The sequence below is a fragment of the Leucobacter komagatae genome, assembly GCF_000834055.1.
In the GTDB taxonomy this organism is placed as follows: Bacteria; Actinomycetota; Actinomycetes; order Actinomycetales; family Microbacteriaceae; genus Leucobacter; species Leucobacter komagatae_A.
In genome coordinates this window covers 1-57,671 of the sequence record NZ_JXSQ01000018.1, presented here as the reverse complement: position 1 = coordinate 57,671, position 57,671 = coordinate 1, and the positions used below count along the sequence as shown (strand labels likewise).

General features: G+C 65.5%; 49 protein-coding genes and 3 pseudogenes (1 of these 52 running past the window's edge). 23 read left to right on the top strand and 29 right to left on the bottom strand.

The features are described from left to right. On the bottom strand, window positions 1–973 hold the 5' portion of the coding sequence (locus tag SD72_RS12175; protein ID WP_042544737.1) for a sensor histidine kinase. The gene continues 326 nt to the left of window position 1, outside the view; 973 of the gene's 1,299 nt are visible here — the first part of the coding sequence; the start codon lies at window positions 971–973; the stop codon falls past the left edge of the window. Window positions 974–1,097: 124 nt separating this feature from the next. Between SD72_RS12175 and SD72_RS12170 the strand changes: the two genes are divergently transcribed. The 4 genes from SD72_RS12170 to SD72_RS12155 all read left to right on the top strand — a co-directional run bounded on the left by SD72_RS12170 (window position 1,098) and on the right by SD72_RS12155 (window position 4,614). Further along, the gene (locus tag SD72_RS12170) at window positions 1,098–1,934 is read left to right on the top strand and encodes an ABC transporter ATP-binding protein (protein WP_084767181.1); all 837 of its coding nucleotides are present in this window, start codon (window positions 1,098–1,100) and stop codon (window positions 1,932–1,934) included. Next, entirely contained in the window at window positions 1,931–3,280 is a 1,350-nt protein-coding gene (locus tag SD72_RS12165) for a hypothetical protein (protein ID WP_042544736.1), read from the top strand. The genes SD72_RS12170 and SD72_RS12165 overlap by 4 nt, the downstream gene beginning before the upstream one ends. A gap of 72 nt (window positions 3,281–3,352) precedes the next feature. Continuing rightward, the gene (locus SD72_RS12160; protein WP_042544735.1) at window positions 3,353–4,123 is read left to right on the top strand and encodes a class I SAM-dependent methyltransferase; all 771 of its coding nucleotides are present in this window, start codon (window positions 3,353–3,355) and stop codon (window positions 4,121–4,123) included. A 38-nt stretch (window positions 4,124–4,161) separates the two neighbouring features. Next, window positions 4,162–4,614 (top strand): YdeI/OmpD-associated family protein, encoded by a 453-nt coding sequence (locus SD72_RS12155; protein WP_042544734.1) that lies wholly within the window; start codon window positions 4,162–4,164, stop codon window positions 4,612–4,614. A gap of 77 nt (window positions 4,615–4,691) precedes the next feature. Here SD72_RS12155 and SD72_RS18710 read toward each other — a convergent pair. From SD72_RS18710 to rpoB, 12 genes and pseudogenes are all read right to left on the bottom strand, one after another. After that, window positions 4,692–6,082: pseudogene (locus SD72_RS18710) on the bottom strand (MFS transporter). A 17-nt stretch (window positions 6,083–6,099) separates the two neighbouring features. After that, a complete protein-coding gene (locus tag SD72_RS12145; RefSeq protein ID WP_052492655.1) occupies window positions 6,100–7,173 on the bottom strand; it encodes a UDP-phosphate alpha-N-acetyl-D-fucosaminephosphotransferase in 1,074 nt (357 codons plus the stop codon). Then, window positions 7,170–8,966, bottom strand: coding sequence for a polysaccharide biosynthesis protein (locus SD72_RS12140; protein WP_042544732.1), 1,797 nt, complete (start codon window positions 8,964–8,966; stop codon window positions 7,170–7,172). Before SD72_RS12140 ends, SD72_RS12145 begins: the two co-directional genes overlap by 4 nt. A gap of 200 nt (window positions 8,967–9,166) precedes the next feature. Beyond that, on the bottom strand, window positions 9,167–10,360 hold the full coding sequence (gene tuf, locus SD72_RS12135) for an elongation factor Tu (protein WP_042544731.1): 1,194 nt from the start codon (window positions 10,358–10,360) through the stop codon (window positions 9,167–9,169). 163 nt (window positions 10,361–10,523) lie between these two features. After that, entirely contained in the window at window positions 10,524–12,638 is a 2,115-nt protein-coding gene (fusA, locus tag SD72_RS12130) for an elongation factor G (protein WP_042544730.1), read from the bottom strand. A 99-nt stretch (window positions 12,639–12,737) separates the two neighbouring features. After that, window positions 12,738–13,208, bottom strand: a complete 471-nt coding sequence (gene rpsG, locus SD72_RS12125) for a 30S ribosomal protein S7 (RefSeq protein WP_042544729.1) — start codon at window positions 13,206–13,208, stop codon at window positions 12,738–12,740. Then, entirely contained in the window at window positions 13,208–13,579 is a 372-nt protein-coding gene (gene rpsL, locus SD72_RS12120; protein ID WP_042544728.1) for a 30S ribosomal protein S12, read from the bottom strand. Before rpsL ends, rpsG begins: the two co-directional genes overlap by 1 nt. A 263-nt stretch (window positions 13,580–13,842) precedes the next feature. After that, a complete protein-coding gene (locus SD72_RS12115) occupies window positions 13,843–14,475 on the bottom strand; it encodes a spermidine/putrescine ABC transporter substrate-binding protein (RefSeq protein WP_420038429.1) in 633 nt (210 codons plus the stop codon). Window positions 14,476–14,480: 5 nt separating this feature from the next. Next, on the bottom strand, window positions 14,481–14,939 hold the full coding sequence (locus SD72_RS12110; protein WP_232299754.1) for a hypothetical protein: 459 nt from the start codon (window positions 14,937–14,939) through the stop codon (window positions 14,481–14,483). Between the two features lie 23 nt (window positions 14,940–14,962). Continuing rightward, on the bottom strand, window positions 14,963–15,934 hold the full coding sequence (locus tag SD72_RS12105) for a hypothetical protein (protein ID WP_042544726.1): 972 nt from the start codon (window positions 15,932–15,934) through the stop codon (window positions 14,963–14,965). Window positions 15,935–16,137: 203 nt separating this feature from the next. Beyond that, on the bottom strand, window positions 16,138–20,028 hold the full coding sequence (locus tag SD72_RS12100) for a DNA-directed RNA polymerase subunit beta' (RefSeq protein ID WP_042544725.1): 3,891 nt from the start codon (window positions 20,026–20,028) through the stop codon (window positions 16,138–16,140). 74 nt (window positions 20,029–20,102) lie between these two features. Next, window positions 20,103–23,618, bottom strand: coding sequence for a DNA-directed RNA polymerase subunit beta (rpoB, locus tag SD72_RS12095; RefSeq protein ID WP_042544724.1), 3,516 nt, complete (start codon window positions 23,616–23,618; stop codon window positions 20,103–20,105). Window positions 23,619–23,897: 279 nt separating this feature from the next. On the opposite strand from rpoB, the gene SD72_RS12090 reads away from it, so the two are divergent. From SD72_RS12090 to SD72_RS12070, 5 genes and pseudogenes are all read left to right on the top strand, one after another. Beyond that, window positions 23,898–24,890 carry a glycerophosphoryl diester phosphodiesterase membrane domain-containing protein gene (locus SD72_RS12090; RefSeq protein WP_157000564.1) on the top strand — a complete coding sequence of 331 codons (993 nt, stop codon included), beginning with the start codon at window positions 23,898–23,900 and terminating at the stop codon, window positions 24,888–24,890. Window positions 24,891–25,196: 306 nt separating this feature from the next. Continuing rightward, complete coding sequence (locus SD72_RS12085; RefSeq protein ID WP_042544722.1) at window positions 25,197–25,844, top strand: phosphatase PAP2 family protein; 648 nt, start codon at window positions 25,197–25,199, stop codon at window positions 25,842–25,844. A gap of 56 nt (window positions 25,845–25,900) precedes the next feature. Beyond that, the gene (locus SD72_RS12080) at window positions 25,901–26,173 is read left to right on the top strand and encodes a glutaredoxin domain-containing protein (protein ID WP_042544721.1); all 273 of its coding nucleotides are present in this window, start codon (window positions 25,901–25,903) and stop codon (window positions 26,171–26,173) included. Beyond that, window positions 26,170–27,034, top strand: a pseudogene (locus SD72_RS12075) (spermidine synthase). Before SD72_RS12080 ends, SD72_RS12075 begins: the two are co-directional and overlap by 4 nt. A gap of 2 nt (window positions 27,035–27,036) precedes the next feature. Further along, window positions 27,037–27,501, top strand: coding sequence for a SprT-like domain-containing protein (locus SD72_RS12070; RefSeq protein WP_042544720.1), 465 nt, complete (start codon window positions 27,037–27,039; stop codon window positions 27,499–27,501). A 19-nt stretch (window positions 27,502–27,520) separates the two neighbouring features. Here SD72_RS12070 and SD72_RS12065 read toward each other — a convergent pair whose 3' ends face one another. Next, window positions 27,521–28,273, bottom strand: coding sequence for a TetR/AcrR family transcriptional regulator (locus SD72_RS12065; protein WP_084767185.1), 753 nt, complete (start codon window positions 28,271–28,273; stop codon window positions 27,521–27,523). Window positions 28,274–28,413: 140 nt separating this feature from the next. On the opposite strand from SD72_RS12065, the gene SD72_RS12060 reads away from it, so the two are divergent. After that, the gene (locus tag SD72_RS12060) at window positions 28,414–29,367 is read left to right on the top strand and encodes an NAD-dependent epimerase/dehydratase family protein (RefSeq protein ID WP_042544719.1); all 954 of its coding nucleotides are present in this window, start codon (window positions 28,414–28,416) and stop codon (window positions 29,365–29,367) included. On the opposite strand, the gene SD72_RS12055 is transcribed toward SD72_RS12060, so the two are convergent. Beyond that, entirely contained in the window at window positions 29,364–29,939 is a 576-nt protein-coding gene (locus SD72_RS12055) for a DUF4916 domain-containing protein (protein WP_042544718.1), read from the bottom strand. The genes SD72_RS12060 and SD72_RS12055 overlap by 4 nt on opposite strands. Window positions 29,940–30,041: 102 nt before the next feature. Between SD72_RS12055 and SD72_RS12050 the strand changes: the two genes are divergently transcribed. The 4 genes from SD72_RS12050 to SD72_RS12035 all read left to right on the top strand — a co-directional run bounded on the left by SD72_RS12050 (window position 30,042) and on the right by SD72_RS12035 (window position 34,603). Then, the gene (locus tag SD72_RS12050) at window positions 30,042–30,845 is read left to right on the top strand and encodes a M15 family metallopeptidase (RefSeq protein ID WP_042544717.1); all 804 of its coding nucleotides are present in this window, start codon (window positions 30,042–30,044) and stop codon (window positions 30,843–30,845) included. A gap of 127 nt (window positions 30,846–30,972) precedes the next feature. After that, entirely contained in the window at window positions 30,973–32,160 is a 1,188-nt protein-coding gene (locus tag SD72_RS12045; RefSeq protein ID WP_042544716.1) for a N(5)-(carboxyethyl)ornithine synthase, read from the top strand. A 70-nt stretch (window positions 32,161–32,230) separates the two neighbouring features. Next, window positions 32,231–32,911: a lysophospholipid acyltransferase family protein gene (locus SD72_RS12040; protein ID WP_042544715.1), complete on the top strand. Its 681-nt coding sequence runs from the start codon at window positions 32,231–32,233 to the stop codon at window positions 32,909–32,911. Between the two features lie 9 nt (window positions 32,912–32,920). Further along, the gene (locus SD72_RS12035; RefSeq protein WP_042544714.1) at window positions 32,921–34,603 is read left to right on the top strand and encodes an FAD-binding dehydrogenase; all 1,683 of its coding nucleotides are present in this window, start codon (window positions 32,921–32,923) and stop codon (window positions 34,601–34,603) included. A gap of 35 nt (window positions 34,604–34,638) precedes the next feature. Here the strand turns inward: SD72_RS12035 and SD72_RS18495 are convergent, their stop codons facing one another. Genes SD72_RS18495 through SD72_RS12020 form a run of 3 tightly spaced genes read right to left on the bottom strand, consistent with a single transcriptional unit; the run spans window position 34,639 to window position 36,880 of the window. After that, entirely contained in the window at window positions 34,639–35,604 is a 966-nt protein-coding gene (locus SD72_RS18495; protein ID WP_052492654.1) for a DUF4190 domain-containing protein, read from the bottom strand. 60 nt (window positions 35,605–35,664) lie between these two features. Further along, on the bottom strand, window positions 35,665–36,330 hold the full coding sequence (locus tag SD72_RS12025) for a hypothetical protein (protein ID WP_042544713.1): 666 nt from the start codon (window positions 36,328–36,330) through the stop codon (window positions 35,665–35,667). Between the two features lie 25 nt (window positions 36,331–36,355). Then, window positions 36,356–36,880, bottom strand: a complete 525-nt coding sequence (locus SD72_RS12020; protein ID WP_042544712.1) for an amino-acid N-acetyltransferase — start codon at window positions 36,878–36,880, stop codon at window positions 36,356–36,358. A gap of 86 nt (window positions 36,881–36,966) precedes the next feature. Between SD72_RS12020 and SD72_RS12015 the strand changes: the two genes are divergently transcribed. Beyond that, entirely contained in the window at window positions 36,967–38,637 is a 1,671-nt protein-coding gene (locus SD72_RS12015; protein WP_042544711.1) for a DNA-3-methyladenine glycosylase 2 family protein, read from the top strand. Beyond that, entirely contained in the window at window positions 38,634–39,179 is a 546-nt protein-coding gene (locus SD72_RS12010) for a methylated-DNA--[protein]-cysteine S-methyltransferase (protein ID WP_042544710.1), read from the top strand. The genes SD72_RS12015 and SD72_RS12010 overlap by 4 nt, the downstream gene beginning before the upstream one ends. A 242-nt stretch (window positions 39,180–39,421) precedes the next feature. On the opposite strand, the gene SD72_RS12005 is transcribed toward SD72_RS12010, so the two are convergent. Next, window positions 39,422–41,947 (bottom strand): ATP-dependent Clp protease ATP-binding subunit, encoded by a 2,526-nt coding sequence (locus SD72_RS12005; RefSeq protein ID WP_042544709.1) that lies wholly within the window; start codon window positions 41,945–41,947, stop codon window positions 39,422–39,424. A gap of 325 nt (window positions 41,948–42,272) precedes the next feature. Between SD72_RS12005 and SD72_RS12000 the strand changes: the two genes are divergently transcribed. From SD72_RS12000 to SD72_RS11975, 6 genes are all read left to right on the top strand, one after another. Continuing rightward, the gene (locus tag SD72_RS12000) at window positions 42,273–43,133 is read left to right on the top strand and encodes a helix-turn-helix transcriptional regulator (protein WP_042544708.1); all 861 of its coding nucleotides are present in this window, start codon (window positions 42,273–42,275) and stop codon (window positions 43,131–43,133) included. A 291-nt stretch (window positions 43,134–43,424) separates the two neighbouring features. Next, window positions 43,425–44,222: an enoyl-CoA hydratase-related protein gene (locus SD72_RS11995; RefSeq protein ID WP_042544707.1), complete on the top strand. Its 798-nt coding sequence runs from the start codon at window positions 43,425–43,427 to the stop codon at window positions 44,220–44,222. 146 nt (window positions 44,223–44,368) lie between these two features. Beyond that, window positions 44,369–45,115 carry an SDR family NAD(P)-dependent oxidoreductase gene (locus SD72_RS11990; protein WP_042544706.1) on the top strand — a complete coding sequence of 249 codons (747 nt, stop codon included), beginning with the start codon at window positions 44,369–44,371 and terminating at the stop codon, window positions 45,113–45,115. A gap of 36 nt (window positions 45,116–45,151) precedes the next feature. Beyond that, entirely contained in the window at window positions 45,152–46,864 is a 1,713-nt protein-coding gene (locus SD72_RS11985) for an AMP-binding protein (protein ID WP_042544705.1), read from the top strand. A gap of 16 nt (window positions 46,865–46,880) precedes the next feature. Beyond that, window positions 46,881–47,888, top strand: a complete 1,008-nt coding sequence (locus SD72_RS11980; protein ID WP_042544746.1) for a zinc-binding dehydrogenase — start codon at window positions 46,881–46,883, stop codon at window positions 47,886–47,888. A 41-nt stretch (window positions 47,889–47,929) separates the two neighbouring features. Beyond that, window positions 47,930–48,529, top strand: a complete 600-nt coding sequence (locus tag SD72_RS11975) for a TetR/AcrR family transcriptional regulator (protein WP_084767178.1) — start codon at window positions 47,930–47,932, stop codon at window positions 48,527–48,529. A 41-nt stretch (window positions 48,530–48,570) separates the two neighbouring features. Here SD72_RS11975 and SD72_RS18290 read toward each other — a convergent pair whose 3' ends face one another. The 9 genes and pseudogenes from SD72_RS18290 to SD72_RS11940 all read right to left on the bottom strand — a co-directional run bounded on the left by SD72_RS18290 (window position 48,571) and on the right by SD72_RS11940 (window position 56,019). Further along, window positions 48,571–49,104 (bottom strand): hypothetical protein, encoded by a 534-nt coding sequence (locus SD72_RS18290; protein ID WP_052492653.1) that lies wholly within the window; start codon window positions 49,102–49,104, stop codon window positions 48,571–48,573. Between the two features lie 41 nt (window positions 49,105–49,145). Continuing rightward, window positions 49,146–49,259 (bottom strand): annotated as a pseudogene (locus SD72_RS18705) (hypothetical protein); the annotation flags it as partial. 114 nt (window positions 49,260–49,373) lie between these two features. Then, entirely contained in the window at window positions 49,374–50,183 is an 810-nt protein-coding gene (locus SD72_RS11965) for an HpcH/HpaI aldolase/citrate lyase family protein (RefSeq protein ID WP_042544703.1), read from the bottom strand. Next, complete coding sequence (locus tag SD72_RS11960; RefSeq protein WP_042544702.1) at window positions 50,180–50,710, bottom strand: MaoC family dehydratase; 531 nt, start codon at window positions 50,708–50,710, stop codon at window positions 50,180–50,182. Before SD72_RS11960 ends, SD72_RS11965 begins: the two co-directional genes overlap by 4 nt. Beyond that, window positions 50,707–52,824, bottom strand: coding sequence for an ATP-binding protein (locus SD72_RS11955; RefSeq protein ID WP_042544701.1), 2,118 nt, complete (start codon window positions 52,822–52,824; stop codon window positions 50,707–50,709). Before SD72_RS11955 ends, SD72_RS11960 begins: the two co-directional genes overlap by 4 nt. After that, a complete protein-coding gene (locus tag SD72_RS11950) occupies window positions 52,824–54,431 on the bottom strand; it encodes a carboxyl transferase domain-containing protein (protein WP_042544700.1) in 1,608 nt (535 codons plus the stop codon). Before SD72_RS11950 ends, SD72_RS11955 begins: the two co-directional genes overlap by 1 nt. Window positions 54,432–54,531: 100 nt before the next feature. Beyond that, complete coding sequence (locus SD72_RS17025) at window positions 54,532–54,849, bottom strand: ketopantoate reductase family protein (protein ID WP_198141957.1); 318 nt, start codon at window positions 54,847–54,849, stop codon at window positions 54,532–54,534. After that, window positions 54,786–55,469 carry a ketopantoate reductase family protein gene (locus SD72_RS11945; RefSeq protein WP_052492651.1) on the bottom strand — a complete coding sequence of 228 codons (684 nt, stop codon included), beginning with the start codon at window positions 55,467–55,469 and terminating at the stop codon, window positions 54,786–54,788. Before SD72_RS11945 ends, SD72_RS17025 begins: the two co-directional genes overlap by 64 nt. A gap of 214 nt (window positions 55,470–55,683) precedes the next feature. Continuing rightward, window positions 55,684–56,019 carry a YbjQ family protein gene (locus SD72_RS11940; protein WP_042544699.1) on the bottom strand — a complete coding sequence of 112 codons (336 nt, stop codon included), beginning with the start codon at window positions 56,017–56,019 and terminating at the stop codon, window positions 55,684–55,686. 123 nt (window positions 56,020–56,142) lie between these two features. Here SD72_RS11940 and SD72_RS11935 point away from each other — a divergent pair, with 123 nt between their 5' ends. Continuing rightward, window positions 56,143–56,733, top strand: a complete 591-nt coding sequence (locus tag SD72_RS11935; protein WP_042544698.1) for a histidine phosphatase family protein — start codon at window positions 56,143–56,145, stop codon at window positions 56,731–56,733. 304 nt (window positions 56,734–57,037) lie between these two features. Here SD72_RS11935 and SD72_RS11930 read toward each other — a convergent pair. After that, window positions 57,038–57,671 (bottom strand): phospholipase D-like domain-containing protein (locus tag SD72_RS11930; protein ID WP_042544697.1); only part of this gene is annotated, 634 nt, incomplete at its 5' end.

Here is a 57,671-nt window from a genome sequence, read left to right as displayed (position 1 = left end):
CCTCCGCCGCCGGGCTCAGCCGCGGAAACCCCCGGTCCTCGATGAGCAGCGGCATCGCGCTGCGTCCGGCAAGGTCCTCGAGCGCCGCCGCGAGCCCGCGATCCGAGAGCACGGCCGGGTGGATCCCCCGCACCGTCTCCCGCAGCGCCTGCAGGGCGCGCTCGGTCTGCGTTTGCGCCGCGGCGAGCGCCGCCCCACTTGCCTCCCTGTCGCCGCCGGCGAGCTCAAGCTCGAGGAGCCCGAGGCGCGCGGCAATTGCGACAAGTTCCTGCTGCACGCCGTCGTGGAGGTCGCGCTCGATCCGCCTGCGCTCGTGCTCGTGCGCGTCGACGATCGCGGCCCGCGAGCGCGTGAGCCCGGCGACCCGCTCGTCGATCTCGGCGGTGCGGGGCGCGATCAGCCAGCGGATGCAGCGCCCGTGCAGCGCGGCAAGCAGCGCGTTCACGTACGCAGCTACTGGGAGCGCTGCGAGCCCGACGAGCACAGGCCGCCACCAGTCGTCAGGCCCGAGCACGACGCGGGCGTCGCTGAACAGGTTGATGTCGATCTCACCGCGGCTCGCCATGAGAGGGAGCGCGACGATGATGAGGGCGAGGAACAGCCCCTCGAAGAACAGGACAGTGAGCGACACCGCCCCCAGCAGAAGGTTGGCGAGGAGCGACAGCGTCTCGCGCCACGTCGCGGGCTCAGTGAGCCGGATGTTCAGCCAGTTCCGGCGCTCAGCGCGCGGCACCTGCACGTGTCCACTCGGCACCCGTTGGCCGCCGAGGAGGCGGAGCCTGCGGCGATCCACCGCGGCGAGCAGGATCCCCCACAGCGGGAGTAACAGCAGCGTCGGAACGATGAGGGCGACCAGCAGCACGGCGATGAGCGCGCTCGAGAGCGCGAACATCAGCGCCGCCCACGGCCAGCGCGAGGCGAGGAAGCGCCACGGCGGCAGCATGAGCCCCTCCCAGATCGTTCGTGCCCGCATACGCCAAGCGTACGCGTCGCCGCACCGGGATCGCGGCTGCGGCCGCAAAAGGTAGCCCCAGGTCTACCCGTGCTCTCGCGCGCTGGCCACTGCGCTGCCGCTGCCGCCGCGGTGTACTGAGGGAATGAACCTGCACACCACTCCCCCGCACCAGGCGGCAGGCCCGCCCGCTGCGCCGCCGCTGCCTCACCCTCAGCCGGCAGCGCAAGCGCCGCAGCAGCAACACCAGCAACCGCTCGTGCCGCCCCTCCTCCACGCGACGGGCGTCACCAAGAGCTACCCCGTCGATCGCGGCACGACGGTACCCGTGCTCCGCGGCATCGACGTGCGGCTTGAGCCGGGCGAGATGCTGAGCATCGTTGGCCCCTCCGGATCCGGAAAGTCGACGTTGCTCTACTGCCTCGCGGGGCTTGAGGCCGCCGATGGCGGCGAGATCTCCCTCGCTGGCGCGCGGCTCGCTGGCCTGCCTGCTGCGCGGCTCGCACGGTTGCGGCGAGACACCCTCGGCTTCGTCTTCCAGAGCTACAACCTCATCCCGTCGCTCCCCGTGCGCGAGAACGTTGCGCTGCCGGCGCGGCTCGCGAAACGACGCCTGCCCGATGTTGCTGGCGCCCTCGCACAGGTCGGGCTCGCCGCGCACGCCCACAAGCGGCCGGGGTCGCTGTCGGGCGGCGAGCAGCAGCGCGTCGCGATCGCGCGCGTGCTCGCAGCCGGCCCGCAGCTCGTGTTCGCCGACGAGCCGACCGGCGCGCTCGATAGCGTGACTGGCGGCCAGGTGCTCGACCTGCTCCGCGGCTACGCGAGTGGATCGCGCAGCGTCGTGCTCGTCACGCACGACCTTGCCGCGGCGGCTCGCGCCGACCGCACGATCGTGCTGCGCGACGGCGCGGTCGTTGCCGAGTTGCGCGGCGCATCTGGCGGCGAGATTCTCGCGGCGTTTGAGGGTGGGGTGCGCGCGTGACGCGGCTCGTGTTCGCGGAGCTCAGGGCGGGGTGGGCCTCCTGGGTTGGAGTGGTGTTCGTCGCCGCCGTCGCGAGCCTCGCTTGCGGCGTCGCCATCAGTCTGCTCGAGACGGGGATCCACGCGGGTCCGAAGTACTTGGAGGGCTTCTCCGGCGGAACCGGCGCGATCCTCATGTTCAGCGCACCGGCGGCGATCGCCGTGACGGCGGCGATCACGCGGCTCGCTGTGGATCTCAGCCTGCCGGGCTACGCGCGCTGGCAGCTCGCGGGCGTCGGGCCGGTGCAGACGGCGGGCGTCGTGCTCGCGCAGCTGTTCGTTGCGGGGCTCGTCGGCGGGGCGCTCGGCTTTGGGGCGACGACGCTCGTCGCCGGCCCCGTGATCCACTCGGCGTTTGCCGATGGCTCGGGCGAGTACGCGGCGATCCCGGTTGTGACGGGCCCGCTCACCGCGGGCGTCGCGATCCCGGCGACCGTCGTGCTCGTCCTGCTCGGGGGTCTCCGCGCCGCGCGGGCCGCAGGCCGCACGCCAGCTCTCGCCGCACTCCGTGAGCCCGAGGCGCGCGCGAAGCGGATGCGGTGGTGGCGCTGGCTGCTGCTCGCCGCAGCCGTGGCGGGTGCCGCGTGGTTCTTCTCCGCCGTGTTCCAGGCGCGCACCACCACCGAGCTCCTCATGACCGCCCCGCTCACGCCCGTGATCCTCGCCGTGGTCGTGGTGCTGGCCGGCCCGGTGGTCTACCCGTTCGTGCTGCGCGCGTGGACCGGGCTTGTGCCCGCGCGCGCATCGACCTCGTGGCACCTCGCGCGGCACCAGGCGAGGTATCACCTCGGCCGATCCACAGCGTCGATCACGCCGCTGTTCGTCGGCGCCTCGCTCCTCGGCGGCCTATTCACGATGTCGGCGACGTTCGACGCCTCGCTGCGGGCTGCGGGAGAGCGCGGCGTGACGCTCGGGATCGCGCAGGTTGCCCTCATGATCGGCGGGCCCGTGCTGCTCGCGGCCGTCGGCGCTGCCGTCGTGATCTTCATGAGCAACCGCACCCAGGGCTCCGAGCAGGCGCTGCTGCGGGCGAGCGGAGCCGCCCGCGGCGTCGTGCTCGCGACGGCGGTGTGGCAGGCCGTGATCCACGTGGTGACGGCGGCGCTGCTCGCGGCCGCCGTGCTCGTCGCGACCGCGCTTATCGACGGCGCGGCGCTCGCCAGGCTCGGGCCGGGAATTCCCGTCGTCGCGCCGGGGTTCGCGCTTGCGCTCGTCGGGGTCGGGCTGGCGCTCACGCTCGCCGCGACCGTGCTGCCTGTGCTCGCGCGCTCGCGAGATCCGCTCGTCGCCGGGCTCGCAGCGGTGTAGCCCGGCGACGAGCGAGTGAGCCGGGCTTCGCGGAGGGCGGGGCGGGCCGGATCGAATTGCTAGCCTGGGGCTATGACTGATGCTTCACTGGTGAACCGCTACCGGAGCCTCGCGGCCCGCGTCTACGCAGCAGACAAGCCCATCGGCCGCTCGTTCGGCGACGTCGAGCTGTACGCCGCGCTGCTCCGCGGCACCGAGGGCCCGGTCTTCGAGCCCGCAGCTGGCAACGGCCGCGTGCTCGTACCGCTCGCAGAGGCGGGGCTCGAGATGATCGGCACGGACCCCTCGGAGGACATGCTGGATCGCTGCCGCGCGGCGTGCGAGGCGCGCGGGCTGCGAGCCGAGCTCTCGGTCGGCACGTTTGACTCGATCGATCAGGCCGGCGAGTACGCGGCGATCATCATCCCTGCCGGTTCGATCCAACTCGTGCTCGACCCGGCGGCGACGCGCGCGATCGCCGAGGGGTTCTTGCGGGCGCTGCGCCCAGGTGGACGCTTCATCCTCGACCTCGACTCGCTGCACGCGCTCGCCGAGACCGACCCGTGGGCGCGCTCCTGGCAGGACGGGGAAGATCTCCTCACGCTCTCAGCTGTCAGCGAGTCCGTCGATGTCTCGGCGCAGACGACGGTGTCACAGCTACGCTACGAGCGCTGGCACGGCGGCGCGCTCGCCGAGACGGAACTCGAGCAGTTCGCGCTCAGGCTCTGGGGCGTGAACGAGATGCGGCTGCTGCTCGAGGCGGTCGGTTTCGCCGAGGTGCGGGTGCACGCGGACTACACCCGCGACGCTGCTGCAACCTCCGCCACCCGGGTCGTCACGCTCGAGGCGTTCAAGCGCGCCTGACCACGCATGTCAGCTCGGCCGGGTGCATACTTGAGCACATGAGCCTGTCAGTGACCACCGTGCTCGATCCCTACGGCCCCGCCACCGCGATCGTGCTCACCGAAGCGCAGGTCGCCGAGCTCGGCGCCGGCAAGCGCGCACCCGTCGTCGTGACGGTCGGGGGCCGCAGCGCGCGGCTTCGTCTCGCGAGCATGGGCGGCGACTTCGTGATCGGTATTTCGAAGGCGAACCGCGCGGCGCTGGGTGTGGAGATCGGCGATGAGATCACCGCGACCATCGAAGTGGATCTCGCTGAGCGTACGGTCGCTGTGCCACCCGAGCTGACTGTCGCACTCGCCGAGGCGCCTCGCGCCCAAGAGGCATTCGAGGCGCTCCCCTACACGCAGCGTAAGGAGCACGCAGCGGCCGTTGCTGGCGCGAAGCGGCCCGATACGCGCGAGCGGCGGATCGCGAAGATCGTCTCGGAACTCGCTTCGGACGGCACCGAGTAGCCCGCGTCAGCGGCTAAAACTCCCCAGGGTTCGTGGGCAGGCTTCAGCGCGCGTTGAGCGGGGCGTCTCGTCGTGCGCTAGCCCTCGTCGAGCGTCTTGCCCCGGTATTCAACGAGCCCCCACGCGGCTACGGCTGCGACGATGAAGAACACCGCGAACACGGCGAAGGTGAGCCCCGCGCCACCCGCGACGAGCATCACCGGCACGAGCAGCGGCGCGATGATCGACGCGATCCGCCCGAAGCCGGCAGCCCAACCGGTTCCGGTGCCGCGGAGCGACGTCGGGTAGATCTCGGGGGTGACGGCGTAGAGCGCACCCCACGCGCCGAGGTTGAAGAATGAGAGGGCCATGCCCGCCGCGAGGATCGTTCCCTCTGTCGTGGCGGTTCCGAACGCCACAGCAGACGCCGCAGAGCCGACGAGGAACACAGACAGCGTGAGCCTTCGCCCCCACTTCTCGATGAGCCAGGCCGCGACCGCGTAACCCGGGAGCTGCGCGAGGGTGATGAGCAGCGTGAACCCGAAGGAGCGCACGAGACCGAATCCGGCGTCGACGAGGATGCTCGGGATCCAGATGAACGCACCGTAGTAGGCGAAGTTCACGCAGAACCACACCGCCCAGATCGCGGCGGTGCGCGTACGGTACTCCGGCGCCCAGATCGCGGCGAGGCGGTTGCGCGCGGGTTGCGGAGCAACCGGGGCGACGGCGGCCGCGTCAGCTGGCACCACGGCAGCGGGAACCACGGCAGCGGCGGCTGGGGCTGGGGCTGGGCTGCTAGCGCCGGCGACGCCTCAAACCCGGCTACGATCTGCTCCGCTTCGCTGGCGCGCCCGCGTGAGGCAAGCCAGCGCGGTGACTCGGGAAGCCCGAGCCGCACGACGAGCGCGTAAATTGCCGGCACGGCGCCAAGCGCGAATGCCCAGCGCCATCCGTTCTCTGACGCCGGAACGACGTAGTAGCCGATGATCGCGGCCGCGGTCCAGCCAACCGCCCAGAATGCCTCGAGGATCACGATGATGCGGCCGCGAATGCGCGCCGGGGCGAACTCGGAGACATAGGTTGAGGCGACAGGAAGTTCGGCACCGAGTCCAAGTCCGACAATAAAGCGGAAGATGAGCAGCAGCCCGAGGCCGCCAACGAGCGCACTCGCTCCCGTCGCGAGGCCGTACACGAGCAGGGTGATCGCGAACACCTGCCTGCGGCCGATACGGTCGGCAAGCAGCCCGCCGAGGCTTGCCCCAATAGCCATGCCGAGGAACCCGACAGACGCGATGAGGCCGCCCTCGCCCTTCGTGAGCCCCCAGTGCTGGGTGAGGGCGGCAATGATGAAGGAGATGAGGCCGACGTCCATCGCGTCAAGTGCCCACCCGAGGCCCGAGCCTGAGAGCACCCGGAGGTGCTTTCGCGTAAACGGGAGCGCGTCGAGGCGCTCGGGGATCGTCCGGCTGGTTTCACTCACAGGCATCATCCTATGAGGCTGCTGGGTTAGTCGGCGAACTTTCCTGCGAGCAGCCGAGGCATGAGTTGGTAGGCGACTACGAGTGCGAGTCCCAGTGCGAGGAGCAGCAGCCACCACACTGGCGCGACGAAGAACGACACAAGGCCGAGGATCGACGCCGCAAGCGTGAAGCCTGCGTTGATCGCCGAGGCAGCTACGTGCGACATACCGAGCTGCTGGAGGCGCTGGTATGCGTGCTCCTTGTGCGGCTCGTCCCACTTGTATCCCTTGCGCATGCGCTTCACGAGCGTCGTCCCGACGTCGCCGAAGTAGATCACCATCGGGCCGATCGTTGCGAGGATCGGCACCCCAGCGACGAACGCGGCGAAGCTCGTGATTGCGACTGCCCCGCCGAGCAGGTAGCTGCCGACGTCGCCGAGGAATGCGCCAGGCTTAGAGAGGTTCCATGGCAGGAAGCCGCCGAAGCCAGCGGCCAGCACGAGTCCCGCCAGGAGCAGCCACGTGAGACCACTGAGAGCGCCAGCGGCCGCGAACGCGAGGCCAGCGATGAGGCCGTGGAATCCGCTAATGCCGTTCAGGCCATCCATGAAGTTGGCGACGTTGATATAGCTCGACACGAACAGCACACCGTACACGCCGAGCACGACAACGAACCAGAGCGGGAGCCCGGCAACGTCGAGTCCCGCGTTCGATGGGAGATCTGAGGTGCTCGCGAGCCAGAGCAGCGCAATGCTCGTCGAGACGGCGATGAGCAGCAGGATCGCGCTGCGCACGGGAACACTGATGCCGCGCAGGTCCTCGCTGAAGCCGAGCAGGCCGGCGCAGAGCGATCCGAGCGTCACGACGAGCAAGAACTTCCAGGCCGCCTCATCGGGCGCGGCTGCGGCGGCAAAGGCCGTCGTTCCTCCCCCGACGAGCGCCATCGAGATCAGCACAGACAACCCGAGGCCCCTGAGGATCGGGCGCTCGTGCGAGGAACGCTCGTTGGGCACATCCATGACCCCGAGCTTGACGAGCAGCGGGCGCACCGCAAGCGGCAGCGCGAGGCTCAGCGCGAGCGTCGCAACGAACACCAGCGGTGCGAGCATGGCGGCGCTCATTGCACGCGCCCCTCAGCCTCGCGGGTGAGGTCGAGTCTGGCGACCCAGCCGTCGTGGTCGAGGATGTCCGGGCTAATCACTCCGATGTGGGCGTGGGAGATCTTCGGGTGGAACGGGCGCTCGTTGCCCTCGCCATCCCCGGTGAGGACCTCGTGCAGTTTCTCGCCGTGACGGAGGCCTGTGAACACAATCTCAATGTCCTTGCCGGACTGCGCGATGAGCCGCTTCGCCACATCGAGGATCCGCACCGGCTCCCCCATGTCGAGGATGAGGACCTCGCCCGGCCGGCCAATGCCGCCTGCCTGAATAACAAGCTGCGACGCCTCGGGAATCGTCATGAAAAAACGCGTTGCGTCTGGGTGGGTGACGGTAATCGGCCCGCCCTTTTCAATGAGGTTTCGGAAGGTGGGGAGCATCGAGCCACGGCTACCAATGACGTTGCCAAAGCGCACAGACAGGTAGCGCCCACCCGTCTGTTCCGCCATCCAGCCCGTGAGCTTCTCTGCCACCCGCTTCGAGTGGCCAAGCACACTCGTCGGGTTGGCTGCTTTGTCGGTGGAAACGTTCACGAACGTGCCAACGTTCACCTCACGCGCAGCGTTCAGGACGTTCAGCGTGCCAAGCACGTTCGTCTTCCACGCCTCGTCTGGGTACTGCTCGAGCATCGGAAGGTGTTTGAGGGCAGCGGCATGAAACACGACCTCGGGTTTGCGCTCGACGAAGAGTTCCCGGAGCGACTCAGAGTCGCGGATGTCTGCGAGCACAACGTCCCTGGTATCGAGGAGGCCATGGCCCGCAATGGAGATCTGCACCTCTTGCAAAGCAGTCTCATCGCGGTCGAGCATGATGAGCTCGCTTGGCGCGAAGTTCACCAGCTGCCGGCACAGTTCGGAGCCGATCGAACCGCCAGCTCCCGTGACCAGCACGCGCTTGCCCTGGAGATAGTCAGCAATGGAATCCGTACTCAGGCGGACGGGGTGACGGCCAATGATGTCCTCGATCGAGAGCTCGCGCACATTTGAGATGGCAGCAGAGTTGTCGAGCAGCTGGTTGAGCGGCGGGAGCACCATGACGTTCAACCCGAGCTTATCCGCGTCGCCGTCGAGCCTGCGAAGCATGCCAGCGTCCGCGTCGCCGATGCAGACGAGGATCGCCGTCGCCCCGGTAGAACGCACCGCGGATTCCAAGTCATGGATGCCGCCGAGCACCTTCACTCCGCGGACCTCCTGGTTGCTCTTCGCCGGATCGTCGTCGAGGAAGCCGACGGGGAGGTACTCGGACTTCGCATCAGTGAGCAGCCGCTTGGCGGTCTGTACCCCGAGGTAACCCGATCCGTACAGCAAGACCCGCTGTGCCTTTGCCGGCTTGAGGCTGCGTTCCGAGAGCACCCGGAGGATGTAACGGACGACGCCCATGAGCGAGAACGTGATGGGTGCGGCAATCACGAGCGTTGATCGCGGGATGCCGTTGCCGTAGCCGACAAGAAAGGCGAACACCCACGTCACAGCGGTCACCGCTGTCACGCTGAATACGAGCGCACGGACCTCGTCGAAGCTGCCGATTTGATACCTGCTGCGGTACAGCCAGAAGACCCACCCGAAGAGCAGTTGCATGGCGGCGGCGACGCCAATAACAGCGAGCGTCCATCCCCAATGGATCCGCGGGAACGCGAAATCGAAGCGCAGCACGAGGGCGATAATGATGCCAACAGCCCACGCCATGACATCGAACAGGTACAAGCCACCGTAGGTCTCGACGAAGTGTGCAAATCTGCCACTCGCAGGCTTCCGCACGCGCCCTCCTCTGATCGTTTGGGTACATGCCCCACGTTGCCCGGCGTGATCCGAACGTTATGAATATCCTCAATGCTAGCGGCTGCAGCCCGGCCAGCCGACCGCGCACGCCCCAAACGCAAAGAACCCCGGGGGTTTCCCCCCGGGGTTCTTTGTGTAGCCAAAGACTACGAAGCAGTCAGAGACTGCACGGCTGCGACTTAGGAAAGAACCTTGGTCACGGTGCCGGCGCCAACGGTGCGGCCACCCTCACGGATAGCGAAGCCGAGGCCCTCTTCCATAGCGATGGGCTGGATCAGCTCAACGACCATGTCGGTGGTGTCGCCGGGCATAACCATCGGCTTGTCCTCGGGCAGCGTGATAACACCGGTCACGTCAGTCGTACGGAAGTAGAACTGCGGGCGGTAGTTAGTCTCGAACGGGTTGTGGCGGCCGCCCTCTTCCTTCTTCAGGATGTAGGCAGTGCCCTCGAAGTTCGTGTGCGGGGTGATCGAGCCGGGAGCAACGATAACCTGGCCACGCTCAACGTCTTCGCGCTTGGTGCCGCGAAGCAGGAGGCCACAGTTCTCGCCAGCCCATGCCTCGTCGAGCTGCTTGTGGAACATCTCGATACCGGTAACGGTGGTCTTCTGCGTCGGACGCAGACCAACGATCTCGATTTCCGAGTTGATCTTCAGCGTGCCACGCTCGGCGCGACCCGTAACAACGGTGCCACGACCGGTGATCGTGAAGACGTCCTCAACAGGCATGAGGAACGGCTTGTCACGGTCACGTACGGGGTCCGGAACGCTGTTGTCGACAGCTTCCATGAGCTCGAGGATGGAGTTAACCCACTTCTCTTCGCCCTGGAGTGCCTGGTAGCCCGAAACGCGGACGACGGGGACGTCGTCTCCGGGGTAACCCTGCTTGGAGAGCTCCTCACGGACCTCCATCTCGACGAGCTCGAGGATTTCCTCGTCGTCGACCTGGTCGCACTTGTTGAGCGCAACGAGGAGGTAAGGAACGCCGACCTGCTTCGCAAGGAGGATGTGCTCCTTGGTCTGAGCCATCATGCCGTCAGTAGCAGCAACCACGAGGATCGCGCCGTCCATCTGAGCAGCACCGGTGATCATGTTCTTGATGTAGTCAGCGTGGCCTGGTGCATCAACGTGAGCGTAGTGACGCTTCGGGGTCTCGTACTCAACGTGCGAGATGTTGATGGTAATGCCGCGCTGGCGCTCCTCGGGAGCGGAATCGATCGTTGCGAAATCGCGCTGAACGTTCGTGTCCGACGGGAACTTGTCGGCGAGCGTCTTCGAGATTGCTGCGGTAAGGGTGGTCTTACCGTGGTCAACGTGACCGATCGTTCCGATGTTTACGTGCGGCTTGGTCCGCTCGAACTTGGCCTTCGCCACTATGGTCCTCCTCAGGACAGTCATGTGCCGCATCCCTCTTGACGGTTTCGAGAGGGTACGAGCACAGGGTGTGTACTTAATATTACAAGCTCTGGCCTATATGCGCGACCTGAGCCGGGTGATCTGTGGCGGGACGGGTCCCGCCACAGATCAAGGGACGGTGTTACTCGCCCTTAGCCTTCTGAACGATCTCATCGGCCACGGCCTTCGGCACCTCAGCATAGGAGTCGAAGGTCATCGAGAACACTGCGCGACCGCTGGTCTTCGACCGCAGGTCACCAATGTACCCGAACATCTCTGAAAGCGGTACCAGGGCGCGGATAACCTTCACGCCACTCGCATCTTCCATCGACTGGATCTGTCCACGACGGGAGTTGATGTCGCCAATAACGTCGCCCATGTACTCCTCGGGCGTGCGAACCTCAACGGCCATCATGGGCTCGAGCAGCACAGGCTGAGCCTGGCGTGCGGCCTCCTTGAAGGCCATCGAGCCGGCAATCTTGAACGCCATTTCAGACGAGTCAACATCGTGGTACTGGCCGTCGAGGAGCTGCGCCTTGACGCCAACAACGGGGAACCCTGCGAGAATGCCGTACTGCATTGCATCCTGGATACCAGCGTCGACCGACGGGATGTACTCGCGAGGAACGCGACCACCGGTCACCTTGTCCTCGAAGACGTAGATCTTGTCAGCTTCAACCTCAAGCGGCGCGATCGAGATCTGCACCTTGGCGAACTGACCGGATCCACCGGTCTGCTTCTTGTGGGTGTAGTCGTACTTCGGGACGGTCTTGCGGATCGTCTCGCGGTACGCAACCTGGGGCTTGCCCACGTTTGCCTCAACCTTGAACTCGCGCTTCATGCGGTCGACAAGGATGTCGAGGTGGAGCTCGCCCATACCAGCAATAACGGTCTGGCCGGTCTCAGCGTTGAGGCTCACGCGGAACGTGGGATCCTCTTCTGCGAGCTTCTGGATCGCGGTGCTGAGCTTCTCCTGGTCACCCTTGGTCTTCGGCTCGATCGCAACCTCGATGACGGGCTCGGGGAAGGTCATCGACTCAAGTACAACCTGGTTGTTCGGGTCCGAGAGGGTGTCACCGGTGGTGGTGTCCTTCAGGCCGATAACCGCGTAGATGTTGCCGGCCATGAGGTCGTCAACCGGGTTCTCCTTGTTGGCGTGCATCTGGAAGATCTTTCCGATGCGCTCCTTCTTGCCCTTGGTCGAGTTCACTACCTGCGCGCCCGAGTCGATGCGACCCGAGTACACGCGGATGTAGGTGAGGCGACCGAAGAACGGGTGCACAGCAACCTTGAACGCGAGTGCCGAGAACGGCGCGTCAGCCTGCGGGAGGCGCTCGATGACGATCGACTCGTCGCGCGGGTCGTGTGCCTCGATGGCGCCAACGTCGAGCGGGTTAGGCAGGAAGTCAACAACAGCGTCGAGCATCGGCTGGATGCCGCGGTTCTTGAACGCCGAGCCACAGTAGACCGGGTAGATCTCGTTAGCTACGACGAGCTTGCGGATACCGGCCTTGATCTCGTCAATGCTGATCTCTTCGCCAGCGAAGAACTTCTCGAGGAGCGCGTCGTCGGTCTCGGCGACGGTCTCGACGAGCTTCTCGCGGTACTCCTTCGCCTTCTCGACGAGATCCGCGGGGATCTCCTGCGTCTCGTAGTTAGCGCCGAGGGTAACGTCACCCTTCGAGTCGCCCTCCCATACGAATGCCTTCATCGAGAGCAGATCGACAACGCCGATGAACTCCGACTCAGCACCGATGGGGAGCTGCATAACGAGCGGCTTCGCGCCGAGGCGGTTGACGATGGTGTCTACGGTGAAGTAGAAGTCAGCGCCCATCTTGTCCATCTTGTTGACGAAGCAGATGCGCGGAACGCCATACTTGTCAGCCTGACGCCAAACGGTCTCCGACTGGGGCTCAACGCCCTCCTTGCCGTCGAACACTGCGACAGCGCCGTCGAGAACGCGGAGCGAACGCTCCACCTCGACGGTGAAGTCAACGTGGCCGGGGGTGTCAATGATGTTGACCTGGTTGTTGTTCCAGAAGCAAGTCACGGCGGCAGACGTGATCGTGATGCCGCGCTCCTTTTCCTGCTCCATCCAGTCAGTCGTTGCGCCACCGTCGTGCGTTTCGCCCAGCTTGTGGTTGACACCCGTGTAAAACAGGATGCGCTCGGTGGTGGTGGTCTTGCCGGCATCGATGTGGGCCATGATGCCGATGTTGCGGACCTTGCTCAGGTCGGTGAGCACGTCTTGTGCCACGGGGGTCTCCTCCGGGGTGGGGATTTAAGAGTGTGTGTCGCGGGCGATGCCCGCAAGTGGGAGGCGGATCGGGTTCCGATCCACCTCCCACTCAGATGACTACCAGCGGTAGTGAGCGAACGCGCGGTTCGACTCTGCCATCTTGTGCGTGTCCTCACGGCGCTTCACAGCGGCCCCAAGGCCGTTCGAAGCGTCGAGGATCTCGTTGGTCAGGCGGTCGGTCATCGAGTTCTCTCGACGAGCCTTCGCGTAGCTCGTGAGCCAGCGCAGTGCGAGTGTGTTCGCACGGTGCGGCTTGACCTCAACGGGCACCTGGTAGGTTGAGCCACCAACACGACGTGACCGTACCTCAAGGGTGGGGCGCACGTTGTCGAGCGCCTTCTTGAGTACGACTACGGCATCCTGGCCGCTCTTCTCAGCAACGACCTCGAGCGCGTTGTACACAATGCGCTCGGCGAGGCCCTTCTTGCCGTCAACAAGAATCTTGTTGACGAGCTGGCTGACGATGGGTGCGCCGTAGACCGGATCGGCTACTACGGGACGCTTGGGAGCAGGACCTTTACGGGGCATTACTTCACCTTCTTTGCACCGTAGCGGCTACGAGCTTGCTTGCGGTCCTTGACCGCCTGCGTGTCGAGTGCGCCGCGCACGATCTTGTAACGAACACCGGGGAGATCCTTCACACGACCGCCGCGCACGAGCACCATCGAGTGCTCCTGCAGGTTGTGGCCCTCACCTGGGATGTAGGCCGTAACCTCGGTACCGTTTGAAAGCTTCACACGAGCGACCTTACGCATCGCCGAGTTCGGCTTCTTCGGGGTGGTGGTGTACACACGAGTACACACACCGCGCTGCTGGGGGTTCGCCTTCAGAGCGGGCGCCTTGGTCTTCGAGACCTTGGGCGTCCGTCCCTTGCGAACCAGCTGCTGAATAGTAGGCACTGATTCTCCTAGTTGGTCCTGCACGGTGACAGGAATGCTTCTTGTGGTCGAGCATTTGCGCGAGCTTGCGCACGCGCGGAGCTGCTGAATTCCCTGCCGAGGCAGTGAAGTCGAGTGCAGCTATGCCGTGGGGGTTTCACCTCTGGGAGCGAGTGACCCTCGATGCGCTCCCCCCAGTATTCGCGCACGCGCGAAACAGGTGGAGTGCACCAAGGAATAACCTTACGCGCTGGGAGGCATACGCGCAAGGGTCTGGTGGTCAGCTACGCCGGGGGTTCCAGGTTCCGCGAGAGCTCATCGAGCATTGCGCGCACCTGCGGTTCAACGAAGCGCTCAATCGCTGCCTCGATGCGGGGCCGATGCCCCATGAGCGCGAAGCACACCTCATTGCCAACATCTGCGGCGCGCAGATCGGCTAACTCGATTTCGCGGCGCAGCTGCTGCTTCTCTTCCGCGCTCAGCGGCGGGCGCGGCAGCGGCTCCTCCGGTTGCACCTCGGCAGCAAGTCCCGCAAGCGTAAACAGGAACGGCTGTCCGGCCTCCGTGGGCTCCGGATCAGGATCGAGCCCGTCGTATTCTGGGTCGAGGCCGGCTGCGGGATCGTAGCCACCGACGCGCCACATGTCCGCCCCGCGTAATTCCGCGTGCAGCATTGGCAGGTGCTCCTCCGTGTAATCGTCGACGACTTTGTCGACGATCCGCTGCACGCGGGAGACCAGCGCGTGTTTCACCTGGTGTGGGGTGCCAGCTGGGATCCCCGACGCGATGAGCACCGGAGAGCCTGTGCACCGCCTGCAGATACGGCTACGCCCCCGATACGCCGCTGGCTCCCACCGCGAAACCCACTCGAGCCACGCCTCAACGGCTCTGCCAACACGTCGGTCGATGAGGCCCACCAGGTTCACTCCCGCTCCTCGCGGCGTTCCCACGGCCACTTCGGAGTTGGCCTGTCCGTGTAGATTCGCCGCGCGAGCACAGCCCAGAAGAGCACAACTGCGATCCCCCACACTGGCATCAGTATCAGCGCGAACGGGCTGAACCACGTGTCGTCAATGGTCAGCCCCGCGAGCACCCCGCACAGCCCCCAAATCAGGTACACCCCGAATGCCGCGCCAAGGACGATCCCCGCCACTGGGCTCTTCCTGCCACGCAGCAGGGAGATCGCCTGCCGCCACAGCAACACACCGAGCATCGCCAGGCCGAGGCCAATGCTCAGCACACCGAACCAGAGCGGCACTGCGGCGGTCTCGATCGGCTCGCGCCCGAGCGCCATGGCAAGCAACCCCCACGACGCGACAACGATCGCTGCCGCTACGACGAGGGTCGCCCCGAGGAGCCCGAGGACGTATCCCCGGGTCACTCCCCGTTTGGCGCCCTCAACCATTACTGCTTCGCCCGCACCTCAGCGAGCGCCGTCTCGTACTCGGCGAGCATCTCTGCGTTCTTCGCGGTCACGCGGCGGCCGCGGGCCCCGATCCACGCCCCGAACCAAACCGCTACCTCGCGCGCGAGGATCGCTGCTCCGAGTGTCGGAATCGCGAAGGCGGCGTTCTTGGCATTCGAGAGGAAGCTTCCGTCACCGACCGCAAGCGCCTCTGCCGGGGCACCCACGAGCGCGATCGTCACCGTCGTCGCAACCCACACGACGACTCCAACGAAGAGGCTGAAAATCACGTACGCCCACCAGCCAGCGCGGCCAAAGATCAGCACCAGGATCGTCAGCCCGACGAAGAAGGCAACGACGCCAGCGATAAAGCCCCACGACGTCACCCACGGGAGCAGCCCCTCAGTGAGGAACGTCGACGGCGGGAACTGCTGCGAGATCATCGCAGAAATCAGGCCGGCGTAGAGCAACGCGAACGCGACGGTGCCGAGCAGCGCGATGAGCACGCCGGCGCCACGGTTCCCCTTGAGGTCAGGCGGCATCGGCGACTGCATGTACAGCGCAGCCATCGGGTGGTCAGCGCTGATCCGAATCTCGCCGTCCCGCGCAGGATCGAGGAACTGCACGGCTGGCGTGATCGCGGGCGCCGCTGCAGCAGAGGGCAACTCCTCAGGTGACGCGATACGCGGCGCCTTTGGGGCCTCGAGGTCGAGCTGCGTGTCGACGCTCGCCGCCTGCTCCCGGTGCGCCTGCTCCGAAAGCGCCTCTGCCCCGGCAGCGACCGCGGTAGTCTCAGCCACGGGTGCCGGCTCGACAACCGTTCCCTCGGCGTCCACGACGATGACGTCGGACGCGCTGGCGTCGTTAATCGCCGTCGCGCGCACTACCGCGTCCTGCACAGCGTCATCGCTAGCCGTCTGTTCTTCGACCGGCGCGCCGGGATCGACGGGAGTATCGCGCTCATCGCTCATTGGTTCACCTCTCGAGTGCCTTGCGTTCTGTCGCCACGATACAAGCTATGTGGCAGAAATGGGCGTTCCCGCGCTGAACTCGTCTGTGAAGCAGTGCTCGGAGGCCCGCGCAGGCTCCGAAAACGGCAGAGCGGGCGTCCACCCGAAGGTGGACGCCCGCTCAGTGTCTGACCGGCTACCCGCGATGCTGGCAGCCGAACCCGCTAGCTGTAGTTGCCCGGGTTGAACTCGTCAGAGGTGAAGGTGTCGAAATCGACGAACGAGAAGTCGTTCTCGTCGAACGTGCCCTCGCCCGCGTACATGCGGTTCGGGTAGCGCTCTGCACGAGCCTCCTCGGTCGCGGTGACGTCGACATCGGTGTAGACCCCCAGGCCGGTGCCGGCCGGGATGAGCTTACCGATGATGACGTTCTCCTTGAGGCCGACGAGCGGATCTCGCGATCCCTCCATCGCAGCCTGCGTGAGCACGCGGGTGGTCTCCTGGAAGGAGGCCGCCGAGAGCCACGACTCGGTCGCGAGCGACGCCTTGGTGATACCCATGACCTCGGGACGGGCCGTCGCGGCGCGCTTGCCGTCGACGAGTGCCTCGCGGTTGATCCGCTGGTAGCGCGAGCGGTCAACGAGCTCGCCCGGGAGCAGCTCGGTCTCGCCGTGATCGACGACGGTCACCTTGCGGAGCATCTGACGAACGATGACCTCAATGTGCTTATCGTGGATCGGTACGCCCTGCGAACGGTACACGCCCTGCACGCCCTCAACGAGGTACTTCTGCACTGCGCGCTCGCCCGGGATGTGCTTGCCCTCTTCGGTGGAGCCGACCTGAAGGATGTCCTTCGGGTCGAGCGTTCCCTGGATGAAGGGCTGACCGAGCTCGACACGGTCGCCGTCTTCGACGATGAGCGTCGAACGCTTCAGTACCGGGTACTGCTTCTCCTCGGTGCCGTCGTCCGGCGTGAGGATCAGGCGACGGCTCTTCTCGGTGTCCTCGATCGTGACGCGGCCTGCGGCCTCGGCGATCGGGGACGCACCCTTGGGGGTACGCGCTTCGAAAAGCTCCTGCACGCGGGGAAGACCCTGCGTGATGTCGTCAGCCGATGCGGATCCACCGGTGTGGAAGGTACGCATCGTGAGCTGGGTTCCCGGCTCACCAATCGACTGCGCAGCGATGATGCCGACGGCCTCACCGATGTCAACGCGCTGACCGGTCGCGAGCGAACGGCCGTAGCAGGTCGCACAGACGCCGACTGCAGACTCACAGGTGAGCACGGAGCGTACCTTGATCTCGGTGACGCGAGCCGCAACGAGCTTCTCGATTGCGACGTCTCCGACGTCCGAGCCAGCCGGGGCAACAACGTTGCCATCGGCGTCGACCGCGTCAGCGGCAAGCGTACGAGCGTATACCGAGTTCTCAACGTTCTCGTCTGGGACGATAACGCCGTCGACCTCAGCAGCGATCGGCAGGTCGAGACCACGGCGGGTGCCGCAGTCTTCCTCGCGGATGATGACATCCTGCGAGACGTCGACCAGGCGACGCGTGAGGTAACCCGAGTCGGCGGTACGAAGCGCGGTATCGGCAAGACCCTTACGCGCACCGTGGGTCGCGATGAAGTACTCCGCAACCGACAGACCCTCACGGTACGAGTTAATGATCGGGCGGGGGATGATCTCGCCCTTCGGGTCCGACACGAGGCCACGCATACCGGCGATGTTACGGATCTGCAGCCAGTTACCACGAGCGCCAGACGACACCATACGGAAGATGGTGTTGTCCTCGGGGAATGCCGCGCGCATGGCCTCAGCAACCTCGTCGGTCGCCTGGGTCCAGATCTTCACGAGATCCGCGTGGCGCTCCTGCTCGGTGATGAGACCGCGATCGAAGCGCTTCTGCACCGCAGCTGCCTCGGTCTCGTGCGCCGCAAGGATCTCTGCCTTGTTCGACGGGGTCACGATGTCCGAAAGTGCAACGGTTACGCCCGAACGGGTCGCCCAGTGGAAACCGGCGTCCTTAATGCGGTCGAGCGTTGCAGCGACCTCAACCTTCGGGTAGCGCTCAGCGAGGTCGTTGACCAGCGTTGAGAGGGTGCCCTTGTCAGCTACCTGCTCGAAGTACACGTAATCAGCGGGAAGCGCCTCGTTGAAGAGTGCGCGGCCGAGGCTTGTCTCGACGAGCACTGGCTTCTCCGAGGTGACACCCGAGGCATCCGTGTAGCCGGTGAGGCGGATCTTCGCCATCGCACCAAGGTCGAGCGTGTGCTCGTCCATCGCGAGGATAGCTTCCGAGATCGAGCCGAACGCACGGCCCTCGCCGATTGCACCCTTCTTCACCGTGGTGAGGTGGTGCAGGCCGATGATCATATCCTGCGACGGGAGCGTCACCGGGCGACCATCGGAGGGCTTGAGGATGTTGTTCGATGCGAGCATGAGCACGCGAGCCTCAGCCTGAGCCTCAACCGACAGCGGCAGGTGCACTGCCATCTGGTCGCCGTCGAAGTCAGCGTTGAACGCTGCACAGACGAGCGGGTGGAGCTGAATAGCCTTGCCCTCGACGAGCTGTGGCTCGAATGCCTGGATGCCAAGACGGTGCAGTGTTGGTGCACGGTTCAGCATGACCGGACGCTCGCGGATGATCTCCTCGAGCACGTCCCAGACCTCGCTGCGCGAACGCTCGACCATGCGCTTGGCGGCCTTCACGTTCTGTGCGTGCGAGAGGTCCATGAGGCGCTTGATGACGAACGGCTTGAACAGCTCGAGCGCCATCTGCTTCGGGAGACCACACTGGTGCAGCTTGAGCTGCGGGCCGACAACAATAACCGAACGGCCAGAGTAGTCGACGCGCTTGCCGAGCAGGTTCTGACGGAATCGACCCTGCTTGCCCTTGAGCATGTCGGAGAGCGACTTCAGCGCACGGTTGCCGGTGCCCGTGACGGGGCGGCCGCGGCGGCCGTTGTCGAACAGTGCGTCAACGGCTTCCTGCAGCATGCGCTTCTCGTTGTTCACGATGATCTCGGGAGCGCCGAGATCGAGCAGGCGGCGGAGGCGGTTGTTGCGGTTGATCACGCGGCGGTACAGATCGTTGAGATCCGAGGTCGCGAAGCGGCCACCGTCGAGCTGCACCATCGGGCGAAGCTCTGGCGGGATAACCGGAACGACGTCGAGCACCATTGCGGCCGGGCTTGCGCCGGTCTGCAGGAATGCGCTGACGACCTTCAGGCGCTTGATCGCACGGATCTTCTTCTGCCCCTTGCCCTCGGCGATCTGGAGGTGAAGCGTCTCAGCCTCAGCAACCAGGTCGAATGCCTCAAGGCGCTTCTTGATGGCCTCTGCGCCCATGTAGGCCTCGAAGTAATCGCCGTAGCGATCCATGAGGTCTGCGAAGACTGCGTCCTCAGGCTTGAGGTCGCCGACCTTCAGGCTGCGGAAGTCGTCCCAGACGCGCTCGAGGCGAGCGATGTCGTCGTCGAAGCCGCGACGGATGAGCGTCATGTCCTTCTCGGCCGATGCCTCGGCGCGACGGCGCTGATCCGCCTTCGCCCCTTCGGCTTCGAGCGCAGCAAGGTCGGTCTCGGCCTGCTGCTGCCGCTGGGCGACAGCGATGTCACGCTGGTCGCTCAGTGCCTTGAGTTCGAGCCGCAGCTCGGCCTCAAGCTCAGCCATATCTTCGTGGCGGCCCTCTTCATCGATGTCGATGATCATGTACGCAGCGAAGTAGATGACCTTCTCGAGGTCCTTCGGCGCCATGTCGAGCAGGTACCCGAGGCGTGAAGGCACGCCCTTGAAGTACCAGATGTGGGTCACGGGAGCTGCGAGCTCGATGTGGCCCATGCGCTCACGACGAACGCTCGACTTGGTGACCTCTACGCCACAGCGCTCACAGACGATGCCCTTGTAACGGACACGCTTGTACTTGCCACACGCGCACTCCCAGTCGCGGGAAGGCCCGAAGATCTGCTCACCGAACAGACCGTCCTTCTCTGGCTTCAGCGTGCGGTAGTTGATGGTCTCCGGCTTCTTGACCTCGCCGAACGACCAGCCGCGGATATCGTCGGCAGTTGCCAGACGAATCTGCAGCTCATTGAAACTCGTACCCTCGAGCAAAATGTTCTCCTTGGATGAAAACGTAAAAATTCTGAAGCGGCTGGCGCCCCGCCCGCAGGCGGGGCCTAGCCAACTTAGATCTCGTCAGCCGAAGCTGCCTCGAAGCGCGTGGAAAGGTTAATGCCGAGCTCTTCCGCGGTGCGGTGTGCCTCGTCGTCGTTGTCGCGCAGGCTGACGGCGTTGCCGTCTGCTCCGAGCACCTCGACGTTCAGGCAGAGCGACTGCATCTCCTTCATGAGCACGCGGAACGACTCGGGGACGCCCGGCTCTGGGATGTTCTCGCCGCGGACGATGGCCTCGTAGACCTTCACGCGACCGAGAATGTCATCCGACTTCACCGTGAGCAGCTCCTGGAGCGCGTACGCTGCACCGTAGGCCTCGAGGGCCCACACTTCCATCTCACCGAAGCGCTGGCCGCCGAACTGCGCCTTACCACCGAGCGGCTGCTGGGTGATCATCGAGTACGGTCCGGTCGAACGCGCGTGGATCTTGTCGTCCACGAGGTGGTGGAGCTTCAGGATGTACATGTAACCGACGGAGATCGGGTACGGGTACGGCTCGCCTGAACGACCGTCGAACAGACGGGTCTTACCGGTCGAGTCAATAAGGCGCTCACCATCACGGTTCGGCGTGGTCGAGTCGAGCAGACCTGCGATCTCGATCTCGGACGCGCCGTCGAACACTGGGGTCGCGACCTTCGTGCCAGGCTCTGCCTGCAGCGATGCCTTCGCGAGCTTCGCAGCCCACTCCGGGTTGCCGTCGATCTTCCAGCCCTGCTTCGCGATCCAGCCGAGGTGAACTTCGAGCACCTGGCCGAAGTTCATGCGGCCCGGGATACCGAGCGGGTTGAGGATCACGTCTACCGGGGTACCGTCCTCAAGGAACGGCATGTCCTCGACGGGGAGGATCTTCGAGATGACGCCCTTGTTGCCGTGACGGCCTGCAAGCTTGTCACCCTCGGTGATCTTACGCTTCTGCGCAATGTAGACAACCACGCGCTGGTTGACGCCAGAGCCGAGGTCGTCATCGTTGTCGTTCTCCGCGTCGAATACCTTGACGGAGGTGACGGTGCCTGCAACGCCGTGCGGAACCTTCAGCGAGGTGTCGCGAACTTCGCGGCTCTTCTCGTTGAAGATCGCGCGGAGCAGTCGCTCCTCGGCCGAGAGCTCGGTCTCGCCCTTCGGCGTGACCTTGCCGACGAGGATGTCGCCCGGGTTGACCTCTGCGCCGATGCGGATGATGCCGCGCTCGTCGAGATCCTTCAGCGCCTCCATGCTGGCGTTGGGGAGATCACGGGTGATCTCTTCCTTGCCGAGCTTGGTGTCGCGAGCATCAACGTCGTACTCCTCGATGTGGATCGACGACAGCGTGTCGTCCTTCACGAGGTTCTGGCTGAGGATGATCGCGTCCTCGAAGTTGTGACCCTCCCACGGCATGAACGCCACGAGGAGGTTCTTGCCGAGCGCGAGCTCACCGTTCTCGGTAGCTGGGCCGTCTGCGATGACCTCGCCGGCCTCGATCCGCTCGCCAGCCTTGACGATGACGCGGTGGTTGTAGTTCGTGCCCTGGTTCGAGCGGTCGAACTTGCGCATGTAGTACTTCTTCGTGCCACCCTCGTCGAGCGTGATGCTCACGAAGTCAGCCGAGACGTCGGTTACGACGCCGGCCTTCTCTGCAACGATGACGTCACCCGCGTCGATTGCTGCGTAGCCCTCCATGCCGGTGCCGACGAGCGGCGACTCGGAGCGGACGAGCGGCACAGCCTGACGCTGCATGTTCGCGCCCATGAGCGCGCGGTTTGCATCGTCGTGCTCGAGGAACGGGATGAGCGAGGTCGCGACCGACACCATCTGGCGCGCGGAAACGTCCATGTACTGCACGGTGTCGGCGTCAACGAGCTGCACCTCGGAGCCACGGGGGCGTGCGAGGACCTGCTTGTCGGCGAACTTGCCGTCCTTGTCGATCGGAGCGCCAGCCTGCGCGATGAGGAACTCGTCCTCTTCGTGCGCGGTGAGGTAATCGACCTGATCGGTGACGGTGCCGTCGACGATGCGGCGGTACGGGGTCTCGATGAAGCCGAACGCGTTGATGCGAGCGAACGTTGCGAGCGCACCGATCAGACCAATGTTCGGGCCTTCAGGGGTCTCAATGGGGCACATGCGGCCGTAGTGCGACGGGTGAACGTCTCGCACCTCGACGCCTGCGCGGTCACGTGAAAGACCGCCGGGGCCGAGCGCAGACAGACGACGCTTGTTCGTCAGGCCCGCGAGCGGGTTGTTCTGATCCATGAACTGCGACAGCTGCGAAGTACCGAAGAACTCCTTGATCGCCGCGAGCACAGGGCGCGTGTTGATCAGGGTGTTCGGCGTGATTGCTTCGATGTCCTGCGTGGTCATACGCTCGCGAACGACGCGCTCCATGCGGCTCAGGCCGGTGCGGACCTGGTTCTGGATGAGCTCACCTACGGCGCGAATACGACGGTTACCGAAGTGGTCGATGTCGTCGGTGTCAAGACGGACGTCGATTTCCTTGCCGTCGCGGTGACCCGGGAGGGTCTCCGTTCCTGCGTGGAGGCCAACGAGGTACTTGATCGTCGCGACGATGTCCTCGAGCGAGAGCACCGAGTCGGTGATCGGCGCTTCAAGACCAAGCTTGCGGTTGATCTTGTAGCGGCCAACCTTCGCGAGGTCGTAGCGCTTCGAGTTGAAGTAGCTGTTGTCGAGGAGCGCACGCGCAGCCTCGATCGCAACCTGCTCGCCCGGGCGCTGCTTGCGGTAGATGTCCTTGAGGGCTTCCTCCTGAAGGCTGACACCCTCCTTCTCGACGATGCCGTCCTTCTCGAGCGTGAGCGCGATGGACTCGTAACCGGCGAACTCCTCGAGGATTTCGCTCGTGGTCATGCCGAGCGCCTTGAGGAAGACGGTGACCGACTGCTTACGCTTGCGGTCGATACGCACGCCGACCTGGTCGCGCTTGTCGATTTCGAACTCGAGCCATGCGCCACGGCTCGGGATTACGCGTGCCGAGAAGACGTCCTTATCGGAGGTCTTCTCCTGCTGCCGCTCGAAGTAGACGCCTGGCGAACGAACGAGCTGCGAGACGATGACGCGCTCGGTGCCGTTGATGATGAACGTGCCCTTGTCGGTCATGAGCGGGAAGTCGCCCATGTAGACCGTCTGGCTCTTCAGAACCTGGGTCTCGGTGTTGTAGAAGGCCGCCTCGACGTAGAGGGGTGCCGAGTACGTCTTACCGCGCTCCTTGCACTCGTCAATCGAGAACTTCTGCTCGTCGAGAATCGGGTTCTCGAAGGACAGCTGCATGGTGCCAGCGTTGTCCTCAATCGGAGACATCTCTTCGAAGATCTCCTCGAGGCCGCTCTTCAGCGCGATGTCATCGCGCCCCTGAGCCTGTGCCTCTTTGACGCGGGTTACCCACGCGTCGTTACCGACGAGCCAATCAAAGCTCTCGAGCTGGAGTGCCAGAAGGTTCGGCACCGACAGCGTGTCGGAAATCTTGGCGAATGAGAGTCGCGAGTGATTGCGACCGTTCTTCGGGTTATTGGTGGACGATGCGTTGGGCGCAGCAGCCAAGGAAGTACCTCCGTGGGCCCCGTCGGGCCGGTTGACTTGGTCTTGCGAAGAATTGCTCTTGGGTCACACGGGGTTCATATGCGCCTGCGCGCCAACTCCCGGGGCCTTCCGCTATATGAAGGCAGACTCGTGTCCATAGTGCAGCTTTCTACTGTAACACCATCGTGATCCTCTGACAAGGGCATCCTCCCGCTGGTTTAGCCACGTTGCGCCCCGTGCCAGACTGGGGTGCGTTTCGGGGCCACGAGCCCTCCCATTCCGTCAGGAGCAGTGAAGCGAGTGACCACTCCAGCCCCAGCCCACCTTCCGAGCGCGGTGGGCCTTCCCGTCGCCCCACTCTCCCCAGGCCCGCTGGGGTTTGGCGAAATCCTTAGCAGGGGTTTCTCCTCGCTCACGCGCAACCCGCGCCCGGTACTCCTCTGGCTCGTGCTCATGCCGCTCGCGGTTCACCTACTCTTTGGGATCTCGACGGCGGTCAGCGACGCGGCGAGCTCGAGCCTCGGCCTGCTCGACGTTTTCTCCCCCGGGCTCAACAGCTCGTACGGGCTGGCAACGCAGTCGTTCACGATCGCCATGGTGACCGGCCTCGTTACGATCGTGCAGGCGATTGTCACCGCGCTCGGCGGCTCCGTGCTGCAGGGCGTCGTCGCGAACAACGTGCGGCTGGAAACGCTCGGACACCGCGGCACCGCGCGCGAACTGTGGGCACACACTCGCCCCGCGCTCGGTAGGCTGCTCGGCTACGGCGGACTGGTGATCGGATTCGCTTTCGCCGCGGGCTTTGTCGGCGGCTTCGTCGGCTTCTTCGTTGCGATGCTGGTCTTGGGGATCGCCTCGGCATTCATCTCCTCGGCCGCGGGGTTTGTCATCTTGGTGGTGCTCGTCATCGTCGCCCTGTGCATTCCCCTCCTGTGGCTCGCAGCGCGAATCTCGCTCGCCGTGAGCGTGATCGTGTTCGAGGGAACCCCCGTGTGGGCCTCAATTCGCCGCTCGTGGGCGCTCACCCGACACAGCGCGTGGCGGATCGTCGGTCTGCAGCTCGTGTTGGGGCTGATCGCCGGCGCTGCGATGTTCGTGCTCGTCTACCTGACCACGCTGATCACGAACACCGCCTTCCCGTTTGCCATTTGGGAAGACGGCGTCACACCCCAGCGCTTCCTCACTGCGTATCTTGCCGGGGTGCCCGTGTCGCTCGTGACGGCTGTGGTCACGCCAATCGCCGCGGCGCTCTGTTCCACTGTCTACCTCGACGTGCGTGTCCGAACAGAATAGCTGGCGGCCTCGCTGCAGAACTTCCACGCAGGCCGCGCACGGGGCTACGCCCCGGCGCATCTCGCCGACCCGTTCGTGACGCCTCCCCCAGCGCCCGCGGCTCAGGCGGCCCCGGCGCACTGGCAGCAGACTCCCCCAGCCGCACCGCAGTGGGGGCCGCGCCCGACCGATCCTTACGACCCGAAACAGGGATAGTTCGCGTCGGCTCGGCACTTCCGCGCCACCGCGCTCCGCGGCCTGCGCCTCTCAGCGAAGGCAAGGCCGCCTGCCAGGGATCGGGCAGGCTTGGCGGATACTGTGTAGTGCATGAGTTCCAAGCCCGCGACGCCAGGTATTGCCTGGGCTGTCGTCGCGATTCTCGCCGTCGCGGGGCTTGGTGCCTATTTTCATTTCGGCAGCAGCGGGCCGCTCCCAATCGACGTGGCCTGGCGTGACGCAACGCGACTGACTCCTGTCTCCGTATCGTTTACCGTCGCTGCTTTCCTTGCAGAGATCGGGTCGGGTGTTGGCGTGGTCGCGTGCGGTGTCGTGGCGTGCGCGCTGCTCCTCACGAGGCACTTCGGTCGTGAAGCCGGCGCGCTTGCGACCGCGCTCGTCCTCGGCGTTGTGCTCTCAGAGCTCGCGAAGCACCTGGTAGCACGGCCACGGCCGCTCGATGCACTGTACGCGTGGGACGGGTACTCGTATCCTTCCGGGCATTCGATGGGTGCGGCGGCTCTCGCGGTGTCCGTTGCCTACGCTGTCTCGTCGATCTACCGTCGAGGGGCAACGTTTGTGAACCGTTCCTCGGTCACCTGGGCCTGGATCGCAGCGGTTTGCTGGATTCTCGCGATGATGTGGAGCCGCGCCGCCCTCAGTGTGCACTGGCTGAGTGACACCGTCGCGGGAGCGCTGCTCGGCATCGCGGCTGCGGTGATCGCACAGCGCATCTGGCAGCGCACCCGAGTCAAGTAATCCACAGCCCCGCCCACTCCTCCCCTGGCGGGCCGGAAATCCGTAAGATTGGCAGCATGAGCGAGACGCAGCAGACCGAGACCCCCAGCATCCGCGTGTTTGGCGCCGATTGGTGCGGCGATTGCCGTCGTGCCAAGCGAGTATTCGGCGAGGCAAACGTCGCCTTCGAGTGGATCGACCTCGTGGCGACCCCCGAGGCCGCAGACGTCGCAGAGGACATCAGCGGCCGCAAGAATATCCCGGTGATCACCTACCCCGATGGCACCCACCAGGTCGAGCCGAGCGACGCAGACATGCGGGCGAAGCTCACCGAGCTTGGGCTGGTGTGATCCTCCCCCCTCCCGTCACACTCGCATCAGGGCGCACCGCCTCCATCCAGAAAGACCGCTGGGTCGATGGTGCGATCGAACTCGTGATTGACGGGACTCCACAGTCGCACGTCAATCTTGACGACCCGTCGGACCTGTTTTTTTGAGTACATGCGTCGGATCGGCCATGTCATCGACCTATTCCGCACGCCTGGCGCCCCAATCTCGGCGCTCCACCTCGGCGGGGGCGCGTTTTCTCTGCCGCGCTATGTCGAGGCGACTCGCCCAGGGAGCCGGCAGCAGGTGATCGAGTTGGAGAGCGCCCTCGTTGATCTCGTGCGTGAGGCAGCGCCGCTACCAAAGCGCGCGAGCATCCGGGTCCGCCATGGCGATGCCCGCGAGGTGATCGGCAGGCTTCCGGCTGGAATGCATGGCGCGATGGACCTCGTCATCGTCGACATCTTTTCCGGCTCGCAGACACCGGCTCACGTCTCAAGCATCGAGTTCTACGAGCTGGTTCGGCCGCTCCTGGCTCCCAACGGGCTCGTGGTCGTCAACGCGGCGGACGGAAGGGGTCTCCCCTTCGTTCGCGGGCAACTGGCAACGCTGCGCTCAATGTTCACTGACGTTGCGGCGATCGCCGAGCCGCAGGTACTCAAAGGGCGACGCTTCGGAAACGTAGTCATCATCGCGTCGAACAGCCCCACTGGATCGCGAGACAGCGAGCTTGATTGGCTGCCACGCCTGCTCGCTGGAGGGCCGCACCCTGCGCGCCTACTCGCCGACCGCGAACTCTCCGAGCTCATCGGGTCAACAAAACCGGTAACCGACCAGACTGCTGTCGATTCCCCCGCACCAACTCCCGGCATCTTTGGCGGCTGACCGTGAGTGAGTTGCAGCGCGTGCGCGGTTGGGCCGACGCGCTCATTCGGCACCACCTCGACCCCCACTTTGGTGCGGGTGCGTGGACGTTCGGGTTCGACAACGCGAAGCGGCGTGCCGGCCTCTGCAATTACACGGACAAACGCATTACCGTCTCGAAGTATCTCGCCGAGAAGTTCGAAGACGATGAGATTCACCAGGTGCTGCTCCACGAGGTTGCCCACGCGCTCGCTGGCCCTGCCGCGGCGCACGGGGCGAAGTGGCAGCGTGTGGCGCGCGAGCTCGGATACGTCGGAGGGCGAACCCACGAGGGCGAAATTGCGCACGAGCGTGCGCCGTGGATCGGGCACTGCCCAGGCGGGCACGAACACTTCAGGTTCCGCAAGCCCGTTCGAGAGGCCTCGTGTGCGAAGTGCGCGCGAGGCTTTTCGCGCGCGCACCTCATCGCGTGGCAACGCCGGTCGTAGCTGCGGCCGTCGGCGTCCGTTAGAGCCCGAAGCTCGCGATCGCATCCTCGACGGCAGCCTCATAGAAGCGGGCCGTGTCGGAGATCATATTGCGGTACTGTCCGAACGTCTCGAATGAGACGAGGCCCATCAGGTGGCTCCATGCGTCGACACCGAGTGCGATCGTACCCGGCTCGAGTGAGGGTCCGAGTGTGTCTCGGAGGGGTGCAACTGTGTCTCCCTGAGCGTGCATCGCTGATGCCGAGGGAAAGACGTGCCCGGCGGCCTGCGCGTCTTCGAGGATGCGCATGAGCACGATCCCCGCACGGCTCGCCGCGGCAATCGTCTCTTGTGGCGCGTGGTAGCCGGGTACCGGCGAACCGTAGATGAGCGCGTAGCTGTTGGGGTGCGTGAGCGCCCAGGCCCGCAGTTCGCCCGTTGCGGCCCTGAATCGGGCGCCGTAGTGCTCGCGGGGAACCTCCGCTTCGGCGACTTCGACCGCGCGACCGTAGTCGTTGAACCCGTCGAGAATAAGCCGGGTGAGCAACGCATCCCTGCTTGGAAAATAGCGGTATACGGCCGAAGAGACGAGATCCATCTCGCGGGCGATCTTCCGCAGCGAGAGTCCCGTCGGCCCAACCTCGGCGAGCTGGGCCGTTGCACGAGCGACAATCTCACGTTCGGTGACCTCGCGGTGGTGCTGCCTGGGAGTCCGCGCCGAGGCGGACCGGCCCTTCGGAGCCTCGCCATCGACATGCTGGTCGGCTGACTGGGAGGAACGGGGAGATGCCATTCCCCCATTCTCCCCCGTGGTGCCGGGGAGAACAATTGGGCACTCGCAACACTCAGAGAGCACTGCTCTTGCAAATTGCAGCGCTTCACCGTACCCTCAGAGAGCACCGCTCTCGATTTATGACCCCTGCAGGAGATCACATGCGCACCCACCTCATTCTCGGAGCAGGCCTCATTGGCACCGCCCTCGCGGACACACTCGTCGCCCGCGGCGACACCGTGCGCGTTGCCAGCCGAAGCGGCACCCGGCTCCCTGGCGCCCACAGCACCATCGCCGACGCGGCAGACGCCCCAGCGATAACCGAGCTCGCGCGCGATGCCGACACCATTTTCGTGTGCACGAACCCGCCGTACCCCGATTGGGCAGACGCCTGGCCGCCTGTCTTCGCCGCGGCAAGCGCGGCCGCGCGCGACACCGGCGCACGGCTCGTCCTGATGGGAAATCTCTACGCACACGGCAGAGTCTCGGGGTCGATGACGACACAGGACCCACCGCGGCCCGTCGAATCGAAGGGACGGATCCGTCAGGCCGGCTGGGAATCACTCAAGGCCGCGCACGACCGCGGTGACATTCGCGCAGCTGAGGTGCGCGCGAGCGACTACTTCGGGCCGGGCGCTGGGCCGACCGCGCACCTCGGGCGGCGCTTCTTCGCGCCGCTACTCGGCGGGAAAACCGCGTGGTGCGTTGGCGACCCTACGCAACCGCACGCCTGGAGCTACATCCCTGATATCGCGACGACCCTTGTGGCGGTCGCAGACGCCACGGACGACCACTTTGGCAGGCCGTGGCTCGTGCCGAGCCACGCGTGCTCCCAGCAGGAGATCGCCCGCGAGGTCTCAGCGCTGGCGGGCGCAACCGGGCGGGTGCGCGGCGTCCCCCCGATCGCGCTGCGCGGTCTCGGGCTCGTCAGCCCACAGATGCGTGAGGTGGAGCGTGTGTCATACCAGTTCAACTCGCCGTTTACCGTCGACGCACGCGACTCCGAGCGTGACCTCGGAGTGCGGGCGACGCCGTGGGCGTCCGCGATCGCCACTACGGTCGCCGCGTACGCGGCGGAAGCAGCGCGCGGGTCACGCCGGAGTGAGGGGCGTTAGCAACCGACGCTGCTGAGCACCTGCCGGAGTAGTGCACCCCGGCCACCGGGGAACTCATTGATGGTATCTGCGGCGAGCGCGTCTTCCGGGGACATCCAGGTCACTTCGAGTGCGTCCTGACGCGGGTCACAGCTTCCCGTGACCGGAACAACGTACACGAGCGACACGGCGTGCTGGCGTTCATCGACAAACTGAGAGATACCCGGCATTGGGAAATACTCCGCCACCTGTGCGGGCATGAGCGACGTCGGCATCTGCGGAAACGCCATCGGACCGAGGTCATTCTCAAGGTGCCTGTAGAGCGCTTCACGCAACGGCTCCCCAAATCGCACGCGCCCCGAGACGAAGGCCCGCGTCAGGTGCCCGTCAGAAGTGCTGCGGAGCAGAAGCCCTACCTCGATAATCTTCCCAAGCCCGTCGAGTCGGACTGGGACCGCTTCCACGTAGAGCACGGGAATCCGCCCCCGAACGAACGCGAGCTCGTCGTCGTTGAGCCAGCCGGGGTTTCCTGCCGGAGCTGGCCGGTCTTCAGGACCGTCGGGGTCTGGGAGGTCTGCGGTTCCGATCACCATGCCCTCATTCTGTCAAACTTGGCAGCGTCCCATGACCTCCCGGAGATATTGCTCCCCGATTCTCCAGATTGGACCAGCATCTCCCGCGTTAGGCTGACTAACATGACGGCTCCACGGTTTACCTCATTCGCACGCATTGTGGGCTTTGCAGCCGCGAGCCTGCTCGCTGCAGGATTGCTCACTTCGTGCGCACCCGAGCCAGGACCAGACCCTTCAACGCCGGAGCCGTCGGGCAAGCCATCACCGACGCCCGATGCGGAGTCCCCCGCTCCTGAGACGAGTGCCCCGGATGCGAACGCGTTCGATAAGACCGCATACTCAATCGACGACTCCGACTCAATCTGGGTGATCGTCAACAAGCTGCGACCGCTCAATCCGCAGTCGTACGCCCCTACTGATCTTGTTGTTCCCAATGTGGCCAGCACGAACGGCCAGCCGCTTCGCGCAGTCGCCGCAACCGCGACAGAGGAGATGGTTGCCGCCGCAGCCGCAGACGGCGTCGCGCTTCATATTGTGAGCGCGTACCGCGACTACGACACACAGGTGAGTGTGTACGGCAGTTTTGTGGCTAACCAAGGTCAGGCCTACGCCGACACTACCTCGGCGCGGCCCGGCCACTCTGAACATCAAACCGGGCTCACCGCAGACTTCGGGGGCGACGACGACTGCACACTCGACACCTGCTTCGCTGACACCGCCGCCGGGACGTGGTTGCAGAAGCGCGCAGCAGAGTTCGGCTTCACGATGCGCTACCCCGACGGCGCAGAGGGAACGACCGGCTATCACTTCGAGCCGTGGCATTACCGTTACGTCGGTGTTGCGCTTGCGCAGGAACTCCGCGCGCAAGACGTAGCAACGCTCGAAGAGTTCTTCGGGCTGCAAGCAGCGCCCGACTATGCCGGCTAACGCTCGCGGAACGCGCGCTGCGTTGGTCGGTCAACGCACGACGCAGCGCCGCTGACCTGAGAGCGGCACAGGCCAGGCGAGTACGGTTGCGGGGTGAGGGGCCACGGCGGCCCCGCGAACGGACCTCATGAACGAGCAGTACGACCAACTCTCCCCCGCTATTTCACAGGGCGGGGCAACACTCGGCTTGATCGGAACCTCACTCAAAGCAGATGAGCGCCGTGTGCCGATCCACCCAGACCATTTTGATCGGATCCCTGCCGAGCTTCGCGCACGCATCACCATCGAAACCGGATACGGACTTCGTTTCGGCGTCTCAGACGCTGAACTCGCGAGGCAGTTTTCGCGCGTTGCCTCCAGGGAGGACACGCTCTCGGGACCCGACATCGTACTCATCCCGAAGCCGCAGCACGAGGACCTCGCGGCGCTGCGCACTGGCCAGACCCTGTGGGGTTGGCCGCACTGCGTGCAGGACGCGGGACTCACTCAAATTGCGATCGACAAACAGCTCACGCTTATCGCGTTCGAGCAAATGAACCATTGGCACGAAGACGGGTCATTCAACCTGCACGTGTTCCACGCGAACAATGAGCTCGCCGGCTATTGTTCAGTGCTGCATGCCCTCGAACTTCAGGGCGTCACCGGAAACTACGGGAGGCGCATGAGTGCCACAGTGATCGGCTTCGGCGCGACCGCTCGTGGTGCCGTGACCGCGCTCAACGCACACGGCATTACCGACGTCCGCGTACTCACGAGCCGCGCGGTCGCCGCTGTCGCCTCCCCGATTCACTCGGTCGAGATGGTGCACTTCGACCATGAGGATGGCCCATTTGTGGAGCAGGTCACTCGCGAGACGGGGGAAGTCGCCGTGTCGGCATTCCTCGCGGAGAGCGACATCGTGGTGAACTGCACCTTCCAGGACCCGAACGCGCCGGTGATGTACCTGTGCGAGGACGACCTCGCCAAGTTTCGCCAGGGAAGCCTGATTATTGACGTTTCCTGCGACGCGGGGATGGCGTTCACCTGGGCTCGCCCGACGACATTTGCCGAGCCGACGGTTCCCCTCGCGCACGGGGTCACCTATTACGCGGTCGACCACAGCCCCTCGTACCTCTGGAACTCAGCGAGCTGGGAGAACAGCGCGGCGCTGTTGCCGTTCCTCGACACCGTCATGGCTGCCCCAGACGCATGGGATGACGACCCGACGATCGCGCACGCAATCGAGATCCGCAACGGTGTCATCGTGAACCGAGCGATTCTCGACTTCCAGCACAGGGAGCAGGACTACCCCCACCTGGTTCTCCCGCCGCGGTGAGCTCGCTCTGATCGAGGCGCAGCGTCAGGGTCGATCACAGGATGCACCAATGGAAGGCTAAGCTTTTGCGGTGACTTCCGCTGTACAGCCTGCCCGCCCCGGCGCCGTGTTCTTCGTCGGACGGGCCGTGCTCACCCCGCTCCTGTGGCTGCTGTATCGCCCGCGCGTGACGGGGCGAGACGCATTCCCCAGTGAGGGTCCCGTCCTGCTCGTCAGCAACCACCTGTCGATGCTCGACACGGTACTCATCGCATCCTTCGCGCCCCGCAAAGTGCAATTCCTCGCGAAGGCCTCGCTCTTCTCTGGCGCAATCCGCGGCTGGTTTTTCCGGGGAATTGGCGCCGTACCCGTTGAGCGCGCCTCGGCCTCAGATTCGCAGCTCGCGCTCCAAGCAGGCAAAGACGTACTCGACGCTGGGAGCGTCTTCGTGGTCTTCCCCGAGGGAAGCCGATCCCACGATGGCCGGCTGTACCGCGGGAAGAGCGGAGCAGCCTGGCTTGCGCTAGCGACAGGAGCGACCGTCGTTCCCGTCGGCGTGCAAGGAACGAACCGCAAGCTCCGCGATCCGCGCTCAGGCAGGCGCCCGCGCGTCGCATGTCACTTCGGCGACCCCATCGATCTCAGCGGTCTCAGCGATCTCCCCGGCAGCCACGGTCGACGAGAAGCCACCGAGCGCATGATGTCCGCGATCCAGTCACTCACCGGCCAAACACGAACACAAGAGTTCGCCGAGGGCAGCAACGGGGCGTAGCATGGCGACATGGACGCTGATGTCATTGTCGTAGGTGCTGGGCTCTCTGGTCTCGTCGCCGCGCGAGAGGCCTACCGCGCAGGGCTGCGCACCATCATCCTCGACCAGGAGGGTCCGCAGGATCTCGGCGGACAGGCATGGTGGTCGTTCGGCGGACTCTTCCTCGTGAACTCCCCCGAGCAGCGCAGGCTCGGCGTGAAAGACTCGTTCGAGCTCGCTTGGCAGGACTGGCAGGGCAGCGCGCAGTGGGATCGCCTCGAGGGCGAGCACCCAGAAGACAGCTGGGCCGCGCGCTGGGGCCGCGCATACGTCGAGTGGGCCGCGTCCGAGAAGCGCGAGTGGCTCCGCGAACTCGGCATCGAACTCACCCCGATGGTGGGGTGGGCCGAGCGCGGGGACCTCAGCGCGACCGGCCACGGCAACTCGGTTCCCCGCTTTCACGTGCCGTGGGGCACAGGCACAGGCGTGGTTGCACCGTTTATCTCTGCCGCCCACGACGCCGTCGAATCCGGGCGCACCACCATCAAGCACCGCCACAGGGTGGACGAACTCATCACCGAAAACGGCGCCGTCGTCGGCGTTCGCGGTTCCGTGCTCGTGCCAAGTACCGGCGACAGGGGCGTCTCATCAAGTCGCGAGGCAACTGGAGAATTCGAGCTCCGCGCCGGTGCGGTGATTGTCGCGAGCGGCGGAATTGGCGGCAATCACGAGCTCGTGCGCAAACACTGGCCCGAGCGACTCGGCACCCCACCGCGCGACATGGTCACAGGCGTGCCAGCCTACGTCGACGGCCGCATGATCGATATCACCGCGGACGCCGGCGCCCGCCTCGTGAATCAGGATCGCATGTGGCACTACACGGAGGGCATCAAGAACTGGTCCCCCGTGTGGCCCGGTCACGCCATCCGGATCCTGCCGGGCCCCTCTCCGCTGTGGATCGATGCGCTCGGGCGCAGACTTCCGGCGCCAGGCCTACCAGGCCACGACACCCTCGGCACGCTCAAGCTGCTCCGCACGCTCCCCGGACTCGCGGAGCACGACCACTCCTGGTTCATCGTCACCAGCCGCATCGCGGCAAAAGAGTTCGCGCTTTCGGGTTCGGAACAAAACCCCGACCTCACGAACCGGGACAAAAAACTCCTTATGAAGACACGGCTCGGCAAGGGCGCGCCCGGCCCCGTCCAGGCGTTCATTGATCGCGGAGCAGACTTCGTGACAGCAGACAGCGTCGCGGCGCTCGTCGGGAAAATGAACGCGCTCACCGATACGCCCCTGCTCAACGCGGCAGAGGTAGCCGAGGTCATCCGCGCACGAGACGCAGAGTTCGAGAACCCGTTCTCGAAAGATGCACAGGCGATGAGCGTGCATAACTCACGCAGGTACCTTGGCGATAAGCTCACCCGCACAACGAAACCGCATAAGCTGCTCGATGACGCAGCAGGGCCCCTCGTTGGGATCAGATTGCACGTGCTCACCCGGAAAACACTTGGCGGGGTCCAAACTGATCTCAATTCACGCGCACTCGCCCCTGATGGCACGCCCATCCCTGGCCTGTACGCAGTCGGCGAGGTCGCAGGATTCGGCGGTGGCGGAGTACACGGTTACAACGCGCTCGAGGGAACCTTTCTCGGCGGTTGCCTCTTTTCGGGCCGCGCCGCGGGCCGGGCCGTCGCGAGCAGCCAGCACCAGTGACGCGCGCAGCTCAGCGGCGCGCGTCACCTCCACAATTAGCGGGTCTCGTCCGCTCCCAGGCACGCGAGTCTGAGTTCTGCACTTGCCTCATTCCACTCGCTGAAATTGTCAATCCATTCCTTGGAGTCTTCGACAGGGTCGCCAGGGGCTGTTTCAGCGTTCTTGGCTTGGGCCTCAAGCATCGCGATGAGCTCGGGATCGTTGGTGAAGGTCATCAGATTCTCATAGTAGGCCGCTGATCCGAGTGGATCCGAGGGATTGATCAACGCAGCGCAAAACCCCTCGTTTGCGGTTCCGACCCAGGGCGCGTCAGCGTAGAAGTCCTCGATCCCGTCATTCTCTCCGTCGAACGATCCGTGATCGCCATCATCGAAGTAGTCCGAGTTGTAGTCGCCACTGCTCGACGAGCCGACCCCGCTTGCTGCCGCGCCGAACAGCCCCAAGAACGTCAAGAAGGCCATCACTGCCAAAAAGTCCACCACGATGCGGGCGTATCCGATGATCGTCGCGGCGAGCGCGAGACCACGCCCACGCTCCCCAGTGCGCTTGATCTGGCTGAGCGAGATGTGCCCCAGTATGATGCCGACGAGTCCGAAGAAAAACACGCCGATGAAACCAAGAATGGCGAGCACGTTCATCGGGGCAGCCACCTGGCCGTACTGGCCTGCCGCTCCGTGCCCCGGCTGCGAGTAACTCGGCTGCGGGTAGCTCGGCTGCGGGTAACCGGGATGCTGCGGCCCGGGCTGAACGAAGGCGGGCTGCGGGTACTGCGGCTGCGCATACTCAGGTTGCGCGTACTGCGGCTGCGCATACTCAGGCTGCGGGTACTCAGGCTGCGAGGCGTAGCCCTGCTGATCGTCCGCCGCTGCCTGGCCCGTTGGCTGCGCGTCACCCTGCGGTGAGTGGAACGTCTGCTGTTCGCTTCCCCCGTCTCCCGGGAAGGCCGCCGAGTCTTCGTTCGGCCGATCGTTCTGTCCTGGTTCAGGTGGCAGCTGTGTCATATCAGTGAGTCTACGCGGGCGTCTCGCGTTCTGTCTCGCGCCGGTACGTCGGTGAGAGAACTAGTAGAGGAGGAACTGCGCAGTGTCGGTGCTCGCGACCCCGCCGACCGCTGCGGTGAGGTGGTACGAGGCTCCGTCCGCACCAACGGGATCTCTGCTGATGTCGCAGGTTTCCGTGCTCGAGCGTGTGCGATCCCACTCGATCGGCTCGGTCTCGAGGAGTTCCCCGGCCTTCAACACAACGGGAAGGTTGTCCGCTTCGGTCTGGCAGTCTGTCGAACGCCACACGTCGTCGCTGCCACTCGAAATGATAAATGTCATGCCTGCGGTACCCAAGTCGGCGATGCACGCCTCCGCCCCGGTGTTCTTTACCGACAGCGACAGCTGCGGCAGTTCGCCCCCACCGTACGAGCCCTGGTCCGTGACCGCAAGGACCTCAAGAGAGGAGGTCGGACACGCGACAGGCTCGCCTGCCTTGGCGGGATCTGCGGCTGGTTTCTCGGAGACATCACTCGGAACGTCAACTTTGCCGGCATTCGTCACCGCGCTATCAGAGCCGGGGCGCACGATCATGAGCACGACCGCGGTCACCACTGCGACGAGGCCGAGAAGCACAACGATCCTGCGGCGCACGTAGACGCTTCGATCCTTCGGGCCGACAGGATCGCGCAGCGGGGACCGGGTCCCGTGCTCATCCGACGGGTCTTGAGGAGGACGCCTGGCCATAGCCACAGCGTACCCCGCGATCGCGCTATAGACGCTTCAACATGCGGGTGTTGCCAAGTGTGTTCGGCTTCACCCTGGCAAGATCCAGGAACTCAGCGATGCCCTCGTCATGTGAGCGCAGCAGCTCAGCGTAAACCTCCGCCGCTACGAGTTCGGCGTCCTCCCCCACCTCGGCAAAGCCATTCCGACCGAAGAAGTCGGTCTCAAACGTCAAGCAGAAGAGCTGCTGCAACCCGAGATCACGTGCACGCTGCTCCAGTGCCGACAGCACGGCGCGACCCACCCCGCGCCCGAGGTACTCCTCTGACACGCCGAGCGTGCGTACTTCTCCCAGGTGCTCCCACATCACGTGCAGCGCACCGTAGCCGATGACCCGCCCCTCGGCGTCCTCGGCAACCATGAACCCGGGAACGGCACCGTACAGCTCGACCATATCCTTGCCGAGCAGAATTCGCCTTGCAACGAGTGGTTCCATCAGTGCGACGATCTTCGCAACGTCGTGCGTGGTCGCCGGGCGTACATTGATGGCGCTGGTATCGCTCACACTCATGCACAAAGTCTAGTGCTCACCAACCCGCGCACCGCGGTGTCCGATTTCCGCGTGCGCATGTGCGTCACGGCGGGCAGAATGAGTGCGTGCCAGCAGAACGTACCGACCTCCCCCTCAGCTTCGACGCCTGCTACCGGGCGGCGTCCGGGCGCGACAGGCGCTGGGACGGCCGAGTGTACCTTGGCGTGACGAGCACAGGCATCTACTGCCGCCCATCGTGCCCCGCACGGAAACCGAAGCCGGAAAACTGCCGCTTCTTTCCGAGCGCCGCCGCGTGTGTCGCAGCGGGGTTTCGCGCCTGCAAACGATGCAGGCCGGACGCACTCCCCGGCAGTCGAGACTGGGACCACCGCAGCGACCTCGTTTCCCGCGCGGTCCGGCGCATTCGTGACGGTGCGGTCGATACCGTCGGTGTCGCCGGCCTCGCACGGGATCTCGCGGTGAGCGAGCGGCACCTGCGTCGCATGCTGCAGGAAGAGATCGGGGCGACGCCGCTGCAGCTTGCCAGAACCCGGCGGGCACACGCGGCACGCGCACTCATCGAGCAGACAACTCTCACGCTCAGCGACGTCGCGTTTGCGGCCGGGTTTGGCAGCGTCAGACAGTTCGGTGAGACGATGCGGGAGGAGTTCGGGGTCGCGCCTTCCGAACTGGCCCGCGGTTCGCGTCGCTCACCAGCGGCTACGCGAAGCGGCGAAGGCCCGCTGGGTGACGAGCCTTTTTCGCCTGAGCACCCCCGTGTAGCGCTTAGGTTACAGACGCGCGCACCGTTTGATGCCGAAGCACTGCGCGCTTTCCTCGCCGCGCACGCGATTCCCGGGCGCGACGAAATAGGTGGGGCGGCTGGGGGCTCAGGTACCGCAGCGATGGCCGCAGCCGCTGCCGCCTCCGCGAGCGCGCTGGACACTACCGAGCATGCCCCCTTCGACCCGAGCACCGCTGCTGCGACATCGCACGCACTGGACGTCCCCGGCGGCACCGCAAGCGTCACGATCGCCTGGGCAGAAATCCCGCCGGTCCACGCGCAACCCGAAACAGCTCTCGGCATTCCGGTGGTGCTCACGCTGCCGAGTCTCGCTGACACCATGCCAGCGATCCAACTCGTGCGACACATGCTCGATCTCGACGCTGACCCGACGCAGGTGGCGGCCGCGTTCGCGCTCGATCCCGTCCTCGGCCCGCTGGTCGCCGCCCGGCCGGGGCTGCGGCTGCCCGGAGCCAGGGACCCGCACGAATTCGCGCTCGCCACCGTCCTCGGACAGCAGGTGTCGCTCGCGGCTGCACGCACGCTGCAGGGGCGACTCGTCGCGGCATACGCTGACCCAGCACCGCTCGAAGGCGGCGGGTCCCAGTTCGCCAGCCGCGTCTGCGCAGCACGCATCGCGGCCGAAAGCCCCGAATCGATCAAGGAGCGCTTGCGCATTACTGGCTCACGGGCGGAAACGCTTCGGTCGTTGGCGGCAGCACTTGCAGGCGGCCTCGATATTGGTCGGGGCGCCGACCGGGAGCGCAGTCGCGTCGAGCTACTCGCGATACGTGGGATCGGGCCGTGGACGGTGGAGCTCATCGCAATGCGCGCGTTCGGAGATCCTGACGCGTACCCCGCTGGCGACCTCATCCTTCGCAGGGCGCTGGGTGTTCAGAGCGCCGCAGAAGCCGAGCGGATCGCCGAGCAGTGGCGGCCCTACCGCGGCTATGCAACACAGTTTCTCTGGGCGGGTTTTCTCGCCGGAGCCACCGCAAAGGAGACAGCATGACCCACCAGCTTGCACACACCACCGTCGACATTGTCGGTTCGCCATTCCTCACGATCTGGACACCAGAGGACGATGTGGTTCGCGCGGCGGGCTTCCGCTCGCAGCCGACGGACACCCCGATTGCAGCCGATGAGCTGTGGGCCAGACTCCGCGTGAGCGCGCCCGAACTCGCAGCTCGAGGGCTCGCTGCCGACGAAACCCATGGCGGTCCCGTTCCAACCGCACTGCGCGCGTACGCCGCTGGAGATACCGAAGCGCTCGACGGGCTCGGGGTCGCTCAGCGGGAGACCCCGTTCCGAGGCGAGGTGCTGCGCGCGCTCAGAGGGGTGCCCGCGGGTCGCACCGTGACGTATTCGGAGCTCGCGGCCCGTGCGGGTAGACCCTCGGCGGTGCGCGCCGCGGCCTCAGGCTGCGCGACGAACCTCATCGCACTCATAGTTCCGTGCCATCGCATAGTGCGCTCGGATGGTGGGCTTGGTGGATACCTGTTTGGTACTGAGATGAAGCAACAGTTGCTCGGATTCGAGGGCGCACAGCACTAACGCCCGACTGCGGATCGGCCGCAAGCAGGCCTCGGATAGGCAGCGGATTGGCCGCGGCTGGCATTCTGGCGAGACACAGCTGCGATAACTCTCAAATCGGCGATTCCTCTGCCCGTTTTGAGGAGATCTCTCCTCAGAAGTGCAGATGACGTAGGAAACGTCGACCGCTCCCCGGAGCGGGCACGCAAAAGGGGCCCGGCACTGCCGGACCCCTTGTGCTGATGCGTGAGACGCGCCCTTAGCTACTCGCCCTGTCCCGGGGTGAGCCCGGTCGAGGCTGCAGCAGCTGCGGCGGCGGCCGAAGCCTCGCCGTGTGACTTCTGCTGGTCACGCTTCGTGTCGAAGGTGAACTTGCCGTCCTCGAACTCCACCATCACGGTGTCGCCGGCGAGCAGCTCAGCTCCAAGGATCTTCTCCGAGAGCTGATCCTCGATCTCGCGCTGGATCGCGCGGCGGAGCGGACGTGCACCGAGGGTCGGGTCGTACCCAATCTCGGACAGGCGCTCGCGCGCAGGCTGCGACACCTCGATGTACATGTCGTGGTCAAGGAGACGATCCTTGAGCTGCTTCACGAACAGGTCGACGATCTGCAGCAGCTCGGGCTTCGAGAGCTGCGGGAACACGATCGTGTCATCGACACGGTTGAGGAACTCGGGCTTGAAGTGCTTCTTGAGCTCCTCGTTGACCTTGCCCTTCATCGTCTCGTAGCCGACCTGCGAGTCGCCCTCGAGCTGGAAGCCAACTGGGCCACCGGCAATCGCGGTCGAACCGAGGTTCGTGGTCATGATGATGACGGTGTTCTTGAAGTCGACAACACGGCCCTGGCCGTCGGTGAGACGTCCCTCTTCGAGCACCTGCAACAGCGAGTTGAAGATGTCGGGGTGTGCCTTCTCGATCTCATCGAACAGCACGACGGAGAACGGCTTGCGGCGCACCTTCTCGGTGAGCTGGCCGCCCTCTTCGAAGCCGACGAACCCGGGAGGGGCGCCGAACAGGCGAGACACGGTGTGCTTCTCGCCGTACTCCGACATGTCGAGCGAGATGAGCGCATCCTCGTCGTCGAACAAGAACTCCGCGAGTGCCTTCGCGAGCTCGGTCTTGCCGACACCCGTTGGGCCGGCGAAGATGAACGAGCCAGAGGGACGCTTCGGATCCTTCAGCCCTGCGCGCTGACGACGAATCGTCTTCGCGAGCGCCGAGATGGCCTCGTTCTGGCCGATGACGCGCTGGTGCAGCGCCTCTTCCATAAAGCGGAGACGGCTCGTCTCCTCCTCGGTGAGCTTGAACACGGGAATACCGGTCGCCTGCGCGAGCACCTCGGCGATGAGTCCCTCATCAACCTCGGCGTTCGTCGCGACGTCGCCCGCGCGCCACTGCTTCTCGAGGCGGAGGCGTTCGGCGATGAGCTTCTTCTCTTCGTCGCGCTTGTTCGCTGCCTTCTCGAAGTCCTGCGCCTCGATTGCCTGCTCCTTGTCGGCGCGGACAACGGCGATCTTCTCGTCGAATTCACGCAGCTCGGGCGGGCTCGAGAGGATCGAGAGGCGGAGGCGTGCGCCTGCCTCATCGATCAGGTCGATGGCCTTGTCCGGCAGGAAGCGATCCTGCACGTAGCGGTCAGCGAGGTTCACTGCGGCGACGATCGCACCGTCGGTGATCGAGACCTTGTGGTGCGCCTCGTACCGGTCGCGGAGACCCTTCAAGATGTTGATCGAGTGCGGGAGCGACGGCTCGTTCACCATGATCGACTGGAAGCGGCGCTCAAGCGCAGCGTCCTTCTCGAAGTGCTTGCGGAACTCGTCGAGCGTCGTGGCACCGATCGTCTGCAGCTCACCGCGCGAGAGCATCGGCTTCAAGATGTTCGCGGCGTCGATCGCGCCCTCGGCGGCACCGGCACCCACGAGGGTGTGGATCTCATCGATGAAGATGATGATGTCGCCGCGGTTGCGGATCTCCTTGGTGACCTTCTTCAGGCGCTCTTCGAAATCGCCACGGTAGCGGCTACCGGCGATCATCGAGGAAAGGTCAAGGACGTAGACCTGCTTGTCCTTGAGCGTCTCGGGAACCTCACCCTTGACGATGGCCTGCGCGAGGCCCTCGACGACGGCGGTCTTACCCACACCGGGTTCACCGATAAGCACCGGGTTGTTCTTGGAGCGGCGTGAGAGGATCTGCATGACCCGCTCCACCTCTTTCTCGCGCCCGATGACCGGGTCGAGCTTGCCCTCGCGTGCTGCCTGGGTCAGGTTCCGACCAAACTGGTCGAGGACCTGCGAACCCTTCGGCTGCTCGCCAGTCTCCGGCGCGCCAACGGTCGCGCTTTCCTTGCCTGCCTGGTAGCCGGAGAGGAGCTGGATCACGGTCTGGCGCACACGGTTCAGGTCCGCGCCGAGCTTCACGAGCACCTGAGCGGCAACGCCCTCGCCCTCACGGATGAGCCCGAGCAGGATGTGCTCGGTGCCGATGTAGTTGTGGCCGAGCTGCAGCGATTCGCGCAGGCTCAACTCAAGCATCTTCTTCGCGCGAGGCGTGAAGGGAATGTGTCCCGACGGAGGCTGCTGCCCGGTACCGATAATCTCGGTGACCTGCGTGCGCACTGCGTCGAGTGAAATGTCGAGCTGCTCAAGAGCTTTCGCTGCGACACCCTCGCCCTCGTGAATGAGGCCGAGCAGGATGTGCTCAGTACCAATGTAGTTGTGGTTGAGCAGCTTCGCCTCTTCCTGGGCGAGCACGATCACGCGACGAGCGCGGTCAGTGAATCTCTCAAACATCTATACCCTCCTTGACGGTCCACGGGGTATGGAACCGCCGCTGGGTAAAGGCTACGCGCCCTCGCCTGGTCGTGGGGCCGTGTTCGCCAGAGGCGTTACGCGGTGGATCGGCGAAGGCACAGGGGTGGTAGACGCCCGCACGGGCAGCGCCAGGGGTCGGCGATCGGACCGCACGCGGCGAGCGGCGAGCAGCGCGATACAGCGAGCACGGATCGGGCTCAGCGCGCGCCCACAGGGCCCCGGCCAACGCCAGCAACACACGACAGCGCACTCACGCTTTGCTAAAATACCCCACACTCGCAACCTAACACCGGAGTGTGATGTCATGGCCGACAGCATTGGGGCGCTGCACCGCGCCGATGACCGTGAGTTGGTGACGAGCTCGCTGCGCCCGATGGCAACGAGGGCGTTGGTCGACGTCTTATTCGGTGGGATCTTCGACGGGAACGAACTCGTCGTCTCCGACCAGATTGGCGGAAGGACACGCAGCGTCCTCGGGCAACGTGTGCGCTTGGGTGACGGGCTGGGCGGAAAAGCCATGCAGTGCGGGCGCCCTCAGGGGGTATCCGACTACCTGAAGGCCCCTTCAATCACGCACGTGTTCGACGACGTGATCAGAGTCGAGGGCTTGCGCACCATGGCAGCGGTCCCCGTACTCGTTGACGGCCAAGCCCGCGGAGCGCTGTACGCAGCAACCCGCGACCGCTATCACCTCGGCAACGCCATCCTTGGCGAGGTCTATCAGGCCGCCACCTCGATCGGATACGAAATGCACGTGCGTGACGAAGTTGACAGGCGCGTGGCCATACTGCGCTTCGCCGAAGTAGGCGCGATCGGGAGGGATCGCCGGTTAACTGAGACTGTGCGGGAGACCTATGCCGAGCTGGTATCAATAGCGCGACTCACGGACGACGCGAAGGTCGCGGCTCGCCTGCGTGACTTCACCGCGACGCTGCAACCGCCGGAACAGCCTGAGTCCAGCACCACCTTCCCCAAGCTCTCACGCAGGCAGCTAGATGTGCTCTCTCAGGTCGCTCTTGGTTGCGAATACGCCGAAGTGGGCGCGCGGCTCGGCCTCAAACTCGCAACCGTGCGCAGCTACATGCGCGCGATCATGGTGAAACTCAGCGTTCACAGCAGGGTCGAGGCTGTATCGGTCGCACGCGCTCACGGCTTACTCCCCTAGCCGGTGCGTCGCAGCGGGCAGTGGCGCCCCGGCTAGGTCCTTGGGGACCTAGTCGCGTCGGTCGCGGTCCATCACACTGGGGGTGCGGGCTACCGCGTTCGCCCATCGGCCACTGTGAACGCGCGGCCAGCTCGGCCACCGCGACCACGAGTTCTTGCCTGTACCAAGGCCGTTCACTGATCCGCACACTGGCGCCGCCCAGCACTGCGCCGCCCTGCGCCGCCCTGCGCCGCTCGTTTGCCACCCCCGCGAGAACTGCTGGCAGCGCACCATCGTTTCAAGGAGGAAACTGTGCCTAGCTTCGAAGACATTCTCTACTCGGTTGAGGATTCCACCGCGCTCATCACGATCAACCGCCCGCATCGTTTCAATGCGTTTCGCGGGGCAACGGTCGAGGAACTCATCCAGGCGTTTCGAACGGCTTGGGCGGACCCGGGTGTCCGTTCCGTCATCCTCACCGGCGCTGGAGAGAAGGCGTTCTGCGCCGGAGGCGACCAAAAACAACGAGCAGAGACTGGCGACTACGGCGCGACCGCCTCAGGGATGTTCGAGATAGGCAACCTGCACAAGACCATTCGCGACATCCCCAAGCCCGTGATCGCGGCCGTGAACGGGATCGCCGTGGGAGGCGGGCACGTGTTGCATGTGCTCTGCGACATCTCAATCGCGGCGACGACCGCCAGGTTCGGCCAGGCTGGGCCGCGGGTCGGGTCCTTTGACGCAGGGTTCGGGTCGGCCTATCTTGCGCGAGTTATTGGCGAGAAGCGCGCGAGGGAAATGTGGTACCTCTGCCGTGTCTACGACGCACAGACTGCGGAACGGTGGGGCCTGGTGAACGCCGTCGTGCCGCCCGAGCAACTCCTCAGTGAGGCCAAGTCATGGGCGGCTGAGATCGCGGAAAAGAGCCCAACCGCACTGCGCATACTCAAGCACTCGTTCAACGCCGATACCGATCATCAGGCAGGCCTCTCGAATCTCGCGATGTCAGCGCTCGACATTTTCACTGATTCCCCCGAGGGCGTCGAGGGTGCGGCGGCGTTCGCCGAGAAACGCCGCCCAGACTTCGCGAAGCACGTGAGTTGGCATTGAGGGGTCGCCGTGATTTCGCCGTTCATTGCCGCCCAACGGGTTGGGAGCCGGCACAGGGGCACGCGGCCCCTCCTCATCAAGCAGCTCGTCACCGCGGGGCGACCCGTTGAGCTGCACCTTGCACGGAAGGTAAGGATGCGAACACTATGAGTACCTCTACAGGCCCAGTCGCCATCGTAACCGGCGCAGCAAGCGGGTTGGGCGCGGGGATCGCAAAGCGTCTCGCAGAGGAGGGCGCGCGCGTCATCTTCAGCGATATCAATGAAGAGGCCGCGGAGAGCGTTGCGGCTTCGCTGGGCGAGAACGTCACCGGAATGCGGATCGATGTCACCGACCGTTCGAGCGTCGACGCGGGGGTTGCCCGCGTGCTCGATGCCCACGGAACCATCGATGTGCTCGTGAACAATGCCGGGTGGGACGCCGTCGGCCCTTTCGTGGAGAGCAGCACGGCAGATTGGGATCGCATCGTTGCGATCAATCTCTACGGCACACTCCACATGTGCCAGGCGGTAATGCCAACACTCATCGCCAAGGGAACCGGAGCGATCGTCAACATCGGCAGCGATGCTGCGCGGGTTGGCTCAACAGGCGAGGCAGTCTATTCGGCAGCCAAAGGCGGCGTCGTCGCGTTCACTAAGACCATCGCGCGTGAGCTCGCCAAGCACGGTGTCCGCGCAAACGCGGTCTGCCCTGGCCCGTCAGACACGCCTCTCTTCGCGGGGATCTCAGCGAAGAACCCCCGGCTCCGAGAGTCGCTCGAGCGGTCGATCCCGCTCCGCCGGCTGGCACTGCCAGCCGACATCGCGGCCGCGGTTGCCTTTCTCACGAGCGACGACAGCGCCTACATCACCGGACAGACCGTCTCGGTGAGTGGCGGTCTCACCATGGCGTAAATCTCCAACCACCCACTCGACCGTTCAGGAGACACGATGTCAACAATCACAGCACTTCCCCCGCGACAGTTCGACACGCTCCTCACCGAAGAGGACATCTCGACCTTCACGAAGGCCGGTTTCTGGGGCGACCGTCTCATCGTGGACTACCTCGACTCGGCAGCGGCAGCACACCCGGATCAGCTCGCCATTGTGGATTGCAATGGCGAGCTGAATTACCGAGAGTTCAAGCAGCTCGTCGACCGCGCAGCGCTCGGGTTCGCCGAAATGGGCGTTCACCCTGGCGACACCGTATCGATCCAGCTCCCCAATCGACGCGAATGGGCGATCGCTCACTGCGCGGCAGTCCGGGTTGGGGCCGTAACCAGCCCGCTCATTCCCGTGTACCGCGACCGTGAGGTCGGATACATGATGCGGGAATCGCAGGCGAAGGTTCTTGTGACCGTCTCTGAGTTCAAAGGCTTCAATTATCCGGACATGATCGCCCGGCTGCGGCCCGAGCTGCCCGAGCTACAACAGGTGCTCGTCGTCGACGCCGGCAGCGGGCTTCGACTGGAGGAGCGCAGTTGGGAAGAGTTCATTTCCACGCCCTGGGAGTTGCTTCGCGATCCGATGCGACTCGCCGAGCGGCGGCCACACCCGAACGATGTCTCAATGCTCATGTTCACCTCGGGCACGACAGGTCTCCCCAAGGGGGCGATGCACACGCACAATACGCTGTTAGCGGCGTCGCTCCCCTGGGAGGGAAACCTCGGGATGGATCACACCTCCGTGCTCCACATGGCCTCGACATTCGGCCACCTCACCGGATATCTGTTTGGTGTTTCACTCGCGGTGAGGCTCGGAGCGACCGCGGTCTACCAGGATTCGTGGAGCGCCACGGAGTTCGTTGGTCTCGTTGAGCGATACGGAGTTCAGCACACCTCAGGGGCAACGCCTTTCCTGCATGACCTCATTGCTGTCGCAGATCTCGATGCTCAAAAACTCTCGACGCTCAAGCGGTTCTGCTGCATGGGCGCACCGATCCCGCGGGTCTACGTTGAGCAAGCGAAGCAGCGCCTGCCTGAAATGTCCGTGCTCGGGGGCTGGGGGCAAACGGAAGACGGGCTGGTCACGATGGTGCTGCCTGGCGACCCCAAGGAGAAAGTCACAACGACTGATGGCCGGGCCCTTCCCGGCATGGAAGTGCGTGTCGTCCCGGAACGTGGCCATGACCCCGTCGTCGGGGAAGAGGGCCTCTTGGAAGCGCGGGGTCCGTTTCTCTTTCAGGGGTACTTGGGTGGCGTCGACCTCACACGCGAGAGTTTTGATGACGATTGGTTTGTTACGGGCGACCTGGCCGTCATGGACGATGAGGGATACATTCGCCTCTCAGGCCGGTCTCGGGATGTGATCGTGCGTGGCGGCGAAAACGTCCCGGTCATCTACGTCGAGAATGTGCTCTACGAACACCCGAGCCTCAGCGGCGTCGCGGTGGTCGGCGTTCCGCACCCCAGGTTGCAGGAGACAGCGTGCGCCGTGGTGACGCTCAGTGATCCGGCAGCACCGTTCGGGATCGCGGAGCTTCGCGCACACTTTGAGGCGAAGGGCGTGGCGAAACCCTACTGGCCGGAGGAGGTCGTCGTGCTCGAAGAGCTACCGCGAACCCCCAGCGGCAAGATACAGAAGTTCCTGCTGCGGCAGCGGTTGAACGACCTTCTCGACCGAGACGGAGGCATCCGCAGTGGCTCTGCAGGAGACGCCTCGTGAGGGTGAGGGGTTCCTGATGCGAGCCGTGCGAGTCGTATCGCAGGACGCGGATGATCCGCTCAGCGGCCTCAGTGTTGAGGATCGCCCCCACCCGGAGCCCAGAACCGGCTGGGTGCCCGTTCGAATTGTGGCCGCGGCGCTCAACATGCATGACCTGTGGACGCTCCGCGGGGTCGGGCATCCGGCGGAACGCGTGCCGATGACGCTGGGCTGCGACGGCGCGGGATTCGCCCCCGATGGCAGCGAGGTGATCGTCTATCCGATGCTCGGGGACGGTGCCACCGGCGACATCACGCTGGACCCGCGACGAAGCATGCTGAGCGAGACCGTCGATGGCACGTTCGCGGACGTCGTGATGGTTCCCGAGCAGCATCTCGTGCCGAAACCCCCTGGGATGAGCTTCGCGGAGGCCGCGACGTTGCCGGTGGCGTTCGGCACGGCCTACCGCATGCTCTTCACACGCGGGAAGACCGCCCCTGGGCAGGTGGTGCTCGTACAGGGCGCGGCTGGTGGAGTTTCGAGCGCAGCGATTCTGCTCGCAAAGGCGGTGGGTGCCACGGTGTACGCGACGAGCAGGAGCGTCGCTGGGCGAGCGTTTGCCACATCGCTTGGGGCGACGGCGCTGGTACCAGGAGGCCGCCTCCCCGAGCAGGCCGACGTCGTCATCGAAACCGTCGGTGCGGCCACCTGGGGGCACTCGCTCCGGGCGGTGCGGAACGGGGGCGTCATCGTCGTTGCCGGCGCGACCACGGGCTCAATGCCGCCGGCTGACCTGTCGCGCGTATTTTTTCGGCAACTGCGCATCGTTGGATCAGTTGGCTCCACCCTTGACGAGCTTCATCGGACGGTTCGCCTCATCGACTCGTCGGCTATTCGGCCACCAATCGCGGGATCCTTCCCGGTGGAACGCGCGCGCGAAGCGTTCGCCGCGCTCCTCGCCGGAAATGTGCCGGGGAAACTGATCCTCAGCTTTGCCAACGACGCGGCACACCCGCGGTTACCGTCCGATAACCGGATAGCCTGAGATTCGAGACGAATTCGCTTCCACCGGATACGATGAGACGCATGTCAGCATCGCCAAGGGAGCGCGCGAAAGCGCAACGGCGTGAGCGCTATCTTGAGGCTGCTGCTGCCCTCATTGCCGAGCGCGGCTTTAGTGGGGTGTCCATCGATCTGCTCGGTGCTGCCGTTGGCGTCAGCGGGCCAGCCCTCTACAGGCACTTCTCAAGCAAAGAGGACATCCTCACCCAGTTGCTCGTCGGCGCGAGCGAGCGCCTGCTCGCTGGCTACGAGGTGATCATCGCCGAAGAACTCAGCGACGAGGAGACCCTGCGCAAGCTCGTTCACTTCCACCTCGACTTCGCGACGAATGAGCGCGACGTGATTCTTGCGCAGGAGCGGGAGCTCGGCAACCTTCCCGAGGAGCCGCGGCGTCAGGTGCGTAGTCTTCAGCGGCGCTATGTGAGCGGCTGGGTGGCGATCGCGGGCCGCCTGATGCCGGAGGTGAGCCGGGCTGATCTCACGGTTCGCTTGCACGCGGTGTTCGGGTTACTGAACTCGACCCCTTACAGCGGCTCGCTCGCCTCCCCAACGAGAGTGCGGGCGATCCTCGCTGAGATGGCGCTCAGCAGTCTTTTCGGCGCCGAGGCCGCAGCCACGAACTAGCCCGCCGCGTGCAGCCGCGGCTCGCAGGCCACGTCAACTGCTCACCGCTCGAGCTCATAGTGGCCGGCATCTTTCGGTCGAAATTCAGTGACCCCGTAGCCCGCCTCCGCTGGAATCCGCACGATGGGGGCCCCGTCCGCGTCGAACCCTACGGTTGATGTGACGGGCACATTGGGGTAGCTCGGGGCTGCCGCGAGCGCCTGCGCTACTGTCGCGTGCTCGCCGAGGCGTTTGAGGTTCATGAGTGTCGGCAGCAGCAGCATCTCGCTCGTGAGCTCGGAGACCTCAGCTGGTCGCACCCAGCGAATCGCGACAGCCTCGACGCCGTCGGCCGTTGGTTCCTGCCCCGCGGGCGCGCGGGCGAGGAAGAAGTCAGTGTCGAAGCGGCGCCCACCTCCGAGCGGAGTGATCCAGCGCCCGAAGGGAACGAGCTCATCGAGGGCGAGTTTCGCGCCGGCAGCGGCGAGCGCCCCGCGAGCCCCGCCTCCCCAACAGCACTCGGGGTGTTCACGCTGGCGCCCTCGAGGGTGTCGCCAGCTGCGTTGCGAGCGAGCAGCACGCCAACTTCTTCCCACGTTTCGCGGATCGCCGTCGCACGGAGGGCCGCTGTTTCTGTTGTGGGTGTGGATCCGCTCGCGCTCGCCCAGTCCCAGTCCGCTTTCTCGAGCACGCCGCCGGGAAACACGAGCGCGGAGGGGAAGGCGCCGCGTGAGCTGCCCCGGCGGAGCATCAGCACCCGCAGCGGGTCGTCGCGTACGAGCAGCAGCGAGGCCGAGCGCCGCGGCACCACAGGGGTGCGCGGCTGCTCGGCCGACTGGTCGCTGCCCGGTTCAGGCGCCATGCGTCAGCCTGTCGTACCCGCGGCTTCGGTGATGCGGCGTGCTTGCCGCAGCAGCGGTTCGTCGATCATCTGCCCGTTGTAGGCGAACACGCCGCCGCTGGCTGAAGCTGCGGTTTCGAGCACGCCACGCGCCCACTCGACCGCCGCGGCGTCAGGCCGGTACGCCTCTCGGAGGATCGCAACTTGCCTTGGGTGCAGGCACATTGCGCCCCTGAACCCGGCTGCCGCGGCTTCGCTTGCTTCTTCGCGGAGTCCGTCGTCGTCGGCCAGGTCGGTGTGCACGGTGTCGTACGCTGGCTTCCCCGCAGCCGCCGCTGCGACCAGCACGCGCGAGCGAGCGTACTGGGCGAGCTGGCCGAAGCGGCCATCAGCGGTGCGGCTTGTGAAGCCACCGATAGCGGCGACGAGATCCTCGGCGCCCCAGGTGAGGGCGGCAACTCGTGGGTCTGCGGCGAGCGCGTCGACGTCGCGCACTCCGATGGGTGTTTCGCAGAGCGCGATGACGTCGTAGTCGCCGAGGCCGTCGAGATCGGCCTGCCGTTCGGCCTTCGGCAGCATGACCGTCCGATACGCGGTCTGCGCGAGAGCTGCGAGGTCGGCGGCGTGGAACTCGGTGGTGCTCGGGTTCACGCGGACAATGACGCGTTCTGGGTCGAGCATGGACGCGATGAGCGCCTCACGCGCGGCGGGCTTGTCCGCCGGAGCGACCGCGTCTTCGAGGTCGATGATCACGCTGTCTGCGCGGTCAGCGGCCTTCGCGTAGCGGTCCGGGCGGTCGCCTGGGCAGAACAGGAGCGCTGGCCCAATGATCATGCGTCGCCGCCGGTGGCCGGTTCTGGCTCTCCAGGCCCGCCGAGCGCAGGCTCGCCCTCTGGGCGGCAGAGCATGAGCGTCGACCTGCGTGCGACGGCGACGACGTGACCGCGCTGGTCGCGTGCGGTGTGTTCGAATTCGACGACGCCCTGCCCGGGGCGCGACTCCGACAGCCGCTTGCCGAGCACCCGCGTCTCAGCGGTCATCGTGTCACCGGCTCTCAGTGGCGACGGGAAGCGGATATCGGTCATGCCGAGGTTCGCAACGATCGTGCCCTGCGTGAGCTGAGCGACGGAGAGGCCAACGAGTGTTGAGAGCGTGAACATGCTGTTCACGAGCCGCTCCCCGAACTCGGTCGAGGCAGCCCATTCGGCGTCGAGGTGCAGCGACTGCGGATTCATGGTCAGCGTCGTAAACAGCACGTTGTCTGCCTCTGTGACGGTGCGGGCCGGCGAGTGGATGTAGATGTCGCCCTCCTCGAGTTCCTCGAAGTATCGCCCGCGTTGTTCGAATCTGCGTCCGCTCATCGTTCTGCGCCCTCTCCGACCGTTTCGGCCGATTGTAGTTCGTTCACCTCGGAGTCGCCTCCCTCAGATCCGGTTGGCATGACCTCAGCGAGTACCTCGTTTGCACCGACCTGCTGGCCTGCCGCAACCCGCAGCACCAGCGTTCCCTCGACGGGAGCGCGGAGCACATGCTCCATCTTCATCGCTTCAACACTGAGCACTGGCTGGCCGGCACTCACCAGCGCGCCGTCTGCGGCGTGTACGGCGACCACCGCGCCCGGCATCGGCGAGCGCAGTTCGGGTGCTGCCGCGTCGCTGCGGGTGACGCGCTCGAGCGCGACGTCCTCGAATCGCAGGGCTGCGCCGTCGCTTGCGAGTCGCAGCGCGCCGGTGATCGACCCTTCGCGTGCGCTCTCTGCGCGCGGGTCGAATACGAAGTGGACGCGTGAGCTGCGCCCATCGAGGTGCACCTGTGCGGTGCCGCTCGCGGGAGCTTGGCCCGCAGCGGCCCCGTCGAGTTGCACACTCGCGGGGCGCCAGTCGCCGTCGTCGATCCGCACGCGTGCGTCGCGCCCCTCATCAGCGATGAGCACCGTGCGCACGGTGTCGCCCGAGTCGGCTGCTCCTGCTACGCGGAGCCGGAAGCGCGCCGGAGCGTGCTCACCGATACGCCAGCCAAGCCCGGCAGCCCCCTGAGTGCGCGCCGCGACCTCGCGTGCGTGGAGCACGAGCGCTGCAGCTGCGAACGCAGCATCGTCGGCGTCGCGGTAACCGAGTTCGGGAGCGACGCGTTCGATCAGGGCGGTGTCGAGGTGCCCGGAGCGCACGTCCGCATCGGTCAGCAGCAGCCGGAGGAACTCAACGTTTGTGTCAACGCCGAGCGTCACCGTCTCTGCGAGGGCGGCGCGCAGCAGCCGAATTGCTCCCGCGCGGTCGGGGGCCAAGGTGATGACCTTGGCGAGCATCGGATCGTAATCTGAGGTGACGCTGGCACCCGCAGTAATTGCGGCGTCGACGCGAATCCCGCCGCCCGCCGGCAGCGATACGTATGTGAGCGTTCCGCCAGTTGGCAGGAATCCTGAGCGCGGGCTTTCCGCGTAGATGCGCGCCTCGATCGAGTGTCCCCGAAGCACGACGTCGTCCTGGGCGATACCGAGTGGCTCACCTGCTGCGACGCGCAGCTGCGCGGCGACGAGGTCCACCCCGGTGACTTCCTCGGTGACGGGATGCTCAACCTGGAGGCGGGTGTTCATTTCCATGAATGCGAACTCGTCGGGGTTGTCCGCCGAGACGATGAACTCGACCGTGCCGACGCCGCGGTAGTCGACGCTGCGTGCGGTTTCGACTGCTGCCTCGGCGAGCCTTGCTCGCAGTTCGTCAGTGAGGTTCGGTGCAGGAGCCTCTTCGATGACCTTCTGGTGGCGGCGCTGCAGCGAGCACTCGCGCTCGCCGAGGTGGATCACGGTGCCGTGGTTGTCGGCGACGACCTGCACTTCGATGTGGCGCGGTCGCGCGATGAGGCGCTCGAGGAAGAGCGTGTCGTCACCGAACGAGGCCTTCGCCTCGCGCCGCGCGGTCGCGAGGGCCTCGGGGAGATCCTCCGGCCGATCCACCGCGTGCATGCCCTTGCCGCCCCCGCCTGCCGCGGGCTTGACGAGCACGGGGAAGGTGAGGCCGGCTGCGCGCGCGACGAGCTCATCATTGTCGAGTCCCGGCTCGGAGACGCCAGGCACGACAGGCACGCCGCGAACGGAGACCCGTTCGCGCGCCCTTATCTTGTCGCCCATGACCTCGAGTGCCTCGACCGACGGGCCGACGAACACGATCCCTGCCGCGGCGCAGGCGAGCGCGAGCGCTGGCTGCTCGGAGAGGAAACCGTAGCCCGGATGGATCGCCTCTGCCCCGGTTGCCTGCGCCGCGGCGACGATCTGCGTGACGCTGAGGTATCCCCCGGCGCTGCCAGGTTCGGAGCCGTCAAGCGCGACGGCTTCGTCGGCGAGCCGCACGTGCGGGGCGTCCGCGTCGACCTCGCTGTAGACGGCGACCGAGCGGACGCCGAGCTCGCGCAGCGTCCTGATAATCCTGCAGGCGATCTCGCCGCGGTTTGCAATAAGTACTGAAGAAAACATTGCCATCACATCCGAAAGATTCCGTAGCCGGTATCCGCGAGCGGCGCCCGCGAAACGGTGTCGAGCGCGAGGCCAAGCACCCCGCGGGTGTCGAGCGGATCGATGATCCCGTCGTCCCACAGCCGGGCGCTCGCGTAGCGCGCATCGCTCTGCTCGGCGAAACGCTCGAGGGTTGGCCTGCTAAATTCGGCTTCTTCTTCAGCTGACCAGGTGCCGCCGGCAGCCTCGATCTTGTCCCGCTTCACTGTCGCGAGCACGGACGCGGCCTGCGGCCCGCCCATCACCCCGATGCGCGAGGTCGGCCACATCCACAAGAAGCGGGGCGAGTACGCTCTGCCGCTCATCGCGTAGTTGCCGGCGCCGAAGGATCCGCCGACGATGACGGTGAGCTTTGGCACGCGGGCGCATGCGACGGCGGTGACCATCTTCGCCCCGTGTTTCGCGATGCCGCCGCGTTCGTACTCGCGCCCCACCATGAACCCGGAGAGGTTCTGCAGGAACACGAGGGGAATCTTGCGGGTATCGCAGAGCTGCACGAAGTGTGCGCCCTTTTGCGCCGACTCGGCAAACAGCACGCCGTTGTTCGCGATGATGCCGACAGGGTGCCCCTCAATGTGGGCGAAGCCGGTGACGAGCGTCGACCCGAAGTCTCGCTTGAACTCGTGGAAGCGGCTGCCGTCGACGATGCGAGAGATGATCTCGCGGACGTCGTAGGGCGACTGTGGCTCTGGGGGAACGACGCCGTAGAGCTGACTCGGGTCGACCGCCGGGGCTTCGGGCTCCGCGATGTCCCAGGCTCGCGGCGCTGGCGCGGGAAGCTGCGAGATGATGTCGCGCACGATCTCGAGCGCGTGCTCGTCGTTCTCGGCGAGGTGATCCGCGACGCCGGAATCGCGGGTGTGGGTAACGCCACCACCGAGCTCTTCGGCGCTCACGACCTCGCCGGTTGCGGCTTTCACGAGCGGCGGGCCGCCGAGGAAGATCGTGCCCTGTTCGCGGACGATGACGACCTCGTCGCTCATCGCCGGCACGTAGGCCCCGCCTGCGGTGCTCGAGCCCATGACCGCGGCGATCTGCGCGATCCCCCGCGCCGACATGCGGGCCTGGTTGTAGAAGATGCGGCCGAAGTGCTCACGGTCGGGGAACACGTCGTCCTGCAGCGGGAGGAATGCGCCGCCCGAGTCGACGAGGCTCACGCACGGCAGCTCGTTCTCAGCGGCGATCTCCTGGGCGCGCAGGTGCTTCTTCACCGTGAGCGGCATGTAGGTGCCGCCCTTCACGGTGGGGTCGTTCGCGATGATCATGACCTTGCGCCCGTGGATCTCGCCGACCGCGGTGATGAGGCCTGCGGCTGGGATGTCTTCGTCGTACACCCCGTCGGCGGCGAGCGCCCCGACCTCGAGCAGCGGGCTGCCGCGATCAACGAGGCGTTCGACGCGTTCGCGCGGCAGTAGTTTTCCGCGCCCGACGTGGCGTTCCCGAGATGCTTCGCTTCCGCCGAGTGAAATCTCGGCGAGACGGGTGCGCAGGCTCGCGACCGCCGCGAGGTGCGCGGCCTCGTTCGAGCGATACGCTTCGCTCGCAGGCCGCGCCTGGCTTGTGAGGGTCTCCATCGACGCTCCCCTTTCGGTGCGTTCCCGGGCGTATCGGTGCGCCCGGCCGTACCCAAAGGTTAGTGGTCACTAACTGGATTGTCTAGGCTCGCACCCAAAGTCACCGTCGCGCGGCGCGCTCGCGTGGCAGCTGCGACGCGTAGATAGTCGCGTGGATCGGCACCGAGATGCCCGCTCTGGCCGCATGCGCGACCACAGCGCCGTTCTGGTCGGCAAGCTCGGACGGCATTCCCGCGGCGAGGTCGCGCTGCATCGACGCGGTCGTCTCTGGCGCGAAGCCAGACTCGTATGTGCGCATCAGGTCAGCGAGGTCGGAGCCGTCCAGGTCAGCGCCGGCAGCGTTGCCCACCGCGATCACCTCCCGCATCGCCTGTTCCACGAGCACGCGAGTCTCAGGGGTGGTTCGCGTCTCGCCCACCGTCGCATTGGCGAGAGCACCGACGCTCCGTACGATGCGATGAGGGCGAGCTTCTTCCACAGCGCCGAACGTACGTTTCCCGTCCATTCGACCGCAAGGCCGGCCTCCCGGAGCTTCGCAAGCGCGCGCTCGTCCGCCTTGGCGGGTGTGGCCCCCGAGGCCTTCCCGAGCGTCCCAACAGTGAGCGCTGCCTCTGTGCCGACCACCTCAACTGCCGCCGGGCCGACGCGCTTCGCGATCACGACGATGGCGCCGGCGAGCACGTTCCCCTCGCCGAGCGGGACCGCAACGTGCGCTGGCGCGTCGACTCCGTTCTGGAGCGTCAGTACCCGGCCGTCCTCGGCGAGTAGCCCAGGCAGTTCGCCCGCGAGCTGCGCAACCTGCCACGCCTTGGTCGCGACGACGATGAGATCAAACCGCTCTTCGGCAGGCAACGCCTCGACCGCGACGATGCCTGGCACCTCCTCCACACCAGCAGCAGTGCTGATCCGTAGCGGCCCAGCTGTGAACGCTTCAACGGTCGCCGAGCGCCCCTTGAGCGTGACCGCACATCCAGCCTGCGCGAGTTTCCCGGCAGCGTACAGGCCGATCGCCCCAGCTCCGTAAACGAGTACCCGCATGACGAACTCCCTCCGATGGGTTGCGTTTTCGCGTGCACTATTCACGATAAGCGCGCAGCCGCTGCTTGGGAAGGGGCGGGCGCACCGACTGAGCTACCTCGAGGCGCTCGGCCTTCCGAGGGGCAGTGCGGTCGCCGCCGAACGCGCGGATGGCGGCCAGCTCGGACGCGTCCCGGGTGGAGCGGCTCAGCCAGTCGCTGCCGTCGTGTCTCGGCTACTGCGGTTGGGCCCCATCGATGGGCTCGATGACCACGGCCGTGCCATACGCGCAGAACTCGGTGAATGTACCAATTGCCCCCGAGTCAAAGCGCATCGCAATCACCGCGTTCGCGCCGCGCTGCTGCGCTTCCGCCCACATCCGGTTCATCACTTCCCAGCGTGATTCGTAGATCACCTTCGTGAATTCGGGCATCTCGCCCCCGCCAAGTGCGCGAAAGCCAGCGGTGAAGTTCTGCCCAAAGTTCGCCGAGCGAACCGTCAAGCCCATGACCTCTCCGAGCACCTTCGTCACGCGGTAGCCCGGCACATCGTTGGTGGTGACCACAAACATACGCTGTCCTCTTTCGTTCGCCTGCGGCCAGAGCAGGTCGCATGGATAAGACTAACGCGAGGCACGAGTCGCCCATAGAGTCAGCGCCGCTCCTGTACAGCGAGGACGCGCTAGCGTTGACGCATGACTTCGATGGACGCCCCAGTGATTGCACTTGTCCGACACGGCGAGACCGACTGCAACCGGGAGCGACGCGTGCAGGGACGCACGGAGATCCCGCTCAACGAAACGGGCAAAGCGCAGGCGAGCGCAGCTGGCGAACGGCTGCGTGCGGCGGCTCCGGGGGCGTGGAAACTCGTGCACGCTTCGCCACTCGGCCGGGCGATCGAGACCGCAGAGCTTATCGCGGAGGGCCTCGGTCTCGCCGCCCCTGCAATCAACGACGGCCTCTGGGAGCGAGACTTCGGGGAGGCTGAGGGGCTGCTCCAGCCCGAGATAGAGGCGCGCTGGCCAGGGCAACGTGGCATCCCGGCAGCTGAGCCTCTCGACGTTGTCGCCGAGCGCTCCGCCGCGGCAATCGATCAGATCTTCCGCACCGCGCCCGGATCGATCGTTGTTGCCCACGGCGCGATGCTCCGGGCAGGCATCGCGCAGCTCACTCGAGCCGAGATGCCGCGCATCACCAACGGCGAGGTGTGGCTGCTGCGCAGCGTCGCCGACGGGTACGCGGCAACGCGCCTCGACCCGGCAGCAGCCGATCTCCCGCAGCGCTGAGGCCAAACCTGCGATAGCGCGCTTCGCCTCAGCGCTCCGGCAGAGACGGCGGTGCCGAGGGCATCCGTCGCGCTCGCGACTTCCTGTGGCTGTGGATCGGTCACTGTTGGGACGCTCGTGTACGTAAACGATCCCGCATAGGTGATCGGCGGCTGCTGAATCCCCGCAACCGCCCAATCAACGACGACATCGACGGGGCATGCAGGGTGCGGCGGGGTGACGGCACGGCGCGTTGTACAGAGCAGCTGCCCGCCACGGATCGCGCGATATCTCGCTCGCGCCTCCGGCCACGCGACCGCCGCGACTACTGCAGTGCTGAGGTCAGCCGTGCAAGACCATCGAGCAGCTGAGAACGCAGCGGCTGCTTCGCCCACTCCTCGGGCAGGAGCTCGCGGGAGTTCGCCCGATAGTAGTCGTTGACCTCATCAAGATCGCGCACGAAACTCTCGCCGCGCACGACCATCGAAATCTCCATGTTCAGGCCGAACGATCGCGGATCCATGTTCGACGAGCCGACAACCGCGACCTCGTCGTCAATCGTGAAGTGCTTCGAGTGAAGAATGTACGGTGGCCGGTACATCCAGATCCGCACGCCGGCAGTGAGGAGCTCCTCGTAGTACGAGCGTTGGGCGTGGTAGACGAGCGCCTGGTCACCGATCTCTGACACGAAGAGCTCAACCTCCACGCCGCGTGCCGTGGCCGCCCGCAGGGCGTTCATGATCGAGCCGTCAGGCACAAAGTATGGGCTCGTGATGCTGATGCGGTGCCGGGCAGCGTAGAGCAGCGAGACGAAGACCTGCAGGTTATTCTCCGACGCGTACCCGGGACCACTCGGCACAATCTGGCAGTCGAGTTCCCCGGGGAACTCCGTGTGTACGGTGTCGAGGTCGAGCTGCTCGAGGTAGCTGTCGGTTTCGAGGTACCAGTCAGCCTGGAAC

Coding starts and splice junctions, on each gene's coding strand:
- SD72_RS12170 (WP_084767181.1), top strand. CDS start 1,098: ATGAACCTGCACACCACTCCCCCGCACCAGGCGGCAGGCCCGCCCGCT.
- SD72_RS12160 (WP_042544735.1), top strand. CDS start 3,353: ATGACTGATGCTTCACTGGTGAACCGCTACCGGAGCCTCGCGGCCCGC.
- SD72_RS12155 (WP_042544734.1), top strand. CDS start 4,162: ATGAGCCTGTCAGTGACCACCGTGCTCGATCCCTACGGCCCCGCCACC.
- SD72_RS12145 (WP_052492655.1), bottom strand. CDS start 7,173: ATGAGCGCCGCCATGCTCGCACCGCTGGTGTTCGTTGCGACGCTCGCG.
- rpsG (WP_042544729.1), bottom strand. CDS start 13,208: ATGCCCCGTAAAGGTCCTGCTCCCAAGCGTCCCGTAGTAGCCGATCCG.
- SD72_RS12105 (WP_042544726.1), bottom strand. CDS start 15,934: ATGAGCGATGAGCGCGATACTCCCGTCGATCCCGGCGCGCCGGTCGAA.
- SD72_RS12085 (WP_042544722.1), top strand. CDS start 25,197: ATGAGTTCCAAGCCCGCGACGCCAGGTATTGCCTGGGCTGTCGTCGCG.
- SD72_RS12080 (WP_042544721.1), top strand. CDS start 25,901: ATGAGCGAGACGCAGCAGACCGAGACCCCCAGCATCCGCGTGTTTGGC.
- SD72_RS12065 (WP_084767185.1), bottom strand. CDS start 28,273: ATGGCATCTCCCCGTTCCTCCCAGTCAGCCGACCAGCATGTCGATGGC.
- SD72_RS12060 (WP_042544719.1), top strand. CDS start 28,414: ATGCGCACCCACCTCATTCTCGGAGCAGGCCTCATTGGCACCGCCCTC.
- SD72_RS12055 (WP_042544718.1), bottom strand. CDS start 29,939: ATGGTGATCGGAACCGCAGACCTCCCAGACCCCGACGGTCCTGAAGAC.
- SD72_RS12050 (WP_042544717.1), top strand. CDS start 30,042: ATGACGGCTCCACGGTTTACCTCATTCGCACGCATTGTGGGCTTTGCA.
- SD72_RS12045 (WP_042544716.1), top strand. CDS start 30,973: ATGAACGAGCAGTACGACCAACTCTCCCCCGCTATTTCACAGGGCGGG.
- SD72_RS12035 (WP_042544714.1), top strand. CDS start 32,921: ATGGACGCTGATGTCATTGTCGTAGGTGCTGGGCTCTCTGGTCTCGTC.
- SD72_RS18495 (WP_052492654.1), bottom strand. CDS start 35,604: ATGACACAGCTGCCACCTGAACCAGGACAGAACGATCGGCCGAACGAA.
- SD72_RS12025 (WP_042544713.1), bottom strand. CDS start 36,330: ATGGCCAGGCGTCCTCCTCAAGACCCGTCGGATGAGCACGGGACCCGG.
- SD72_RS12020 (WP_042544712.1), bottom strand. CDS start 36,880: ATGAGTGTGAGCGATACCAGCGCCATCAATGTACGCCCGGCGACCACG.
- SD72_RS12010 (WP_042544710.1), top strand. CDS start 38,634: ATGACCCACCAGCTTGCACACACCACCGTCGACATTGTCGGTTCGCCA.
- SD72_RS12005 (WP_042544709.1), bottom strand. CDS start 41,947: ATGTTTGAGAGATTCACTGACCGCGCTCGTCGCGTGATCGTGCTCGCC.
- SD72_RS12000 (WP_042544708.1), top strand. CDS start 42,273: ATGGCCGACAGCATTGGGGCGCTGCACCGCGCCGATGACCGTGAGTTG.
- SD72_RS11990 (WP_042544706.1), top strand. CDS start 44,369: ATGAGTACCTCTACAGGCCCAGTCGCCATCGTAACCGGCGCAGCAAGC.
- SD72_RS11985 (WP_042544705.1), top strand. CDS start 45,152: ATGTCAACAATCACAGCACTTCCCCCGCGACAGTTCGACACGCTCCTC.
- SD72_RS11980 (WP_042544746.1), top strand. CDS start 46,881: ATGCGAGCCGTGCGAGTCGTATCGCAGGACGCGGATGATCCGCTCAGC.
- SD72_RS11975 (WP_084767178.1), top strand. CDS start 47,930: ATGTCAGCATCGCCAAGGGAGCGCGCGAAAGCGCAACGGCGTGAGCGC.
- SD72_RS11965 (WP_042544703.1), bottom strand. CDS start 50,183: ATGATCATTGGGCCAGCGCTCCTGTTCTGCCCAGGCGACCGCCCGGAC.
- SD72_RS11960 (WP_042544702.1), bottom strand. CDS start 50,710: ATGAGCGGACGCAGATTCGAACAACGCGGGCGATACTTCGAGGAACTC.
- SD72_RS11955 (WP_042544701.1), bottom strand. CDS start 52,824: ATGGCAATGTTTTCTTCAGTACTTATTGCAAACCGCGGCGAGATCGCC.
- SD72_RS11950 (WP_042544700.1), bottom strand. CDS start 54,431: ATGGAGACCCTCACAAGCCAGGCGCGGCCTGCGAGCGAAGCGTATCGC.
- SD72_RS11945 (WP_052492651.1), bottom strand. CDS start 55,469: ATGCGGGTACTCGTTTACGGAGCTGGGGCGATCGGCCTGTACGCTGCC.
- SD72_RS11940 (WP_042544699.1), bottom strand. CDS start 56,019: ATGTTTGTGGTCACCACCAACGATGTGCCGGGCTACCGCGTGACGAAG.
- SD72_RS11935 (WP_042544698.1), top strand. CDS start 56,143: ATGACTTCGATGGACGCCCCAGTGATTGCACTTGTCCGACACGGCGAG.